Genomic DNA, 57,671 nt, shown 5'->3' with positions numbered 1-57,671 from the left:
GCAGATAATAGAGGCAACATACTTGCAGGCACTGCGAATTATGGTCTTAAAGTTTTTAATATTAAAGATGCAACTTATAAAGACATTATTACTTACAATGCAGACAAAACAGCCATTTATGTAAGAGATATTATTCAAAGCGCTGCCGATGAATATTGGATTGCTACAGAATCTGGATTATTTGTTTATAACAGCGCCAACGGAAGCATATCTAATCTTCAAAAACATTATAACAACCCTTACTCACTTTCAGACAATGCCATTTATACTCTTTGCAAAGACAAGGAAGGCGGCATATGGGCAGGCACTTATTTTGGCGGCATTAATTATTATCCCAAACAATATTATTCATTTGAAAAATATTTTCCCGATTACAGCCCTCATGCCATAAGCGGAAACGCCGTTAGGGAAATTTGTGAAGACAAATATGGGCACTTGTGGATAGGCACCGAAGACGGCGGTCTTAATGTATTTGATAAGCAAACAGGCGGGTTTAAAAAATTCAGGCCTACAGGTAAGAAAACAGATATTGCCTACTTTAATATTCATGGTCTTTTATGCGATGGCGATAAATTATGGATAGGCACTTTCGAGCACGGGCTTGATATAATGGATATCAAATCTGAAAAAATAATAAAACATTATTCGGCAAGCGCCGGCGCAGCGCAGCCCAAAAGCAATTTTATTTTAAGTATATGCAAAACCAGGAGCGGCGTTATTTACCTTGCCACCAGCCGTGGTTTATACAGGTATAATGCAACCAATGACAGCTTTATTTTTATTGATGAAATTCCGGATTATGTTTTTGCGCATTCTATAACAGAAGACCATAATGGCAATTTGTGGATACCCAGTTTTGGCAACGGTGTATATAAATATAATCCGTCAACAAATAAATGCAGCAACTTCAGGTATGATCCAAAAAATAAAAGCAGCATTGGCAGCAATACGGTTACAACCGTGTTTGAAGATGATAAACAACGTATATGGATTGGCACAGAAGGCGGTGGTTTATGTTTATTAGATAAAGACGGTAAAACATTTACAGCTTATTCAACAGGACAGGGCTTTCCCAGCAATACGGTATTTAAAATACTGGAAGATGAAAAAAATAATTTATGGGTAACCACCACAAGAGGTTTGGTATGTTTTAATCCTGATAAAAACCTGCTAAGAATTTATACAAAAGCAAATGGCTTATTAACCGACCAGTTTAATTATAACTCCGGTTATAAAGATGCAACAGGCAAAATGTATTTTGGCAGCGTTAAAGGACTTATCGCTTTTAATCCGGACAGCTTTGTAAACAACAATTATGTGCCGCCCGTTTATATTACAGGCTTCCAGGTAAACAATACAGAGCTGGTGGCTGGTCAGAAGAACTCACTACTGCATCAATCAATATCACTCACAAAAAAAATAAGCTTGCCTTATAACCAGTCTTCCTTCAGTATTGATTTTGCAGCGCTTTCTTTTACAGCACCCGGAACCATTGAATATGCTTATAAAATGGAAGGCCTTGATGAAGACTGGACGTATATTAAAACCAACCGCAAAGTTTATTTCACCAACCTTGCACCAGGCAATTATACATTCAGGATAAAAGCGGCAACCAATGGTGGTAAATGGGCTGATAACACACAACAAATAGAAGTTGAAGTATTACCGCCATTCTGGGCAACAACATGGGCTTATTTAATTTATACATTATTGATAGCGGCGGCTGTTTACTGGCTTATGCGCATGTATCACACCAGGCAGGTAGAAAAAAATAAAAGAAAGATTGAACTGATGGAACATGAAAAAGAAAAAGAAATATACCAGGCAAAAATTGAATTCTTTACGAATGTGGCGCATGAAATTCGTACACCGCTTACTTTAATAAAAGCGCCTATGGAAAAATTGATGAAGCATGCAACAGATATGAAGAACGCAGATGTCTATTTAAAAACGATGGAGAAAAATACGAACAGGCTTGTGGACCTCACAAACGAATTGCTTGATTTCAGGAAAACAGAAACCAAAGGCTTTAGCTTAACTTTTGTAAAGATTGATATTACTACATTACTCGATGATATGTATACCAATTTTCAAGCCATTGCAGAGCCGCGAAATATTGAATACACGCTTGTTTTGCCAACACAAATTGTATATGCTTATGCAGATGAAGAAGCACTGAATAAAATTTTAAGTAACTTACTTAACAATGCCATAAAATACGCTGCAAAAAAGGTGAGGCTCCGGTTACTGCCTGTGGCCCCGCACGCTGCAAACATGGTGATAGAAATAGAAAATGATGGTTATGTTATTCCTGAAGAATTAAAAGAAAAAGTGTTTGAGCCTTTTTTCCGTGTTGAAAAAACCAAACACCACATCGGCAGCGGTATAGGCCTTGCACTGTCCCGTTCGCTGGCAGCGCTGCACAAAGGCAGGTTATATATGAAAGAAGGCGATTTACAAATGAATGTTTTTGTGTTAGTGCTGCCGCTGAACCAGCACGATTTATCTGAGTATTAAAACAGCTTAATTGAAAATTGTACTAACCTGATTGCTGAACCTTCTGAAAATTAAAAATCTTGATGAACCCGGTTATTTTATTAGTTGATGATCATGAGGACATACTGGAATTTATTTCCAATGATTTGAGTGATAAATACACCGTATTAACAGCTTTGAACGGTAAGCAGGCTTTGGATATATTGAATGCAGAAACCGTGCATCTTGTAATAAGTGATGTTATGATGCCTGTACTGGACGGCTTTCAGCTTTGCCGCGAAATAAAAACCAATATTGATTTCAGCCACATACCGGTTATTTTACTTACGGCAAAAAATACATTGCAATCAAAAATAGAAGGGCTCGAACATGGCGCCGACGCTTATATAGAGAAGCCGTTTTCGCCCGAATACCTGCAGGTGCAAATAGCCAACCTGCTCATTAACCGCAATAAAATAAAAGAGCATTTTGCCAATTCGCCGCTGGTACATATAAAAAGCATGGCGCACTCCAAGGCCGATGAAGAATTTCTGGAAGAACTGAATAATATTATTTATGCCAATATTGAAAATGCATCGCTTGATGTGGAACAACTTGCCCGCAAAATGAATATGAGCCGGCCTACTTTTTACCGCAAAATAAAACTGGTGTCAGACCTTACACCGAATGAACTTATTAATCTTGCCCGCTTAAAAAAAGCCGCCGAATTGCTGGCTGAAGGCAATTATAAAATTTATGAAGTGGCCGAAATGGTTGGCTATAATTCGCAAACTAATTTCGGCAGAAGCTTTTTAAAACAATTTGGTATTACACCGAGGGATTATGTAAGCATTAAACAATCCGGAAAAAAGAGTGGATAACACTTAAAAACCAGGAAGAAAAAGCCGTCCTTATTTCATATGAATGTTTCCGGTACCGATTGCATAAATTAATATCATCGCTTATCTTTTTATGCGCATTTTTTATTAGTTTGCAGTAACTTTATTTAGTTTTTAGCTTGTATTGTAATTGACAAACCACGGCTTGTGCTATGTTATTGATTGCATTGACCTTTGATTAATCTGCGAAATACGCTTTGGGCTTGCCAATTTATTAATGATGAACCTGTATTCCAACTACTGGGTTGTGCCTGAATGATAATTCAGTTCCAGCACAGTTGTAATTCCATTGCGCCGATTGATAATACTAAAACTACAAACACCGCCAGTATGAAACAAAGACACCTTTTCCATGGCTGCTATGCAAGTAAGCTTGCACAATTATTATTGTTGTTATTTATTTTAAGTGCCGCCGCCAACGCACAGAATGCACAGGTTAGCGGCAGAATCACCTCTAATGAAAGTGATAGCACAGTTTCGGGCGCCACGGTTGCCGTTAAAGGCGGAAGAGCTGCTGTGGCGGCTGATGATAATGGCAATTTTAAAATAACAGCAGCGCCTAATGCTGTTCTCATTATAAGCGCCATTGGTTATGCCACGCAGGAAGTGCCTGTAAACAATCAAACCAATCTCATCGTTCACCTTATTTCCGGTACGCAGGCCCTTGAACAGGTGGTGGTGGTTGGTTACGGCACACAGAAACGAAAAGATGTTACAGGTTCTATTGCCAGTATAAATGCCGCTACCATTGAAAAAGTTCCGGTTACTACTTTAGACCAGGCCATGCAGGGCAGAGCGCCCGGCGTGCAGATAATAAATAATGATGCCGCGCCCGGCGGCAATGTAAGTGTGCTGATAAGAGGTATTGGAAGCATTGCCAGTGGCGGTAACCAGCCATTATATGTAATTGATGGTTATCCTACAACAGCAGGTATCAATAATGTTAATCCCAATGATATTGCCAGCATAGATATCTTAAAAGATGCATCGGCCACAGCTATTTATGGCATTCGTGCCGCCAACGGTGTTGTAATAATTACTACAAAAAAAGGAACTAAAAATAAAACACAGGTTTCTGTAGATGCCTATACGGGTATTCAATCAAAGCCGCAGGTATACGATTTATTAAATGCACAACAGTTTGCAACGCTTTCCAACGAGGTTGAAGATGCAGATTCAACCCATAGTTACCAGGGTTTACCCGTTTGGCGCACACCACAGGCACTTCACAGCGTAGATTGGCAGGATGCCATTTACCGCACCGGCTTAACGCAAAACTATACCATTGGTATTCGCGGCGGCAGTGATAAAGTGCAGGCTGCCATGTCTTTTGGCTATTACGATCAAAAAGGTATTATCATCGGTTCCTTTTTTAAAAGATATAGCCTTAACCTTAACCTCGATTACCAGGCTACCTCGTGGCTCAAATCATCAACCAGCGTAAAATATTCTTACCAGGATGCCAACAATCCCATTAATGGTTTTAATCTTTTAAATGTAGCAACTAACCCACCTACCATGGACAGTGGAAGCAGGCTTACTTACCAGATTAAAGATGCCAATGGAAATTATGGTTTTTATAATCCGCTTAAAAACGTTGTGAGTGGTTTTGGCAATCCTGTTTATTCTGTTGAGACGAACCAGTATTCCAATATTACCAATTATATATTAGCGACTTCTTCTTTAGAAGCAACCATTTACGACGGGCTTAAAATTAAAACCAACTTTGGGGCAAATGTGAATAATTTTTCCAGCTTTTACCTGCAGCCGGAAGATAACAGGGCGAGCCTTCAATATCCGGGAACCATTGTTACACCTGCCAATTACCACCAAACCAGCAATAAAACATTTGAATGGCTATGGGAAAATACGATTGCTTACGATAAAACTTTCGGGCAGCACACCATCAATTTCGTAGGTGGTATTTCAGCACAGAAAAATACATGGACGGGCATGGGTGGCGGCGGTATTCCTCCCAACAGTGTTACCAGGGATTTATCGCTGGTTTCAAATCTTGTATTGGATCAAAACACACCCGGTACAAATACCGGAAATGGCCGGAACATCTATACACTCGCTTCAGAATTTGCCAGGATTACCTACCAGTTTGCTGATAAATACATGGTAACCGGTACAATAAGAAGAGACGGGTCTTCTAAATTTGATACGGGCCATAAATATGGCACTTTCCCCTCTGTTGCAGTTGGGTGGAGAATAAAAAATGAATCGTTCCTGAAAGATGCCGATTGGCTTACTGATCTGAAGCTCAGAGGCAGTTGGGGCGAAGTAGGCAATGAGGCCCCCATAGGATTATTTCAATACCAGTCACTGTATGCCGGAAATTATCCCTCGAATGTAAACGGCGGAGGCCTTGATAACCTTGGTTACCCTTTTAATAAGATATATCAAAATGGCATTGCACAAACCCAGCCTGCCAATCCAACCCTGAAATGGGAAACCGATAAGCAATTGGATATTGGCCTGGATGCCGCGTTTTTGCATGGCGCGTTAACTTTTACTGCCGACTATTTTAACCGCGATTCAAAAGATTTCCTATTGCGGCTGGCATCACCTGCACAAACCGGGTATAATTCTATTACCCGGAATGTAGGAAGTATGAACAACAGAGGTTTTGAGTTCGCCGCTAACTATAGCAGTAACGGCAGCAAAGATTTTCATTATGGCATCGGCGTAACGCTGACGACCATTAAAAATAAACTTACGGGCATCACCTCAGGAACTGACTTCGTAACAAACTTTGGTGGTTTAATTTTAAACGGCTTCCAGGGATGGGATGAATATACCCGTTCCTATATTGGGCAGCCGGTGGGAGAATTTTTTGGTTACAAAGCTATCGGCATTTATCAATCCCAGGAACAAATTGATGCTTTAAATGCCAAAGCGCCCGGTGGCATATATCGCCCCGGCGCCGTTGCTGTACCCGGTGACCGTTATTTTGCAGATATCACCGGAGATGGCCTTGTAAATGCTGATGACAGGGTGCCTATCGGAAATCCTCAGCCTAAATTTTTTGGTGGGTTAAACCTTGACGCCACCTATAAAGCCTGGGATATCAATATATATTTCTATGGTTCTTACGGCAATAAAGTATTGAATTATGTGGAGAGCAATCTCGAAAGCCTTGCACGACGGGGTGGCGTTGGATCTGAGAATGTAAACCAGGCATACTACAAGAATCACTGGACGCCAACCAATCCATCAAACCGGTACGCAAGAGCCGTTGGCACGCCCGGCGATAATAGTTCCATTAACAACGTTCCATCCAGTGTATGGATTGAAGATGGCAGTTTCATTAAGCTGAAAAATCTTTCTATAGGTTATACTTTACCGGCAAGTTTATTAAATAAATTTTCAATTACTAAAGTAAGGGTATATGCATCTTCTCAAAATCTTTTTATTATCACAAAATATACCGGGCTTGATCCGGAAATAGGCATTCAGGGCGGCAATGCAACCCAGAACGGCGTTGATAACGGAACCTATCCATCCTCCCGGTATTTTACTTTCGGATTAAACGTAACATTTTAATAAGGCCAAATTCAGCTATATGAAAAGAATTAAATTAATCGTCATAATTTGTTTTATTGCGCTTCCCTGCACAATTATACCACTGGCATGCAGTAAAAGCTTTTTAAATCAAACCAACACATTTGGCATCTCACCCGATGCTGCTGCCAGTAAGCCGCAGCAGGTAATTTCGCTTGTAAATGCTATTTATGATACCTATCAAAATAGTGATTTGCTTAAGAAATGCATCTGGTACCGCGCTAATTTTGGAACGCATGATTTCTTTAACTGGGGTGCCGACGTATTTTGGAACAACTACCAAATTGCGCCCATTTTTGTGGGACTTATTACTTTCTGGAACCAATCTTATATTGGTATTGCAAGGGCAAATTCAGCATTTGCCGTTATTACCAAAGCAGAAACTGACGGTGTAATCGATCACGAATTAGCAAGTCGTTTAAGAGGAGAAGCTTTTTTTCTTAGAGGAATGACATACTATTATCTCGCCGCTTCGTTTGGCGGTGTTCCATTGGAGACAGATACTTCCGGCGCTTTAAATCTTGGTTTGAGACCGCGTGATTCACGCGATTCCGTGTTTATGCAGGTGGTTTCAGATATGCAACAGGCAGAAACTTTATTGTTATCAAAAACGCAGTTGTCTGCAGTTGATTTAGGAAGGGCAACCAAGGGTGCAGCCTATGCTTACGATGGTGCAGCGCGCATGTGGTTGAAGGATTATGAAGGGGCCCTGGCCGCTTTCAACAATCCAGAATTTAATAACTATCATCTGTTACCAAATTTTGCAGATGTGCATGAATATAATCATCAGAATAATGATGAATCTATATTTGAAGTTCAGTTTTATTTGAAACCAGGCGATCCTCAGGATTGGGGCGGAAGCTGGCAACCACCAGGCGCGGAGCTTGGCTGGATAGACAGCTTTAGCTGGCCTAACGAAATAACGCAACAAGGTTACGATTATGGTAATCCGGCTTTATGGAATTCGTACCAGGAAGGAGATAAACGTAAATACCTTACCATTGTTGGGCCCGGAGATTCTTTGCAAAGCCCTGGCATTATTGCCAAATGGGGCGGGGTAAAAGGTTATCCGCCGGTAGTGGCAGGATTTGCTGCAGGCAATCCGACCTACACCGCAGATAATGGTAAAATAATAAATACTGTTGGAACCAAAACCAGACCCTGGTATGGAGATGATAAACAACGTACAGGATATGTTTGTGCAAAAAAATGGAGAGATCCAAATCTTACCGGCAATTATAATAGTCCCAGCGATAATACCGCACATATTTTCGGAGATCAAAACCAAATATTAATGCGTTATGCTGAAGTTTTGCTAAGCAGGGCTGAATGTAAAATTCGCACAGGTGATGTTCCCGGCGGATTAGCAGATTTGAAACTTGTAAGAGACAGGGCCTGGGGCGGTACTGCTCCTGCTATAATGAAAGACAGTGCGAATTATGATGGCACTGCAGGCCAGCCAATTACTGACCCTTTGCAAATGGTGTTAAGTGAATACAGGCATGAATTGACCGGTGAATACTCAACCTTTTTTGACATTTGCAGGGCAGGCACCGATGTAGCGGTTGAATTTATAAATAAGATAAATGGTGCTAAAGAAGGAAACTATAATCCTGTTCCTAATCCGGCACCGGGGCCAACACATGACGGGCAAATACATGGTTTATACAATACCGCAATTACAGCGAACTGGACGCTGTTGCCAATACCACAAGGTGCCATTGCACTTAATCCAAACCTTACACAAAATCCGGGATATTAAATCTCATTATAAGCTTTGCAAAAGGGTTCCTGGGGGAACCCTTTTAATTTTATTCAACTTTATTGCTTCCAATTACGATTTATAACTACGTTTCCGGTAATCCCGATGCGTGACGAGGTGAGTGAAAGTGTAAAGTGACTCACGCTGTTTTTAAACTACGAATGCTAAAAGATATAAAATAGCACAAAGCATAAACTCGGGTGTATTGTGCCTGTGGTTCAAAAAAAATCAGGCTTCTGCCGCCACTTGAACTTCGTTTATTTGCTTTACGGTGAGCTTTTCCTGCAGCTTTCTTTTTTCAGCCCTTGCGGTTTTATGTTCGCCGGTGTGGCTCCAGCCAGGAGGCATTATGAGATAGAAGAATTTATTTTTTATGCCCGGCGCATGCCATACATCTTTTGCGAGGTAATATATTTCGCCGAAATAAACATCCCAGAAATTACGCGGGTTCATTGGTCTTGTTATGCCATATTCAATGGGCAATTCTTTCTTTTCATATTTAAATGTTCCAAAAACTTTATCCCATATATTCAGCAGGTTGCAAAAATTGGTATCCATATATTCCACATTCCGCGCATGGTGCACCCGGTGATGTGAAGGTGTAAGAATGACCTTATTCAAAAAGCCAAGCCTTGCATCTTTTAAAACATTTTCTCCAACATGAATAAATGCACCCCATGTTCCGTCAATAAACATTATAAAAAACAGCATAGGCGCATTTACACCAAGTAAAATACAGATGCTGGTTCTTATAAAATCTGCATACGGGGCTTCCAGGAAAAAATGGGCGTAGGTTACAGAAAGGTTCATGTTTTCAGGGGCATGATGTGTGGAATGCAGGCACCACAATATTCTTACTTTATGCGCCAGGAAATGATAAATAAAATGAGAGAACTCCCAAATAATATAGCCATAAATAAACCAGTACCAGGTAAAGGTTGTTTTAAAAATAGAATGTTTTTCAAACAGTCCAATGCAAAGCGCCACCATAGCAATGGAAATAAACCTTGATATAAACCTGTTGGCTACAAAAATGAAAAAGGGAATGCGGTAATCATCAATCTTGAACTTCTTATAAACAAGCGCCCTTATAATCTCTATAATTAATAAAAAAGGAATAAATGGCGATATCACCGAGAGTATGCCGTTGAATGTAAGCAGGCTGCTGTAATCGCCGCTTTTTACAACTTCAACCACGTGCCCGATACCTAAAAAAGAAATTACTTCGTTGTATAAAACTTCAAAAATATTCATGGCAAAAAATCTTATATACGCTGTACAAATTTAATCTTTAATTATTAACTGCCGATGGCTGGCTAAACTGTTGCATAAAATTGCTCCAGCAATCCATAATAATCCATCAATTGTTTTTGAGTGATGCTGCCGCTTAAATTTATTGTGTGCATGGCATCAATAAGTTGTTTTATATCATCTGCAGGTTTGCCCGATTTTATGGCAAGCTGCTGTGCAAATGCATCATTAATTTCTGATGTTGCAATTTTATAACGGTTGCGCACATAATCTAAAAAATATTGCGTTAACTTATTTGCAAGGTTTTTATGATCGCCCTTTTCATAATACAATTCGCCAATGGTTGTAACAAACTCAAGCGAATCATTTTTAGGTTTTCTATGAACAGGAATAATACGTTGCTTGCGCTTTGCTTCAGTAACTATATACAGGCTTAGCAAGAGCAGTGTTACCCAGAAAGCCCACCTGAAATTTTCATATTTTAATATAACCGATAAAACACCCTGTTTTTGCTGAGGATTTTGATTGTAGTAGTGATTCAAATAATATTCATCCCACACAATCTTTTTAGTATCATCCGGGAACAGGCGCATCAGCTTTTCAAAATATTGCCTGTTGTTTCCATACAACAAAAAGAAGTTAGTAAACGTAAATGGCGCGCTGTGAATAAAGAATTTACCATCAATAGAATTGATGGCTACTAAATTGGGCAGGTTAGCCGACGAATATCCTAAGTGAAAAGAAAAGTTGCTGTCTGTGTTTAAAAATTCATTGGCAAAATCAGCACCGGGATAATTCCAGGAAAGTGGTTTTTCAAAAGCAGACGAATCAAGTTTTACATCAACTGAATCAAAAGGATTAAATGGGCTGTGTACGCCTAATGCAAGTCCGTAATAATTAAAATGTTTATTTGATTTGAGATGAAAAAACTTTACAGCATTACGCGTGTATTGCAATGCCGAAATAAATACATAATTACCTTTTTGCACAAAGCCGGTTAAATAATCAAGATCTTCCTCTGAAGGTTCAAATGTTTTTGTTACGATTATTAAAACCTGTTTGGTTGAATCGCTGGTAAGATTTTGCCAGTCAGCAGGTGCATACCGGTTGGTTTCTATGCGTGCCTGCGGAAATTCTTTTTGCAGCAATTGGTAAGCTACATACGTGCCATACGGAATTTTATCGATGCGGTTAAGCGTAATGGTATCGTTGAATTTATGCGGCCTGCCGCAGGAACATACACTGATTGTTAGAATAAAGAATGATATGTATAAAAAAAAGTTTTTCATGCTGCTACCGGTCTGACGCCTGTGAGGCGTCTGACCGCGTTACCTGATCCTGTTTTGAAGTTTTATAAACTCGTTTTTAATAACTGCATAGCGTTCTGTTGTTATATCAAATTTGCCAAACCACACATATTCATAACTGTGCATGACTTTAAAAAAATCATCATAATACGTAGACTCATATAGTTGCTGAAGATATTGTTGGTCCGTATAATCCGGTTGGTATTGTATAGCATTTACATCGCTTAAAAGTTTTAAGGTTTGCAAAAACATTAAACGAATTGCAACACGATAATCATTTTGCTTTTCTGCATTTTGAATAAGCTTTGTGTAAGACAAGCTGAAGATGTCTTCGTATTCATCGCCATTATTTTCACCGGCTGCCGCAGTGGCATTCCTGGAAAAGATATTGACTTTATTCTGCATTAGAAAGTATATAACAGCTGCTGAAAAAATCACAATCATAGCAACCCATAAGAGGTTATTGAACCATGGTTGATAGAGTATGCTGTTCTGTCTTTCATCAACCAGTTCGCGGTTGCGGGCATGCAATAAACTATCGCGAAAATGCAGATCGCTTTTTAAGCGGGCTTCTAATTTTTCAATGGCAGGAATATACCAGAAATCGTCATCTTTCTTAAACCCGTTTACAGCAGCATCAGTTAGCCCGTGCTGTGCAATTTTTTCTTTGATAAATGGCACGGAAGCATCCGGCTTCCAGTTGAAAAAATATTGGGATGTATCGTAAATGTGTTTAACGGTTGTATCCACGTAACCGTCATCTTCATCATTATAAGTGGCTTCACTGTTTTGTGTAACAGTGTCAATATGCTTCATGCTGATGGTATCAACATAATTGGAATCAACCTGCGTGTATGCTGTTTGTGTTATTAAAAAAAGACAAGATAATGCAGTTGCAAATTTTATAACAACCCGGAAGTGATGAATACATAGCTGCTTAACGATACAACGGCACAAGTGTTGCGACGCAACCGTGATGCCACAAAGCCGCGATGCCGGTAACCCAAAAAATAATATCAAAATTTTGCGCAGCAACATTTATAAATCAGCAGCATTTAATTTTCGCTTCAAACGAATGGGATAAATAATAAAATAACCAAATACAATAGCCAATGAAAGTGTGATAATGAGCAGTTTTACCCATAAAGGCATATCAGTATGCCGTGTAAGAAAGGCCTCGAAAAAAGCAGCCATGAAAAGCATGGGAATATTTGATAAAGCAATAATAAGCCCTTCTTTTGCACCTTGCTTTAATGCATCAATGCGTTTAATGGTGCCGGGGAAAAGCCAGCTTTTGGCAAGCACCAATCCCGATGCCGCTGCAATAACAAAAGTGGAAAGCTCGAGTGTGCCATGCAGCATGATGGTAAGCAAACTATCCCGCAGCAAACCGTTATTATAAAACATATATTCAAATGCGCCTACCATAACTGAGTTTTGTATGAGGCTTGTTATGGTGAAATATCCAAAGAGAATACCGCCGCCAAATTCATACAACGATACTTTTACATTGTTGATAAAAATGTAGATGAAGGAAAGAAATTCGTTGCCATAACCATACACGCCAAAGGGATGACCATCTTTTATATTTTGCAGGGTCATATCAACGTAAGCATCGCCAAGAATGCGGCGCACGAAGGCCTCATCGTTTTTTGCAGAGAAAAGGCCAATCGCTACAAAGGAAACAAAAAGGCAAAAACTAACCAGCAATACACGATGATGTTTTGCAATAATCAACGGCAGCGTGTATTTAAAGAAACGAACAATACGATTAGTGTTTTCTTTTTTATTTTGATAAATGGCCAAGTATTTTCGTGCCGCCATTCCGTTTAAATACTGCGTTGTTTTGCTTATGGGATAAAAGGTTTTGCTGTAGCCGAGGTCTTCAACCAGTTGCGTAAACTCCTGCGCCATTTCATCAGGATGATCGCTGGGATTATCCTGTATCTGTTTCCAGCGATTGCGGTTGCGTTTTATAAAAAGGGCTTCTCTCAATGGTTCTGATGTTTGGGTGTGAAAATTAGAATTAGTTTATCTTTCCGCCAATTGTTTATGGAAAAAATAAAAATTCCCACAAGCTTTAATATAGAGCTCGATTTTGAAACACCGGAGTTTCATAAACGGCTTTTTGCGTGGGTAATTGATATTTGCATCCTGGTAGCCTATTACAATATTATGATGTATGTGTTGCGGGCAATAATGCATTCGCAAAATTCAGGCAATAACCTGCCACTGCTCTATAACATGAATGCGCTATATCTTTTATTTTTTCTGCCCATATTATTATATCATTTATTCTTTGAAATTATAATGAACGGGCAAAGTATTGGAAAGAAGCTGATGCATATAAAAGTGATTGGTGAAAACGGTGGCAGGCCTGCATTACATCAATATTTGATACGCTGGCTTACGAGGCCATTTGATATTGTTTTTTCATTGGGGCTGGCCGGCTTATTAACAACCGTATTAAGCAAGAAGAATCAGCGTTTGGGCGATATGGCGGCAGGCACTTTGGTGATTAAAACGAAAATAGAAACGGATATTGATGATACCGTTTTTCTTGAACTGGAAGATGCGTATAAACCCCGCTTTCCGCAGGTGATGCGTTTAAGCGACCGTGATATGAATACCATTAAAGGCGTATTGAACAACAGCATACGTTACAGGAATTTTGATGTAGCAGCAAGGCTCAGCGATAAAATCCGTAACGTTTTAGATATTACGGAATATGTGGAACCGGTAGCGTTTTTGGAAATATTGCTGAAGGATTATAACTATTATTCGAATAAAGAGTAACAGAAAGTTAGCTATATAATGCAATATGCTAATAGGTTTTTAAGTAAATTGCATAAAAGCGTTTGAGATGTCTATTGTTGTAAAAGCAAAATATGAAAACGGGAATGTAAAATTGCAGGAACCTGCGCCAACGCAGGAGAATGTTCCTGTATCTGTTATATTTCCAGATAACGCAGATAATAATATTTCTTTAAAAAAGAATGAAATTAAATTTGGCTCCCTCGCAGGGAAAATAGCTGTACCGGAAAATTTTGATGACCCTTTGGACGAATTTCAGGAATATGAACCCTAATGAAAATCCTGCTTGATACACACATCTTAATTTGGGTGCTTGAAAATAATAAGTTCCTGACCCCCTTTCATAAATCAATATTGGCTGATGCCCACAATGAGAAAATTGTAAGCCAACTGAGCTTTATAGAAATAGCAATAAAAATCAATATCGGTAAACTTCCGGGCTTTAATACTTCGCTTCATGATTTTATTTACCATGTAAAGAACGATGGTTTTTCAATACTGCCAATAGCAAACAAACATTTAATAACTTACACTTCGCTACCGTTTATTGGCAATCATAAAGATCCTTTTGACAGAATGCTAATCGCTACTGCCATTAATGAAAATATGGCTATTATTACAGTTGATGATAAATTTAAACTTTATCAAAGTCTGATACGACTTCTCTGATTTAATATTACTTCAATCTTCCGGAAACTGCGATTTATCTATGCCCGGCACTATCCTTAAAGCATTTTTATAATACACTTTCTTTAAAATATCATCAGGCAAACCCATACCATACATACGCCAGAATGCATGGTATTTTTTGTGATAGGGAAAATATTCATCTTCTGTTTCCAGCACCCGGAAATAGGTGGCATATTCAGAAGGCACCCAACTGTCTTTGCCAAATAGAATCCTGTCCTGGTATTTGACAAAGAACGCTTTTGCAGCCCTCGGCTGACGCCCAAGCTCTGCTATAACAGCACCAAACTCTACTACTACATTAGGCAATGCAGTAAGCAATGAATCAAGCTTTGCAAGATCATTGGCATACCAGCCAAAATGAGCTGCGATAAATGTTGTGCCGGGATGTTTTTTAAACATATTGTGCTGTTCATTTATCAGTGTTTGCCAGGGCGCAGGATCGGTATCGCTTCTTTTGCGGCCGGGGTGTGTTTTTAATTCAAGCCAGCGCTCGTTATGTTCATCCATTGGTTGCCAGAAAGGTGCAGGGTCTGCTGTATGAATAAGCACGGGTATTTTTAATTCACCACATTTCTCCCATATCGCATCCAGCCTTGGGTCATCAATCGTAACACGTTTGCCTGAAACATCTTTTACAGAAAAACCCAGGTTCTTAAATATCTTTAAACCATTTGCTCCGTTGTGCACATCTGTTTCCAGTTGCTGCACAGCTTTTTCGGTCCAACCCGGCGCACCAACATTATCAAAATTAATGTTGGCAAAAACAATAAAACGTTTTGGATATTGTGCATTGATATTATCAATCATCTGCTTTAACCTGTTGCCATTGCCGCCGCTTAAATTTACCATTACCTGCAGGTTAAGGCTGTCCATATCTTTTATTAAACCATCAAGGCTGCCATTGCCCATATTCCACTGATGATTATGCACATCAATAAAAGGATATTTGGCTTTGGTTAATTTATGCTCTGGTACAACCAAAGTTGAAACAGGATCATATTGTTCAAAATCCATTTTGCTGGATTGAGAGAATGCGGGTATAAACATACCCAGCATATATAATGTTGCAGCAATTTTAAGCATGGTTATTTAAAAATTATTTACTGAAATATAAAATGATTTTTTGACTTGGTTATGATCAAATGATGATTGGCCTGCATAAAAAAATCCCGCACAAGGCGGGACTTAAAAAGATACATACAACCTGCGTTATTTTTTCTTGCTCGCAGCATATTCGTCATTGAGGCGCTTCACTATTTCATTCGTAATATTTCTAACTGAATCTTTGTAATAAATAACATTGTCATCGCCGCTTGTTGCAAAAACATAAGTATAGCCTCTTTGTGCACTGTATGTTTTTAAGAAAGCCTGTATCTTATTTTTAAGCTCAAGCATTTTCTGCATGTATTCGCCCTGGAAATCCTGACTTAAACTTTGCTGTTGCTGGGCATAATAATTATCCAGGCGTGCAAGGTCTTCCTGCATCTGGCTTTGCTCTGTTTGAGATAAGGTAGCGCCACGCTTATTATACTCATTCACCTTTGTCATATAATCCTGCTTAATTTTATTAAGCTTGGCTTCAACTGCATCATTCTTTCCCTTAAGATAATCACGGGTTTCTTTGGCAAAAACATAGTTTTTGTCAATCGAATCTATATCGAAATAAGCTATTTTAAAATTCAAATCAGTTGAATCATGTTTTGGGGGAATTACGGCAGCCTTTGCTGAATTATTATTATAAAAAGCATAAAACAAATAGGCAACGGCCAATAACAGAACAATGTTTAAACCTAATAAAAATTTATTCATTCGTGCATTTTTTTTCAGCGGTCTCATGGAACGCCCTTATGTACACTGCCCTGTGTGTCCGGATTTACATGGGCATTTCATTCATTGAGTTTTATAACGCGTGAAGATAAAAGCAATGGCATCAATAAAATTGTTAAATCAACCATTGTTAACGCCTGTGTATTTATGCGCGAAATGGCTTTGAAGTTGTTTGAATTGTAAAGCAAATACCATCATCAGCTACCGGTCTTAATGCTATGCAGGTGGTAAAATGAGTTAAGCAGTTTCCTGAAGCTCCGGCCGGTAATTATATTCAACTCTGATCAAACAGCTTCTCAACGATTATCATTCTTAACATTTTCAAAATATTGCAGGCTGTTTTGTTTGTCTATATCAATCTGCTTCACCAGTTCTTCCAGCGTGTTAAATTTTTCTTCGCTGCGCAGGTATTTACAAACGAAAATTTTCATGGTACGGCCATAAATATCTTCATTAAAATTAAAAATATTCATTTCAATGGTACGATCTTTTCCATTTACGGTTGGGCGAATACCAATGCTCATCATACCCTGAAGAAGCTGTGGGCTGTGAGCCACAGATTGCAAGCCTGCGATTGTTTTTTCTGTTGATCGCTGATCGTTGACCGTTGATGGCAAACTCATCTCCGCTTCTGCCACATAAATGCCATTGGCAGGCACCAGCTTATCTTCATCATGAACAATAATATTAGCAGTGGGATAACCGAGTGTGCGGCCAAGCTTGTTGCCATCAACCACCATGCCTTCAAAAAAATAATTATAGCCAAGATAGCTGTTAGCAGTTTCTATTTCACCGGCAAGCAAAGCTTCGCGAATGCGGGTGGAGCTTACAGTTATATCGTTAATAAGCTGTTCAGGAATTTCCTTTACTGAAAATCCAAGCTTTTTGCCAAAGCTTTCCAGCAAATGATAATCGCCGGCCCTGTTTTTTCCAAACCGGTGATCGTAACCGATAATTAACGTATGCGGCCTGCATTTTTCAAACAAAAAATTAACAACATATTCTTCCGGCGTTTGTTCAGAGAAAGCTTTATCAAAGGGAACAACTATCAAATGATCAATACCAAAAGATGCCAGCAGGCTTATCTTTTCTTCCAGTGTATTCAGCAAATAAACTGGTGTTACGGTTTTTATAACAGAGCGCGGATGCGGGTGAAAAGTAATGATAATGGTTTCACCATTTATCTTTTCAGCTTCTTCCTTTAACTGTTTTATTATTTGTTGATGGCCGAGATGGACACCATCAAATGTGCCAATGGTCACAACCGAATTGCGGAACTGTGGTAAATGATGTATGGAACGGTGCACCTGCATAAAATGGCAAATATAAGACCCTGAAAGCCCCAACCCTAAAGGGTGTTATTAAAGTTGCGCATAATTAATCATAGTAAACTTATTTTTGCGGCAATGAAATTGTATAACCAGGCAATCCAATACTCCCCATCAGGGGATGGAAACACAAATGGAGGCGGTCTCTATTCCAAACGCGGGGTTTCTGCCCAGAAAGAAGAAGTGCATGCTGCCATAAAAAATCTTGATAAAGGTTTATACGAGTTTGCCTTCTGCAAAATATATCCAGATTTTATTGGCAATGACGATGCGTTTGTAAATGTTATGCACGCCGATGGTGCTGGTACCAAAAGTATTCTTGCTTATTTGTACTGGAAAGAAACCGGTGATATTACTGTTTGGAAAGGCATTGCGCAGGATGCGATTGTAATGAACCTCGACGACCTGCTTTGTGCTGGCATTTATGATAACATTCTTTTTTCTTCCACCATCGACAGAAACAAACTGGTAATACCCGGCGAAGTGCTGGAACAGGTGATTAATGCCACGCAGGATTTTTTTAATAATATGAAATCATTTGGTATCAATATTCATTTTCTTGGCGGCGAAACAGCCGATGTGGGCGATGTGGTGCGCACCATTGCAGTGAACGGAACCGTGATGGCAAGATGGCCAAAGAATAAAATAATCACTAATGAAAAAATAAAGCCGGGTAATGTAATTGTTGGTTTTGCCAGCAGTGGAAAAGCATCATACGAAGATGCTTATAACAGTGGCATTGCCAGCAATGGTTTAACCAGTGCAAGGCATGATGTGCTGCATAAATATTATGCTGAAAAATATCCTGAAACATTTGAGCCTACACTAAGCGACGATGTTGTTTATATAGGCAGGAATAAATTCAATGATGAAATAAATAACTCACAACTTACTATCGGCAAACTTCTATTAAGCCCAACGCGCACCTATGCGCCTTTAATGAAAGTATTGCTTGAACAATATTTTGATAAGATGGATGGCATAATTCATTGCAGCGGCGGCGGACAAACCAAATGCATGAAGTATTTGCCGCAGCCTTTAAAAATTATAAAAGATAATTTATTTGAAGCACCCGGAATTTTTAAGATCATTCAGCAAAATTCAAATGCTGATGACAGGGAAATGTACCAGGTGTTTAACATGGGCCACCGCCTCGAAATTTTTACAGATGCAAACACAGCAACAGCATTAATTGATGAAGCAAAGCAATTTAATATTGAAGCAAAGATTGTTGGCCGTGTGGAAGCATCCGCTAAAAAAGAGCTGGAATTACATGTGAATGGTAACACTATTATTTATTAAACACGCATGAACAAAGATGCTAAAATTTACATAGCCGGGCATAAAGGCATGGTAGGTTCTGCTATTTTAAGAAAGTTGCAAAGCCTGGGTTACAACAATCTCGTTTTAAAAACATCCGGCGAATTAGACCTGCGCAACCAGCAGCCCGTAACACATTTTTTTGCTTCAGAAAAACCGGAATATGTTTTTCTTGCGGCTGCCAGGGTAGGCGGAATTGTGGCTAACAGTACTTACCGTGCAGATTTTTTGTATGATAACCTACAGATTCAAAACAACATTATTCACGCTTCTTTTGTAAATAATGTAAAGAAGTTATTGTTTCTCGGCTCAAGCTGCATTTATCCTAAAATGGCGCCGCAGCCAATAAAGGAAGATTATCTTTTAACCGGCCCGCTTGAACCTACAAACGAACCTTATGCTATCGCAAAAATCGCAGGATTGAAATTATGCGATGCTTACCGCGATCAGTATGGCTGCAATTTTATCTCTGCCATGCCCACTAATTTGTATGGCATCAACGATAATTATCATCCCGAACATTCGCATGTATTGCCGGCTTTAATAAGACGTTTTCATGAAGCTAAAGTGAATAATGCTGCATCTGTAACAATCTGGGGCAGTGGTGCGCCGCTACGTGAATTTATGTATGCTGATGATCTTGCAGATGCCTGCGTTTATCTCATGCATAATTATGACGAAAAAGGCTTTATAAATATCGGAACTGGCGAAGAAGTTTCTATAAAAGAACTGGCATTGCTTATAAAAGATATTGTTGGTTATAACGCTGAAATACAATTTGACACATCAAAGCCCGATGGCACGCCAAGAAAATTGTTAGATGTATCGAAACTGCACAGTAAAGGGTGGAAACATAGCACACATTTAAAAGAAGGCATAAAACTCGCTTACAAAGATTTCCTTACGTCAAAGTTTGCAGAAAGATAGGGCTTCAAAAACCTATCACCATTTTCAGTCTTTTCCATAATTCATTATCAAAACCGGATAAAGCAGGAGAAAATCCGCCTGCACTTTCTCCCATTCTTATAACAACCAGTTGTTGCGATGGAACAACATAAATCTTCTGATCATTTTTGCCAAGTGCAGCATACATATCCATCGGCGCTTCGGAAATAAGATAACCCGGTAAAACCAATTGTGATCCCGGCGCCATATAACTGCCTTTTCCATTAAGCCAGGTGAGATAGCCATAGCTAAGATTAAGATTTTGCGAAGTATTAATCTGGCTGTTAAAATAACTGGTATCGCTCAAAATAGCTGTTGCATTCCATTTGCCTTTATTAAGCATAAGCAAGCCAAACCTTGCCATGCTGCGGGCTGTGCTGTAATAAACATTATTGGAATTAGGCACTTTAATCCAAAGGCCGTTCATACCAATACGGTCTCTTATCTTTTGCCGGAAATAATTGTTATAACTCATGCCGCTGGCACTTTCAATAACCGCATCCAATAATGTATAAGCTGCATTATGATAAGCCCATCTTGTTCCGGCATCCGCCTTGTATTGAAGACAGGAAGGTAATGTGCAATCGGGGTTTGTTACATCATCATCCAGTCCTGTTGTCATCGTTAACTGGTTCTTTACTGTGATGAGGTTTTCTTTTTCAGCAGGCCCGGATGTCCAGCCTGTGCCAATATAAGTTGATGTAGGTTTATCAATATCTATCAATCCATCATCCTGCGCAATACCTGTTAAAAATGCGGTGAGCGTTTTGCCGGCAGACGCCCAGTACCAGTTACTGTCGGCGGTAAAACTGCCAAAATATTTTTCAGCCGCTATCTTTCCGTTTTTAAGGATGATAAAGGCCTTTGTGTGTTTACTTTCAAGGTAAGTGTACAGGTCACCCAATGCCGATGTATTCCATCCTAAAGAATCCACAGAAATATTTTGCCAGGTATTATTGTTAACCGGCGGAAAATATAAAGCATTGCCTGAAGGCGGCGTAGGAGGGGGTGCGTTTTTACTGTTGTTACATGCCGTAATAAATAAACAAAGTATCAAGAGGCAGGCAGTGGTTAGATCAAGAACTGGTTTCATTGCCGTTTGAATTCCTCTTTATAACGATGAGTTTTTTCTAAAAGTATAAGTGATTGTTGCATTCTTATATCAAATTGAAATGCCTAACCCAAATTCATTAAATATCAATTATTTTTATTGCCATTCATTATATACCAAATTAATGCACTGTTATGAAAAAACTACTGTTATTTTTTTTATGCGTTATTTCTATGCACGCGTTTTCTCAAAAACAAAAAAATAAGATTGAAGATAAATTATCAGGGTTGGATACAGCTTTTGCAAGAGTGCTGAAAGACTGGCACACTGCGGGTTTCGCGGTTGCTGTAGTTGAAAAAGATAAAGTAGTGTATGCGAAAGGTTTTGGTTACCGTGATTATGAAAGCAAAATGCCTGTAACACCTAATACATTATTTGCCATTGGCTCCTGCAGTAAAGCCTTCACCGCTTCATTGCTTGGTTTATTGAATAAAGACGGCAAGGTTGATTTTGATAAACCTGTGCGTGAGTATTTACCGGAACTTAAATTCTATAACGATGAAATGAACGATCATATCACGCTGCGGGATATGATGAGTCATCGCACCGGCCTGCCGCGCCATGATTATTCGTGGTATTTATTTCAGTCACACAGCAAAGACAGCCTTTTGCAGCGCATTCAATACATGGAGCCATCTGCAGGGCTAAGAGAGAAATGGCAATACAATAATTTCATGTTTATGGCGCAGGGCATGGTGGCAGAAAAGCTAACCGGTAAAAGCTGGGAAGAGAACATTCGCGAAAAAATATTTCAGCCATTGGGCATGACGAACTCTGATGCATCATTAAATGAATGGATAAAAGCCGGCGAGCCTGCTATTGGTTACGATGTAAAAAGCGATACGATTATTAAACGAATGAATTATTATGATATAGCCGGCATGTCGCCCGCAGGCAGCATTAACAGCAGCGTGAGTGATATGGCCAAATGGGTAACCACCTGGATATATGGCGGAAAATATATGGGTAAAGAAATATTGCCGTCAAATTATGTAAGCCAGGCCATTAGTTCGCAAATGGTAACCAGCGGGGCATTGCCCGATAAGCAATCGCCGGATGTATACTTTTCCACGTATGGTTTTGGCTGGATGATGGCATCGTATCGCGGCCATTACCGTGTGGAGCACGGTGGCAATATTGATGGTTTTAGTGCAAGCACTTGTTTTTTTCCATCAGACAGCATTGGCATTGTTGTGTTGTGCAATCAAAACAGTTCACCGGTGCCGTCGGTTGTGCGTAATTTAATTGCCGACAGGATGCTCGGCTTAAAATATCGTGACTGGCAAACAGAATTAAAAACAAGGTCTGACTCAGCCAAAGCCCAGGCTAAACGCGTTGAAAAAGGTGCAATATCCAACCGGAAACCAAACACCAGGCCGTCACATGCTATTAAAGATTATGAAGGTGCTTATAGCAATCCGGGTTACGGAACTTTTAACGTGGAGCTGATAAACGATTCTCTTTTTATAACCGGCATAACACACACGTTCTGGCTGCGGCATTATCACTACGATGTATTTACACTATTTGATAAAGATCCGATAGACGGCATTGACACCAGCGATCAAAGCACACAGATACAATTTAATACAAACCTTAACGGTGATATTGAGAATGCGGCTATCGCATTGGAACCAACATTAAAACCTATTGTGTTTACAAGAACTTTGAAGGAAAAACATATTGACACCAGTAGTTTAAAAGCATACATCGGCGATTATCAATTAGCTGCGGCGCCGGTTAAAATAAAAGTGTATATGAAAAACGATAACAAACTATACTTCTTTGTGGAAGGCCAACCCGAATATGAACTGATGCCGGTCGACAAAGATAAATTTGCACTGAAGAACATGAATGGATTTACTGTTCGGTTTAACAGGAATGAAAAGGAAGAAGTGATTGAATTATTATCCATTCAACCGAATGGAACCTTTAAAGCAACAAAACGGAATGATTGATCCATATAAAACATATCAATGAAAAAATACAATGAGTTTAGACGAATAATATTGATGTGCCTGCTGCTTATCACAGGCTTCGCAACTATTGCGCAAAACACAAAAGTTGAATTGCAGATTGACAGCATTATGAAAGTGTATAAAATGGTAGGGCTTTCTGTTGCAGTAGTTAAGAAAGGCGATCTTATTTATACGCATTCTTTTGGTTTAAAAAACATCGCAACAAATACACCTTTAACCGATGATAATATTTTCAGGATAGCTTCTATCTCCAAATCCTTTTCGGCAACGGCCGTCATGCAATTGGTTGAAGCAAAAAAGTTATCATTAAATGATGATGTCAGCAATCTGATTGGTTTTAAAGTTCGCAATCCAAAATTACCGGATAAAGTTATTACGCTTAAAATGCTCCTGTCGCATACATCAAGCCTCAGCGATTCGCATGGATATTTCACACTGGATTCCATCAACCCGGCCAAAACATCCAACTGGGACAAATGTTACAGTGATTATGCGCCGGGCACCAGCTACGCTTATTGCAATCTCAATTACAATATGGTTGGAACAATTATAGAAAGAGTTTCAGGCGAACGCTTTGATAAATATATAAAAGCTCATATTCTTGATAAGCTTGGCTTGTATGGCGGCTATGAAGTGAGCGCGCTGGATTCATCAAAATTTGCCACTTTATACGAATATGATTCAGCAACCCGTCAATTCGTTGCTGCTGATGGTGCCTATAATCCAAGAACAGCAGAAATAAATAATTATGTAATGGGCTACAGCACGCCCATTTTTTCGCCAACCGGCGGTATGAAAATATCGGCGGCTGATCTTGCCCGGTACATGACTATGCATGCCTATTATGGTAAGTATAAAGGCACAAGAATTATTTCCAAGAAAAGCGCCAAAACCATGCAAACGCCCGTTTCAGGCGGCGAAGGCGGTTATGGCCTTGCCATAAGGACCGCAAACAATACCATTATTCCAGGCGAAGTAATGAAAGGCCATACGGGTTCTGCTTACGGATTATACAGCATGATGTTCTTTCATCCCAAAAAGAAATTTGGTATCGTTGCCATCACAAACGGCTGCGAGGTTTCGTATGACAGCGGGTTTAACCCGGCACTAAAAGCAGTTGAAAATGTTTTGTATGAAGAGATAATAAAGTAATTCTCAGCATGGCTTGCAAAGTATGTTAAGCATATCGGGGAAAACTTTATCATTAATTTTCAAATTCAAGCCTTTCTTTTGCATTTTGAAAAAATACTTTCAAAAAAATGTCTGATTCACTACAACCTGCATTTCTTCTTTTACAAGACGGCACTTTTCTTCAGGGCAAAGCATTCGGCAAAATTGGAACCGCAACCGGCGAAATATGTTTTAATACCGGTATGACGGGTTACCAGGAAGTTTTTACCGATCCCAGTTATTATGGCCAGGTGCTGATAATGAACAATGTACATATTGGTAATTATGGTATTAATCCCTTTGACCAGGAAAGTAAAAGCGTAAAAATCCGCGCTCTCATTGGCCGTAACCTTGAAGATAAATTTTCAAGGTATAAGGCAACCGGCAGCCTGGATGAATACCTTAAAAAGAATGACATCGTTGCTATTGAAGGCATCGATACCCGTTCGCTGGTAGCGCACATCCGTCACAGCGGCGCCATGAATTGCATCATTTCTTCTGAAATATCAGATGAAAAAACCCTGCAGGCTGAATTAGATAAAGTGCCGGATATGGACGGACTTGAGCTGGCAAGCGTGGTAAGCACGAAAGAAACCTACGAGGTTGGCAATGCTGATGCGCCTTTAAAAATAGCTGTGGTTGATTATGGCGTAAAACAAAATATTCTCACTTCGCTGGCTGAGCGTGGCGCTTATTTAAAAGTGTTCCCGGCCAAAACGCCTGCAGCAGATATAAAAGCGTTTAATCCCAACGGTTATTTTATTTCCAATGGGCCCGGCGATCCTGCTGCTATGCCTTATGCGGTGGAAACGGTGAAAGAATTACTGGAAGATGATAAGCCACTGTTTGGTATTTGTCTCGGGCACCAGTTGCTGGCGCTGGCTAATGATATTCCAACGTTTAAAATGCATCACGGGCACAGGGGATTGAACCATCCTGTGAAGAATCTCACCAATGACCGTTGTGAAATAACCACGCAAAATCATGGATTTGGTGTAAACCCGCAAGCAGTAAAAAATAACAGCAATATTGAAATAACGCACGTGAATTTGAACGATGAAAGCATTGAAGGTATCCGCATGAAAAACAAGCCTGCTTTTAGTGTACAGTACCACCCTGAAAGCACGCCCGGCCCGCACGACAGCCGCTATTTATTTGATGAGTTTATTGAAATGATGCGATAGTTTTCAAACTTTATATAAATAAAAAAGGTTACCTGAACAGTAACCTTTTTTTATATGGATAATTTATTTATTTATTATGGCTTGGCTGCACCGGCCGCACCGCCAAGACTTGGATCATTTAATGCCTGGTTAGGATCAACGGTTAAACCTTGCGGCAACGTTACCCCCAATTCCTTTGCAACAAACGGGAACATGTTCTCCACATTGCTTCCAAGTTCATAAGCATCTGGTTTTAAAATAAGCCCGTATTTTTTTAAAGCCAATACTTTTTTATAAGCAGTCAATACTTTTTTATAGGTAGGCGCCAATAATTGCTGCTGGTAAGCCTGGGATTTCTGCTGTGCAATTTGCTGCCAGTACATTAATTGCGTTGCCATTTGCTGCTTTTGCTGGTTATTATAATCCATTACGGTTTTGGCTACATTGCCTTTAGCAGAATCAGCTTTAAGCGTGCTGTCCAACCGCTGGTATTCGTTCATATAAACCTGGTATTCAGCGCCCAAAGTATCCCTGTTATAAATTTGCGTAAGGCTATCAGCAACACGGTATTCCGGCATTACCTGAACCATAATATCTAAATCGAAAACACCAACTTTAGAACCTGTGGCAGTTTGTGCATTTAATTTATTGGAACCAAAACATAAGGCAGTAAAAAGAGCAACCGCCATCAGAACTTTCTTCATTTTGTATTGTTGTTTTTTAGTTGACTATTTTAATCTTTAATCCCCAGTTGTTGCAGTATATCATTGCTGCGGTCTAATTTGGGGTCGGCAAATATAACAGTAATTCCTTCACTTTTGTCGAGCACAAAATCATATCCGCGGGCTACGGCCATTTTTTGCACAGCGTTATAAACCTTATCCTGTATGGGTTTAACAATCCTTTCCCTTTCCTTAAATAAATCGCCTTCATAACCAAAACGCTTCTTCTGCAGGTCTCTTAACTGTTTTTCTTTATTGTATAATTCGTCTTCGCGCTTCTTTTTTAAATCATCGCTCAGCATATATTGCTCAGCATCGTAATTCTTATACATGGCTGTAAGCTGTGCCTGCAGGTTGTCTATTTCCTTTTGCCATTGGTTACTTATATCCTGCAGCTTCTTATCTGCATCCACATATTCAGGCATTTTACCTAAAATATACTTTGTATCAATTATTGCATATTTCTGTGCATTAACACTGCATATAAAACCAGCCGAAAAAAGGATTACGATTAATAACTTTTTCATGTGAACCATTTTTATTTTTTTATGTGCGCATGAAATTCGCCATAAATTTTAAAATTGCTTTATATGGCTCATTGTATGACACAAAAAATTGTTGATTTTTTACTTTTAAGACGTTAAATGTAAATTAATCTGGTTCATAACCCAACATAAATGTAAACCTGGAAGCATCTTTAAACTTGGTTCCGTTACCAAACCTGTCTAAACCAACGCCGTAATCAAATCCAAGCAATCCAAACATGGGCAGGAAGAACCTTACACCCAAACCAACGGAGCGGCGCAACCTGAATGGGTTATAATCCCTGAAGCTGTACCAGCCATTCGCAGCTTCAAAAAACCCTAAGGCATAAATGGTGCTGCTAGGGTTAAGCGCAAAAGGGTACCTAAGTTCAAGGGTGTATTTATTAAAGATGGTAAAATATTCTGAAGCACCCTGCTGATCCGGGTTTACACGCGGGTCTGAAGTTTGATAAACCGGGTAACCGCGCTGTGCTATAATATCATATCCCAATAATGCGTAACTGTTGCTCAAACCTGCATCGCCCACCTGGAAGCGTTCAAACGGCGAAATCTGCAAGTCAGAATTATACCTGCCGATATACCCATATTTGGCTGCCAGTTTCATTACAAACTGCTTATTGTTATCAGGACCGGTAGGCCTGCCAATAGGCACAAACCATTCGCCGGAAAAACGCCATTTATAATACTCAACGAGCGTATAAGGGTTTTTCCAGTTTTTAATATCAGGGTTGATAAGCGAGAATGGCGGTGTGGCCTGCAAGGTTAAAAGAAAGTTGGAGCCCGTTCTCGGGAATATCTGCTGGTCTTCCGAATAACGCTGTAATGTAAATTTCAAACTGATATTATTGGAAAAGCCGTTATTAAAGCCCGGCAGGTTAGTGGGGTCTATGTAATAATTCTTTAACTGGTAACGTGCATATTCAAGCGCTACACCGGCAGTAAAATAGTCATCGGGCCATTTTAACTGTTTGGACAAACCAACAGAAAAGCCTGTGGTTCTGAAGAAAGAGGTATCTGCTGCCCGTTTTGTATAAGTGCCGGTAGAAGGGTCATAGGCATTGGCAAACTTTGTGTCGTATACAGAAACAGAAAATGCATTTCTCTTTTTACCGCCAAGCCAGGGCTCGGTAAAGGAAGCATTATAAGAACGGTAAGCACGCCCGTTACTTTGTACACGAACACTTAGCTTCTGGCCATCACCCACAGGTAACGGATCCCATGCTGATTTACGGAAGATATTCTTTACGGAGAAATTATTAAACGTTACACCTAATGTACCGGTAACGCCGATACCGCCACCGAAACCGGCGCTTAATTCAAGCTGGTCGCCCGATTTTTCTTCCACCTGCCAGTTTACATCCACCGTACCATTTTCCTGGTCGGGCACAATATCCGGTACTATTTTTTCCTGGTTAAAGAAGCCGAGGTTGGCAATTTCACGCTGTGAACGAATCACATCTGTACGGCTGAATTTCTCGCCGGGCAATGTTCTCAGCTCCCTTCTTATCACATGCTCTTTTGTTCTGTCGTTGCCGGAAATCCTGATATTTTTAAAAGTAGCCTGCGGGCCTTCTGTAACCCTTATATCATAATCAATTGTATCGTTATATACAGCCGTTTCTACCGGATCAACCCGGAAGAAAAGATAGCCGTCGTCCATATACAGGCCGCTTATATCGCCGCCTTCTGGTGAAACGTTAATGCCTAATTTTTTTTCAAGCAGTTCACGGTTATAGGTATCCCCTTTCTTAATTCCTAGAATAGCAGTTAAAAGAGAATCAGAATACTTGGCAGCATTGCTAAAACCAATATTGCCAAAATAATATTTATGGCCTTCATCCACATCCAGATAAAGATGCAAACCGTCTTTTGCATTCACCGTATCGTCTTTCACAATCATCGCATCACGATACCCCAATGAATTATAGTAAGCTACAACCTTGTTTTTATCTTCCTCATATTTCTTTGCATCGAATTTTGCAGAAGAGAAGGGTTTAATTTTTATGTATGGCTCAAGTAATGTTTTTGTTTTAGAGAACGACAGGAAGCCCCAGTCTTTCATATAATCATTAAAACCATAATTGGTGCTGTCGTCGTACCGCGTTTTATTTTTTGATGGGAAAAGCGTCAAATGGCTTTTTTCTTTCGTACCCTTCATTTGCGATTTAAGCTTATCCTCGCTTATGGTATTATTCAAAAAATTTATCTCGGCTATTTTTACCTTGCTGCCTCTTTCCACGTTATAAACAAGAATAGAAGAGTTTGGAGCCGAAGTATCTTTTATTTCCTGCACGGAAACCTGCACATTACGAAAGCCTTTATCAGAATAAAATTTCTTTATGGCATCAACAGAAGTGCGCTTTACATTTTCGGTAATAACCCTGTTAATTACCAGCCCGGTTTTTGGTGCAAGATCATCCTTCTCCCCTTTTTTAACACCACCAAACTCATATCTTGATAAACGTGGTCTTTCGGTAACATGCACTTCAACCGAAATAGCATCCCCTTTTAAGGCCGTCAGGTAGATGGCAATATCGCTGAAATAATTCTGGCTCCACAATTTATTGATTGCCCTCGAAAAATTATCGCCGCCCGGCAATGAAACTTCATCACCTGTATTTAAGCCTGCAATAGAAAGCAACAGGTTCTGATCAAAATAATTATTTCCTGTTACGGTTATATTGGCAATCTTATATTTTTTTGGAAAAGGCTGGTTGTAAATGTTAAGCAAATCGGCATTTAAAGAAGTTACCGGCGTAGTATCGGCAGGGTTAGCATTTGGAAGGGCATTCATTAAACCCGAAGTATCTCTTTGAATGACAGCCCCCGGAATAGTGTCTGGCTTCGCCATTGGTATAATCGGCTGCTGTGCATCTGCCCGGATGTTCACCAGGCAAACTAAATAGAATAAAGCGATTGCGGAGAGATATCGCATCCGGATTAGTTGTTTAATTAATTAGTAAGTGGTTCGATTGAACAGATGTAGCCACATTGATTTTTAAAAGCGGGCAAATTAGATGGAATATTTAAAAGTGTTTGTTAAATCAAAAAACTGAAAATCAGGAATGTTGGAGTTGCTCCGGCTCACGCAAAGAAATTTGTTCATCTGTTTTGCCAAACCGTCTTCTGCGGTTCTGAAAATCAATAATTGCTTCAAAAAGATGTTTCTTCCTAAAGTCGGGCCAGCGGGTGCTGGTAAAATATAATTCGGCATAAGCAAGCTGGTATAATAAAAAGTTACTGATGCGGTATTCGCCACTCGTTCTTATCAGCAGGTCAGGATCGGGAAATTCGCTGGTAGCAAGGTATTTCTGCAGCGTATCCTGGTCTATAGTACCTACTGTAAGCTTCCCTTCCTTTACATCGGCAGCAATGTTCTTAACTGCCTGCAGCAGCTCCCAGCGACTGCTGTAACTAAGTGCCAGAATAAGATTAAACTTATCATTATGGCTGGTTTCAAGCAGCGCTTCTTCCAATGCTTTCCGGGCAGAAGGCGGAAGCGTATTCATATCGCCAATTACGTGCAGTTTAATATTATTTTTATTCAGCGTGGCCACCTCTTTGCGAATGGTATCAACAAGCAGTTCCATCAGGCCATCCACTTCGTCTTTAGGCCTGTCCCAGTTTTCCGTGCTGAAGGCATACAGGGTAAGATACTTAATGTTCAGTTCTGCGCAACCTTCCAGTATGTTGCGCACACTTTCTACGCCATGATAATGGCCATAAAGGCGGTCATGGCCTTTTTCCTTTGCCCAGCGGCCATTTCCATCCATTATTATGGCAATATGGTTAGGCAGCTTTGTGGGGTCAATTTCGTTTTTGAGATGATCGGGCATAATAAATTGCTCAGACGCAAAATTAAGGAATAAGAATAAGCGGGTTGAAAGTAAATCGTTTTGTTAAAAAAAACACTATTTATTTTTAGGGGGGTGATTTCAAAAGCTGTTAAAGGCTATTGAGCATAGAAAGTTACCAGGTTAAAGGAAATTTTAGGTAATGATACGCTGAAATTATTGCACCGGGCTTAATTTGCAGAGCCGGGTGTCGGGCATTTATAGGAGCTGATGTTGAACGATACGCCTAAATGGAACATTACATAAGCGTCTTTCTGCGAACTGTTGCCGCGTTGCCTGCCTTTAACCCCTATAGAGGAGCCCAGTTCATAGCTGCGGTCCTGCAGATAATAGGCCGGGTAATCCAATTCAGTAGTGCCGTCGGCATGTGTTATCGTAAAAGCTTCCGGACCTGCATAGTTAGTGCTTACATCATCGAGGTAATCTGTGTTGGTAAACCTGTAGCCTACTTCAGCAAACACATTCATATTTTCGTTTATACTGTATTTAAACCCGAATGTAAGCGGAAAGCACATAGCCATGGTACCATATTGCTTTCTGCCCGAATCAAAATTCTGGCCTTCTGTACCCAGCGGGCGAAGGAAATATTTTGTGCCTTGCAGGTAAGCGTAAGGATCGTAGGAAAAAACGCCCACTCCTAAAGAAAGATAAGGCGTAAACTTATACCCGGAAACACCCGGTATAAACCGGAAAAAATTAAAATAGCCGCTCAGGGAGGCTTCCCAAACATTTGTATTAAAGCTGAGATTTCTTAACCGCTGCGTTTCATTTTTACTATACACATCGCTGTAAGCCAGAAAAGCATAGTCCGCAGCCAGTTTTACACCTACATAATTATTGAATTGCTTTACATAATATACTCCTGCTGAAAAATTGGGACGGTTTAATGCTGCCCTTGTATTCAGATCGCCAAAATAATGGCCGGCGCCCACAGCAATGCCAAATTCTCCTTCGTTTTTATAACTATCGTATAATTGCGATTGCCCAAAACCTTTGCTGCAATACAACAAAATAATAAAAAGACAAAGTTTATTTAACCTCATGCTGGCTGTAAATTAATTGTATAACGCAAAACATTGTTATTTCTTGTGTTATTGGTGCAATATAAAGGCTTAATTTCTTTTATCAAGCCCCCAGGTAAGCTTGGTGTGCAATGTAGAAAGAAAATTATTTTCATTCAATCGTACAAGGTTAATGGAAAATTTTTCTTTCCGCACAGCAAGCTGCACATCTTTATGCACAATTTCCCGGCGGGCATCCATGGCGCAAATAAATTCATCGCTGCGGCTTTCAACTTCAAAGGAAATGATATAAGAATCGGGTATTACAATAGGCCGCACGTTTAAGTTGTGCGGCGCCACAGGTGTAATAATAAAACTGCCTGTTTCAGGAAAAACTATCGGGCCATTGCAGCTCATGTTGTAGCCGGTTGAGCCAGTAGGCGTGGCTACTATCAGGCCATCGCACCAATAAGTATTTAAAAATTCACCATTTAAATAGGTGTTAACCTTGATCATTGGCGAAATGTCGCGCTTGTGAACAGAAAATTCATTTAAAGCAAAAGGTGCATCGGTAAACAATTGCCTGTCGGCATCCAAATGGATGAGCGTTCTTTTATCAATAACAAAAGTCCTGTTCACCAAAGCATCTACGGCTAAACCAAGCTCATGCTTGCTGATGCCGGCAAGAAAGCCAAGCCTTCCATAATTAATGCCCAGTATGGGAATGTTTTTATTGCGAACCAGCGTTACCGTATCCAGTATAGTTCCATCGCCGCCAAGGCTAATTAAAAAATCAACCGTGCTGTTTAGATCTTCGTGGCTTGAAAAAAAATCAATTAATGTATTGCCAACCGGGTTTATAAGTTCTGCCAGCGCATAATGCAACAATACTTCAATTTTATTGGAAGTAAGCCTCAGTACAAGCTCTTCCAGTTCTTCTTTCAGTTCCTGGCCATTGCCGCGGCTGTAAATAGCTACTTTCATTTAAATTATATTGTGCATTTGCCTGCTCAAAAAGCAAATATCAGTTTGCGGGTTAAAGGTAACAGCTAATATGTAAACGCAGCTTATAGATTAAAAGTCGGTATTTAAATGAATAAAGATGCCGCTTTCACCCAATTGATTAAAACTATAATCAAATTTAAAAATTACATCATACGGTGCCACAAAATCGATACCCACGCCCCAGCTATGCAGCATTTTATTGTTTAAAATGCTGCTGCCCGGATGTTGGTTGTAAACATAACCCGCATCTGCAAACAGCTTTCCGTATATCCTGAATGAATAGTCTTCTTTTCTTGCCCCAATGCCAAGATTCTTTGTAAAACTTAATAATTGCTGCTGCAAAGTGGCTCTTCCTGCTATGCCGGCATCGCCATCAATTACATAATATTCATAGCCCCGCATGAAAATATTTCCATAATAACCAAACATACCTTTATTATAAAAGGGCTGATTAAATGGCAGGTTAAGCATGCCGCCTTCCTTAAACTGAATTTGCGTTTTTGGCAAAACCGGAATAGTATAGGTGTTGATGGAAGTAAGCTGCGTAAGGTTCATATCTTTTGTTACGCCTTTATGCAGAATACTTGTTTCGGAGATGAGGCCTTTGGTAGGATAAAAATTATAGTCGGCATTACTATACCTGAAAGTATAACCTATATAGGGAAAAGAAGCCCTGGTTTTTCCATTGCCAAAATAATTTGGGTTGAGTGCAAAAACAGTATCAGCAATCTGCTCATACATATATCCGGCCCTCACAATGTGCCTTACCCGCAGGCCCGGCCTGTAAATATAATCGCCTTCAATTTTTAAGGTTTTCCGCAAATAAGAACGGTCTTCAGGCCGCAGGAACTGTTGTTTGCTTTTATCGGTTGAATAATTGATATCGCCCTGGTTACTATAGCCTGCAAAAAACTGGTAACCTTGTTTTAATTGCCTATCAAAAAACGGCCGTTCGTATTTTACAGCCACCTGTTTGGAATAGCCGGTGACGAGCCATGTGGTAAGCTTATCATTTCTGCCCGAAACATTATTATACAAAAACTTTATACCATAATTTGTTCTTTTTAATGTGTGGTTATATGTTACCCACCAGGTGTTAAAGTTTGCATCAATAAATTTAAAGTAAGGCAGCGGCAAAACATACCATCGCTCTTTTACAAAAACCGTTATAAAAACAAACTGGCCATAACTGTTTTCAACATATACGGCAACATCTGTAAATAAAGTTGTATTAACGAGTTGCCGCCTGCCGGTTTCAAGTTCTTTTTTAAGATCGGCAAGCGCCACATAACTCCCCTGTTGAAAAGGCAGTTCACGCTCTATAATATTAGACTTTGTTTTTTTATTGCCATAGATTGAAATACCAGCGATAAACAAAGTATCGGGCAGGTGATTTTTTGCACTGGTATCGGTAATAACCGAATCTGTAATCAGGTGGCTGGATGAATCCGTTTGTTGTGCACTAACCGCAGCCGCAAATACAAAACAAAAAAAAGGTATTAATAAAATGCGCAACGGCTTCATGTGCAGATTAAGCATAGATAGTAAGGCGGTAAAAATAGGCTATACAGGCAAGATGCATTTAAGAAGCAAAAATATTTAACAAGGTGTATAACAGTATAAAGCTATACATTAAGATAAGCCATCAGGTTGTCGTAGTTTGCCCTGAGATCATTTTCGAAGAGTTCCTCGCCAAAATAATAACGAACATTATAATCAAACCGCTGCAGGGTTGCAAGTATGTCCGAAACTTCGGTTTTATTGATCTTGAATGTTACAATAAGCTGCCCTGAAATATGTTCAATGTAAGTATTTATCTCTGTTACAAAAGCGTCATTCGTTTCTACCAGCCGGCAAAGTTCTCCAATGGAAAACTTATGTTTTTCTGTTTCTATTACAAACAGGCCGCCGGGCATATCTGTACTTAAAAATATTCCCAGGTTTTGCACGAGTGTGGAATGTGTTACAACGCCAATATATTCTTTATTTTGAGAAAGCACCGGCAAGGCTGATATACCGGCTTCATTAATAACCTTGAGCGCAGTAAGAAAATGCTGGCTCTGCTGCACACTTATATGCATGAATTTATCGGAAAGATCACTAACTATATCAGCATTTTCAGCTGATAATAATTCGTTCATGCTTAGCAATCCTTCATAACTGTCATTATTAAGAACTGCAAGATGATCGATATTGTTTTGCTGCAACAGGTCTATCGCGTCGTTGATCGTATCATCATAATGCAAAACTGGTATTGATGGCTGTATAATTTCCGATGCTAACATTAATCTATTCTGACAATTTAATTAAAGACAAAAAAGCTCAGGCTAAAGTTGCAGCAGACTTTTTAATCTTTGTAAGAAATTCTTCGAGTATTGCATTGAATTCAGCAGGCTGCTCCATCATGGGCGCATGGCCGCATTTATCAATAAACTTTAATTCACTGTTGGGAATAAGCTTGTTAAACTCATGTGCAACAAAAGGCGGTGTTACCGTATCCTGATTGCCCCATACCAATAAAGTTGGCTGTTTTATTTGCCCAAGTTCTTCACCCAGGTTATTGCGAATGGCGCTTTTTGCCAGTGCAAGTATGCGTATAAGTTGTAAACGGTTATTGCATATCTTATACACTTCATCAATCAAATCAGGTGTGGCTGTTGCCGGATCGTAAAAAGTAACTTCTGTTTTCTTTTTAATGTATTCATAATCGCCGCGGCGCGGGTAAGAATCACCCATACCGCTTTCATATAAACCCGAACTGCCTGTTAAAATAAGCGTTTGCACATTTTCAGGATGCTTAAGAATATGCACCAGCGCTATATGGCCACCCAGCGAATTACCCAATAAATGGTAATTCTTATAGTCCATTCTTTCAATAAACTTATTAATATATTTTGCAAAGCCGCTCACAGAAGTATGCAACAAATCAAGCTCAAACATAGGCAGCATAGGCACAATTACCTTATGCGTTCGCCTGAAATAGGATATTAAGTGCTCATAATTACTTAAAGCGCCAAACAATCCGTGCAATAAAATTAATGGCTCGCCTTCACCTTCTTCAACGTATTTAAATTTATCCAGTTTTTTAACCTCGTATTGCATTCTTTATTTTATTCTAGGGGTATTGCAAAGCTATCTAATATTGCTAAAGTAAATATTATTTCCTTTATATAAGCCAATTATAAGAAAGCGTTAAACCTTGCTTTGTGCAACTGACTCAAAAAAATCTGAAAGCTGGCTGAAAATATTTTTAAAGAAAGGTATGATGGCGCCCATTGCATCAATGGCCGTGTGACCAAATGGTTCTATGAGAGAATACGTGTGCGATGAAGCAATCGCATCTTCTTTAATAACATTCATGTTAGTTAAATAAAAAAGAAGGATGCTGTAAACAAAAAGATAGATAAAAAGATATAAAACAATACCGCCCAATTTATTAAGCCAGCCCAGCATGGCCACTTTTGCAGCCGCCTGTATAAGATTAGCCACCAAACGAACCAGTATAACCACACCTGAAAATACCAGCAAAAAAGAAAGAACAGGCAACCATTTTCCACTTATATTAAATGACTGCTGCAGCCAGGCGGACATTAAAAAAGAAAGCTTCATGGCCGCAGCTACACCAATAATAATGGCAAAGAATGAAAACACGGCAACTATAAAACCGCGGCTCACACCTTTAATAATGGCAAGCACAAGCAATATGCAAAAAAATATATCTATTATCATGCAAAGCCTCCACCGCCCCGGCGGATGTTCATTTTTTAAAAATCATCTTTGCAGTGAGCAGCTTTTATATAACGCATCCTGCATTTATTTATTGGACAGCAGTTCTTTTACGGCGGCAGAAATAGTTTTGCCATCTGCCTGGCCCGCCAGTTGTTTGGTGGCAATACCCATTACTTTACCCATGTCGGCCGGTGAAGAAGCGCCCACCTGTTCTATTATTTTCTTTAAGGCATCTTTCAATTCTGTTTCACTCATTTGTGCGGGCATAAATTTTTCTATTACCTCAATCTCTTCCTGCTCCTTCTTAGCCAGGTCTTCACGGTTTTGCTGTTGATAAATTTCCAGCGAATCTTTCCGTTGCTTCATCATTTTCTGCAGCATTTTTAATGCTGTATCTTCACTTAATTCGCCGTTGGCGCCGGGCTCTGTTTTAGCCTTAATAATTTCAGCTTTAATAGCACGCAGGCTACGCAGCGCCGCTTCATTTTTTGCTTTCATGGCATCTTTCATTTTAGCCATTACCTGTTGTTCAAGATTCATAGTTATTATTTTAAGAAACCCGGGAAGCCAGAAAAAAAGAAATTTTTCTTACCCGCTTCCAGGTTATTTATTCAAATATTTCTCCCTGAATTTATTATAAAATGTTTTGGCAAACGCTTTCATATCATCAGAAAGCTCATCATGATGTGTTGCCCGCTTATAGGTATCGGCCATGGTAAACATAGTTTGATAAAAGAAATCGGCCATTTCATCTATCATCATTTCTTTTGTCCAGAGGTCTATACGCAGGGCTGTTTTTTCATTACCATCCCACAGGGCAAGTAAAAAAGCCTTGGCCTGTTGTGTATCCTGTGCTGTAGTGCCTTTGGCATTCCATTCTATCTGGCTGGGCACTTTATCCTCGTCCAGATTTACCTGTATTGTTATTGTTGATTGTTCCATAAAATTTTGAGTAAAATTAATGTTGTGCTTTTGCTTCAAACAATTGCCAGAGCTGGTTGGCATATTCAACCCTGTTAAATTGAGCAGCCTGTTTGCCTGCAGCCTCTTTCAGTTGTGCATGCAGATTTTCATCTTTATATAATTGAATTAAATTATTGCCAAGCGATTCATCTGTTCTTTCATCACAAAATAAAACGCAGTTATTGCCATATTCTTTTACATCATCATCTTTAAAAGAAATAACCGGAAGGCTGCATTGCATGGCAATGGATAAAATATACAATTGCGGGAACTGGCCTGCAATATGAATAAAACTATGTGCCGATGCAAACAACGGTGGTATTTCTTTCTCTTCCGCATTTTCCAGCAATTGTACGTCATCCCTGTATTTATAAGTAGAATGTTTATCGCGGATTTCAGCACTGAAGCTGTCATATTTTGGAAGGATGATTAACTGCATATTGCTCTGCTGCCATTTTTTGAAACGCGAAAAACCTTTCAGCAACAATATAAAATCATCCAGTGCTTCATCTTCAATAACCGATATAAAATATTCTTTGTTATCGGCAAACTGCGCCTTTATCATTATTTTTTCATGCCATTCAAACGTTCGGAAAACAGTGGGCGCGGTAAAAGGCAGGTATTGTATTTTGTCCTGCACGTTTAAAAATAAGTTTGATTCTTTGGTTGAATAGTTTAATATATGGGCCGCAACTTTTTGGGAAACATTAAAATGATCACGGGCAAACTTCATCACCTTATCCGGGCGCTTTATATCCTGTTTTAAAAAATCCGGGCCGGCGGAAATTAGCTGCGGAGTCTTTATTCTTGAAGAGGCAATGCCATTCAGGTTAACCACAACGTCCGCTTTTATTTTTTTTATAACAGAAGGTATTTTCACCTGGTACAGCCAGTTTAAGAAAAAGGAGGAATGATTATTAAGTGAAATAGTAATAACGGCATTTTCAGCAATATGCTGCTGAGATACAGGCACTGAATTGCTCCAGGGTTTTACCTGGAAACTATGCTCGCTGGCCTTCTCTTCAATTAAAGAAAAAAGGTATTCGGGATAATCGCCGCTTTCTGCATGCTCAATTACTGCAATACGCATAAGGGCGCAAAATTAGCGTGAATCATGAATCGTTAAACGTGAAAAATGCAGGAACGGGTTATTTCTTTAAACAGTCAATTGTATTGAACCAAAAAGCCGCAAAAATTGCGGCTTTTTGATCTTTCACTATAGTTTAAATTCCATAAATTATCTTCAAACAATTACGTAACGATTTCACGTTTTGGCGATACACGTCATCATTTCTGTCCTGCTTTCTGCATCGCATTGCCGCCTGCGCTCTGGCCTCTTGCGCCAAAGCTTCCCTGCATTTTAAACAACTGGAATTTAGACGGCATAGGCATTTGCGGCCACATTTGGTTCTCTTCATTTATATCGGTCGTTTCACGGTAAGGGTCTAAGCGAATGCCGGCAACTTCCTTGTCTTTTATAAATACTTTACTGAACTGCTTTTCATTTTTAAGCCAAACGGTTACAGGCACACGCTGTATTTCTTTGGTGCCGTCTTTATAAGTCCACTCAATTATTACAGGCATTACCAACCCGCCAAGATTACTGAAACTAAGCTCATAAAAATTCTTATCCTTCCAGGTATCAAAGTTTTCCTTATCAAGCGAAACCGCATCTTTTGCTGCCTGGTCGCCGGCACGCATCATGGCATCGGCGCCGCGGTTGTAATAATAAAAATCACGCAAGGCCGTATCGGCATCAGTGGCAAACTTAATATCCTGGCTTTCTTTGTTCCTGTCCTGACCAATTGTTCTGAAAGTTTGCGGCTGAAATGTCATGGTATTATTATCCGCCAACTTAAACCATTGAACACTGTCTAAAGAAATATCAACCGGGTCTGTTCCAAAAAACCAGCCGCGGATAAACCAGTCAATATCCACACCACTGGCGTCGCGCAATGTTCTGAAAAGATCAGCCGGTGTAGGATGTTTGAACGCCCATCTTTCTGCATATTGTTTGAAAGCATAGTCAAACAGGTCGCGGCCCATAACGGTTTCACGAAGGATATTTAAACCGGTAGAGGCTTTTGCATATGCGTTGGAGCCCACGCTTGCTACGGCATCGCCCTTTGTCATAATCGGTTCTAGTTTATCTTTCGGCAGGCGCATGTAACCGGTAATTAAATGGGCAGGCCCGCGGGTAGAAGGATAGTTATTATCAAATTCCTGCTCAGTTAAAAACTGGCAGAAAGTATTCAGGCCTTCATCCATCCACCAATACTGGCGTTCATCACTGTTTACGATCATCGGGAAAAAGTTATGCCCTACTTCATGGATGGTTACACCAATCATTCCATATTTTGTTCCTTCGCTGTAAGTGCCGTCTTTTTCTGTTCTTCCATAATTCATTGCCAGCATAGGATATTCCATACCATTGGCCGCCTCAACGGATGTAGCCTGCGGATAAGGATAAGAAATCGTATGTTTACTATAGGTTCTTAATGTATGTGCAACAACTTTGGTGGAATACTTGCTCCAAAGCGTATATGCTTCTTTGGGATAATAGCTTTGCGCCATTATCTTCTTTCCATTAATGTCAATCTGCATGCCGTCCCATATAAATTTGCGGGAAGAATTGAATGCAAAATCCCTTACATTTTTGGCTTCAAAAACCCAGGTTTTAGAAGACGTGCTTTTGGATTGTTCGGCAGCTTTGGCTTCATCTAATGTTACAATTTCCACCGGTTGTGAAGCGGAATGTGCCTGTTGCCAGCGGTTATATTGTGCGGCAGAAAGCATTTGCTTCAGGTTAGTGCATTCGCCTGTGGCTGCCACAATATGATCTGCCGGTGTGGTAATCTTTACTTTAAAATCGCCGAAGGTTAAAGCAAATTCGGCGCCGCCGGTAAACTGGCTGTGTTCCCAGCCCTTAAAATCACTATACACGGCCATGCGCGGGTACCATTGTGTTATTGAGTAAAGATTGTTGCCGTCTTCGGGAAAATTTTCATAACCACCGCGGCCTCCAATCTCATGTTTGTTATTGATCTTATAGTTCCAGTCAATCTTAAAAACAAATTGCTGGCCGGGCGCCAAAGGCGATGGTAAATTAATACGCATCATGGTTTGAACCACCGTATAGGTTAAATCTTTGCCGGAGGCATCGGTAACTTTGGCGAGGTTTACACCATAACCTTCCATTTTTCGGCCGGGCTCAAAATTCATGATTTGAGCGCTGGTAACGTGATCACCAATTTTACCGGTATTATCTTTATTGTTATCACTTTGCGGGTTATGAATATTTTCATCCAGTTGCAGCCAGATATAATCTAATTTATCAGGCGACTGGTTAAAATAAGTTACGGTTTCTTTTCCGCGTATATAATTGTTCTGCTCATCCAGCGTAACATCAATATCATAGTTGGCTTTCTGCTGCCAGTATTTGGGGCCGGGGGCGCCACTCGCCGTTCTGTATTCATTCGGCGTAGGCAATAAAAAACCAAGGTCTTCAAAGCGGTTGCCATGGTTGCTTTGCGGGTTGTTGTAAAACTGCGACTGGGCGATAGCGGCCGTAGCTGCTATCATACATAAACAAACTAAAAACGGCTTCATTATGCTGAGGTATATTTTATATTGATTCAAATACTTTTCAGGAACAAGATACCAGCCAGGCGCATTATATGCCTGACCGCGTTATTACATCCCGGCACATTAGAGCGGCTGACCATGTTACTTCATCACTGTGCTTTTCCCCGAAAGGATTTCTTTCAACCGCCATTTGCAATGAAAGCCCGAATATAATTCCGCTGATAAAAAGCAGCCAGTAACGAAATGGAACTTTCAGGATGGCTACAAATATATAGGAAACGATGAGTACAACCAACGCCACCAGGATTTGTGCGATTTCTATGCCGCAGTTAAAGGCGAGCAATGGTATAAAAATATTTTCCGTTTTCCCGAGCATGCTTTTCAAACTGTAGGCAAAGCCAAGGCCATGCACCATTCCAAAAACCAGCGCCATAAAATAGATGAACGAAACTTTTTTTTGCTGCGACACATCTTTTACAAAAACATTACTTACCGCCGTGAGCAGTATGGTAAGTGCAATAAAAAATTCAGTGATGCTGCTTTTTATGCTGATAATATTGAACGTGCTTAATACAAGCGTGGTGCAATGACCAATGGTAAATGCAGTTACAAGAATGAGTATTTTTTTATAGTCTTTAAACTGGTACCGCAGGCATAAAGCCGCCACAAACAGAATGTGGTCAAGCGCCTCCCAGGTTAAAATATGTTCAAGACCGGTTGTAAAATATAAACCAAAATTATGCATGCGTATTTGTAGTATCTGATTAATGCAGAGTTTTGCGGCTTTGCAAATAAAATGAGCGCAATAATAACACAACTGTTTTTTACGGCAATGCTTTCCCTGCTACACCCGTTTTATATATCAATGACGGAGATTGAACACGATAAAGCCAATAATACGCTCGAAATAAGTGTGCGCATTTTTACAGATGATCTTGAAAAAACTATCCGTCAAACCTATAAAGGCAAAGTTGACCTTTTGAATAAAAATGATAAAGCCAATTCTGAAAAACTGGTTCAGCAATATATCAATAAACACCTTATTATAAAAGCTGATGGCAAGGTTTTAAATTTAAAGTTTGATGGTTTTGAAAGTGAAGAAGGCAGCATCTGGAGTTATCTTGAATGTAATAATATATCGTTTGTAAACACACTTGAAATAACCAATACTATTTTATACGATTACAAGCAGGAACAGGTAAATTTCATTCATGTGAAAACAGGCAGCTTTGATGAAACTTCAAAGCTAAATTATCCTGACGATTATATAAAGTTTACGTTGAATAATTGAGGCAAGTCTGTAGAGCGATGGTTTTCTTATGCTACAGTATCAAGCGCTTCTATTCTGTCAAAATGCCTTTTGTTCAGTGTAGCTAAAGGGAGATTATTTGCTACGGCTGTTGCTGCAATAAACAGGTCCGCAATGTTAATTTGCTTGCGTTTCTTTTTCAATTGACTATTTATCGCAACCGCTGTATCCACTGATACTTCATCAAATGGAATAATGGCAACTATCTGTAATATGCTATTCCAGAAAGATAACTGGCTAGTAGTAGCTCCAGAATAAATTTCGTATTTAGTTATCACAGAAATTGCAAAAGAATATCCTTGCTGCACGAGGCCTATCCCAAACAGATTTTTCTTTATCAGTTTTTCGGTAATAATCAATAAGAATAGAAGTATCAACCAATATTACTTTATTCGCCATTGGTTGATAGCTTTTCTATTTTTAACAATCGTATCTATTTGTTTTTTGGTTGCAACCGGACCATTTAAAAGCAATGTTTCCAGATCAGAAGGTTTCTTGCTTTTAGTTTCTTTTTCAATCTCAGCCTTCAACTGTTTCAACTTTCCTGACGATAAGTTCTTCACAATCTCGAGCAACTGATCAAATTCTATGTCTAGCTGTACCTGCATAGCATACAAATTTAGTAAGTTTTGTCAAACCCAAAAAGACCGGAAATACAAACACACAACGTTATTGTTTGTGGCCTGCATAATTTAACCAGCTTATTAAGCCGCCATAATAATCTTTGCAGCAAGTTCTTTTAAAAATTCGCCATCAGCAGCGCTGCCTGATATAGCGCTGTTAATACCAATGCCTTTCAGGTTATATTCATGCAGCAATAAAATAATTTTTTCCGCGCCGGAAAAGCCATAGTTCTTCACAGCCGTTAAAGCTTGCCTCGCAGCAAAAGGATTATTATAAAACAGCGGTTTTAATGCATTTTCAGAATAATCATTCAGAGCAGCGGCCATATATATTTTGCTGAAGTAATTATACAAAGTGGGCAACACTAATTGTAATGGCGCAGCTTTTGGATTGGATTGAAAATATTGAATGATACGAATGGCTTTCGGCAGGTTTTTCTGGCTGATGGCATCCTGCAGCTCAAACACGTTAAACTCCTTGCTTACGCCTACAAACTTTTCAATATCATCTTCTGTAATTGTTTTTCTTTGATGGAGATTAATAGAGATTTTCTCAAGCTCATTCTTCATGCGGCTGAGGTCATTTCCTATGTGGTCAACCAATAACAATAACGCATTCTGATTGATGGATAACCCAAGGCCTGCTGCCGCCTGCTGCGTCCATTCAGGTAACTGGTTCTCATAAATTTTTTTTGTAGAAAGCAGTTCTCCGTGCTGCTTAACCGCTTTGGAAAACTTCGTACGGGCATCCAGCTTCTTTTCTTTATAACTCACTACAAAAACCGTGGAAGCCAGTGGTTTGGAGATATAATTCTCCAGCTTTTCAATGTCTTTCATTTGCTGTGCCTCTTTCAGTACCACCACTTTTCTTTCTCCAAACATCGGGTAGCCCATGCAGGCATTTACCACGCTTGGCCAATCTGCATCTTTACCGTAAAAAACCGTAAGGTTAAATGCAGCCTCGCTTTCGTTTAAAATTTTATGTTCGGCATAATTCACTACCTCATCAATAAAAAAAGGCTCCTCTCCTTCAAGCCAGTAAACAGGCTTGAACTTCTTTTGCTTCCAGTCGGCAATAATTTTTTCGGCAGACATGCGCCAAAGATAAGTTTACATTAAAACGGCTAAGGCAGGAATTATACACACCGGTTTCCAATCAACCAGTCTCATAGCGCCAGCCCGCAGCACTTAACTTTTCTTTTGCCGGTAATTGAATACACCTGAACTTGCAGACAGCACTATCTTTAATTATTTGTATGAAGGAACTTACTGTTGAACACTTACGGGCATTTAGCGATTTTCATAATATTCCCGCTGTCCAATTACAATGGCTGATAAGCCAGGGCGAAATAGTGGAACTGGAACAAAACGATTTATTATTTAATGCCGGCGACCCGGTTAATCAATTATATATTGTGCTTGGCGGCAAACTGCGTATATGCGTTGTGCAACAGGGTAAGCAGAGAGAACTGCGCATATTGGATGCAGGCCAGGTAACCGGTTTCCTTCCCTATTCAAGGGCAACCATTACGCCGGCCTTTGGTGAAGCCCTGGAAAAATCAAGTGTTTTTAAATGCAGTGCCGAAAAAATAAAGGCGGGCATGGCGGATAATTATGAACTAACGGAAACGCTGGTGCATATGATGATAAACCGCGTTCGTGAATTCACTTCTATACAACAGCAAAACGAAAAAATGTTTGCGCTGGGCAAACTCTCCGCAGGGCTTGCACACGAATTAAATAATCCCGCAGCCGCCATATCAAGAGCGGCTGCGCTATTGCAAACCCAGATAAACCAATTACCTCATTTATTTAAAAAGGTTTCGGGATTGCAGATACCTGCTGAACGAATTGATAAGATCAGTAACCTCATCAATACAAAAATCAATACAGAACCTGCAACACTAAGCTTTATGCAAAAAGCTTCATTGGAAGATGAGATCAGCGACTGGCTTTATGATAATGGCCTTGAGAATACCGACACAGAAGGCCTAGTGGAAAAAGGTTTTACAAGCAGTGAACTGGATGTATTTAAAACATGTTCTGCGCCGCAGGAACTACCTGTGTTAATTGAGTGGGTAAGCAATTATCTTGTTACACATAAAATGGCGGATGACATCCGCATTTCGGCAGAGCGCATATCAGGCCTCGTGGGCGCAGTTAAAAATTTTACTTTTATGGATAAAGATGCTGACAGGCAAATAGTAAATATCCATACCGGCATACGCAATACATTAGCTATGCTGAACTATAAACTGCGCAAAGGCAATATTAATGTAATAGAAGATTTTGATGAAACCATCCCTGCAATAAAAGCATTTCCCGGCGAGCTGAACCAGGTATGGACAAACATAATTGATAACGCTATTGATGCAATGGAAATAAATAGTAAAGGCAATCTCACCATAACATCAGGGCATGATGAGAAATTTGTAAAAGTGTATATTAAAGATGACGGCCCGGGTATTCCGGAGGATGTACAACAAAAGATATTTATGCCTTTCTTTACAACCAAAGAAATGGGCAAGGGCAGCGGCCTCGGGCTTGACGTGGTAAACCGGATTATGCAGCAGCATAACGGCACCGTAAAAGTAAAATCAGCGCCGGGCGCAACAATTTTTGAAGTTTGCCTTCCCATTTAAATAAACTACATGAATCAGCCAATCATATTTGTAATAGACGACGATGTTCAGGTTTTACGTGCCATTACACGCGACCTGAAAAATAAATTCAGGCAGGAATACCGCGTGCTCAGCACTTCATCTGCAAAAGAAATTTTAGGCAGCTTGCTGGAACTAAAAAATAAAGGCGAAACCGTAGCCATGTTTATTTCAGACCAGCGCATGCCTGAAATGCAGGGCGTTGATTTTTTAACGCAGGCAATGGAATTTTATGACGACGCCAAAAAAGTTTTGCTCACTGCTTATTCTGATACAGACGCTGCCATAAAAGCTATCAATACCGTTAAGCTTGATTATTATCTTACCAAGCCCTGGGATCCTCCTGAAGAAAAATTATATCCGGTATTGGACGATTTGCTGGATGACTGGCAGAACAGTTTTCATCCCGAGTTTAAAGGCATAAAACTGGTAGGTTATCAATTCTCTCCAAAAAGCCATGAAATAAAAGAATTCTTATCCGGCAATCTTATTCCCTATCAATGGCTTGATGCAAATTCGGAAGATGCGCACCAGCTCATGCAATTGAATAATATTGAAGCCAAAGATTTACCGGCCATATTTTTTGAAGACGGGAAGCTGCTGCTGAGCCCTAAAATCATTGATGTGGCAAGGCACATTGGTTTAAACCCAGAAGCCAAAAACGAGATATATGATGTTGTAATTATTGGTGCAGGCCCGGCTGGTTTGGCGGCATCTGTATATGGATCATCTGAAGGTTTAAAAACTTTATTAATAGAAAGAAAAGCGCCCGGCGGCCAGGCAGGCACCAGTTCACGTATTGAAAATTATCTTGGTTTTCCAACGGGTTTAAGCGGTTCAGATCTTACTAAAAGGGCCATTACGCAGTCGAAAAGATTTGGTACAGATTTTCTTTCGCCGCAAACTGTAAAAAGCATTGAATTGCAGGATAATTACAAGAAGATTATTTTGGAAGATGACAGTTCTATCATGACCAAATCAATCGTAATTACAACCGGTGTTGATTACAGGCAGCTTTCAACGCCCGGGATAGAAAAATTTACGGGCGCAGGCGTTTATTACGGCGCAGCCAATACAGAAGCGCTGGCCTGCAAAAGCAAAGATGTTTTTATTGTAGGCGGTGGTAATTCGGCCGGGCAGGCAGCCATGTATCTTTCCAAGTTTGCCAGGCAGGTAACTATTTTAATAAGAAAGGATAGCCTGTCTTATACCATGTCTTCTTATTTAATAGACCAGATAAAAAGTGTACATAATATTACTGTTTGCATTTTGAGTGAAGTAGTGGAAGCCAGGGGCAATGAACGGCTGGAGCAGTTGGTAATAAAACAGGTTGAAACCGGCGAAACCCATACCGTGGATGCAGCCGCACTGTACATTTTCATTGGCGCAAAACCTTATACCGAATGGCTGCATGGTTTGGTAATAACAAACAATAAAGGTTTTATTGAAACTGGAAGGGATTTAAACCTGTGTGAGAATTTTCACAAGGCATGGAAACTGGAACGCGATCCGTATTTACTGGAAACAAGCTGCCCGGGCATTTTTGCGGCAGGTGATGTGCGTGCCGGCGCCATGAACCGTGTGGCGTCTGCCGTTGGCGAAGGGTCTATGGCCATAAGTTTTGTGCATAAATATCTTGCTGAAATATAAATAATATCGCTATGAACGAAGTATGCGGGCACATTCAGTCCATCACCGAAATAAAACCGCCTAAAGAACTGGTATGTGAAGAGTGTATAAAAAACGGGGGCGAGTGGGTACATTTAAGAACCTGCCAAACCTGTGGTGCTACCCTGTGTTGTGATAGTTCGCCACATAAACACGCCACCAAACATTATCACCGCAGCGGCCACCCGGTTGTTATCTCCGCCGAGCCTGGTGAAAGATGGTTATGGTGTTATAAAGACGAAGTAATGGCGGAATACTGATAAAGTTTTTAAACTATGCCTGATAATACAATAACACCAGCTTCCATTGCGCCTTGGCTTTCAGTTAATGATAGCGCTAAGGCAGTTAGTTTTTATAAAGCTGCCTTTAATGCAATAGAAACTTATCGGCTTGAAGATCCGGATGGTAATGCAGTTGTTAAACTATCTGTTGGAGCCTCGGTATTTTGGGTTAGCGATGCTGCTGATAAAAGCAATGAGCCGGAAAATGTTGGAGGTAACACGGTAAGAATGATCTTAACAGTGTCCGATCCGGATACCATGTTCAAAACGGCACTGGCAGCAGGCGCTGTGGAAGTTTTCCCCGTAAGTGAAGCTCATGGATGGAGGCTGGGAAGACTGATAGATGTTTGCGGCCTGCATTGGGAAATAGGAAAACAGTTGGGGTAAAAGAACAACTCCAAAGCATTTACCTACTGCTTTCAGGGTTTTACCTACATTATCAGCGGCCAAACCTAAAGCACCTTTATACCAAAAAATCTCCTCAATATTTTTGTATCACAAATTAAAACAATCAAATGGACAGCCAAGAAAGAAGAAGGGAAGAATGGAGAAGGCAGATGCACGATAATGGCAGCGGCCGTATTTGGGCAGGCATATTACTGCTAATTGTAGGCGGCTTATTACTTGCAAGGCAGGTGGGCGCCGACATACCAGCCTGGATGTTTGACTGGCCCATGCTGCTGATTGGCATAGGCCTGCTTATCAGCCTTAAAAGCGGGTTCAGAAATGCAGGCGGCTACATAATGATGATCATCGGCAGTGCTTTTTTGATAAATGATATTATGCCCGATGCACATATGGATAAATTTTTGTGGCCTGGCATTTTTATACTTATTGGGATTGTTTTTATAATAAAGCCACATACCTCGCACGACAAAAGATTTTACCGGAAATGGGACAGGTTCGAAGAAAAAATGAACACCAAATTTGCAAATCCTGCCATAACCAATATAGTAACAGAACCTGTAAACACTAAAGAAAATGATGCGGCAGATGCGGAATTTGTAGAGATAAATGCTGTTTTCGGCAGCGTGAACAAACTTATTCTTTCGAAAAATTTTATGGGCGGTGAGGTAAATGCCTTCATGGGCGGTGCGGAGATTAACCTTGCACAGGCCGACATAAAGCAAATAGTAGAGCTTGAAATAAATGCCGTTTTTGGCGGGGCAAAGCTCATTTTACCGGGCAACTGGAATGTTAAAAACCGTATGACGGCTGTGTTTGGCGGCGTAGAAGATAAGCGGCAGGTAAACATTTCATCGCCCGATGCCAATAAAACGATTATCCTGAAAGGCGCCTGCGTATTCGGTGGAATTGAAATAAGAAATTATTAAATCCCGGCAGCAACCTTTTGCACTATTAATGATGTCATAGTTGCGGCAGGCGCTGTGCAACAGGCCGGTTATTACATATTATACAAGTTATTCTATAATCAAACAAATACATTAAATCTATGAAGTGGTATCTCGCTAAACTGGTTTACAGAATATTATGCGGAGATGGCGCGCACACACCGCAGTTTGATGAGCAATTACGTTTAATAAGCGCCGATGATGAATTACATGCATTTCAGAAAGCAAGATTATTCGGGCATAAAGAGCAGGATAATTTTCTAAACGCTGCAGATAAGCCTGTACACTGGCGGTTTATAGATGTGAGCGAAGTGCATGAGCTAAACAGTTTAAACGATGGCGTTGAAATTTATTCCCGCATTTCCGAAGAAGAGAATGGTGAAATATACACCAAGCTTACATTAATGCGGGCTTCGCACCTGCAGGAAAACTTCTTGCATACAACCATGCAGTTAAATTAAACATCTTTTGATAACAGGCACATCAAACAGGGGATTGCTGTTTCTTAACGTAAGCTGGTGGCTTATTGTAAGTGCCGTGCATGCATATGTGCTTTCGGAGCTCTCATTCACTGTATATGAAATTCTGATTGACACGCTTGTAACATCTGGATTGCTGGGCGGCATTTCTTTTCTTATAGTAAATAATATGCGGTATTATTTGCCCCAGCGTGAAAAATACTGGTACATACTTTTTATAGGTATATGTGTAAGCGGCATGGGTTCGCTGCTGTCAAAATTCCTGTTTAATGTTTTTCTGGGCGACGATGTGCATTATATCGAGCTGTCACAGCATACGGCAGGCATAAGGTTCGGGGTAGGTTTTTTACTGGTAAGTTGTATTGCAATGATAAGTTTATTATGGTATAACCAGGAGGAGCAAAAAGAAATGAATGAACGCAGAACAGAGGCAGAGCAACTGGCAAAAGAAGCGGAGCTGTATAAATTAAGGCAGCAATTACAGCCGCACTTTCTATTCAACAGTTTAAATTCTATCAGCGCTTTAACGGCTGTTCAGCCCGAAAAGGCAAGGCACATGATAAACCAGTTGAGTGAATTTTTACGCGGCACTTTAAAGAAAGACGAAAAGCAATGGAATACGCTGAAAGAAGAAATGCAATACCTTGAACTATACCTCGAAATTGAAAAAGTGCGGTTTGGTTACCGCTTGCAAACTGATATAATTTGTGAAGAAGCTGCGCTTGATCTGAAGTTGCCTTCTTTACTGTTGCAACCAGTAGTGGAAAACGCTATTAAATTCGGGTTATACGATACCACAGGCGAAGTAATGATAAAGGTACATGCATTCAAAAAAGATAACAGCCTTATCGTATCAGTAAAAAATCCTTTTGATCCTGAAACTTCGCAGCCATTAAAAGGCACCGGTTTTGGGCTGCCTTCCATACAGCGCAGGTTATTCCTGCTGTTTGCAAGACAGGATTTATTAACCACAGAAAAAGAAGAAAATAATTTTATAACCACTATACTTATTCCTCAAGCTATATGAATGTAATTCTTATTGATGATGAGCCGCTGGCCAGGAGTATTGTAAAAGAATATTTACAGGCCTATTCCGCTGTAAATATTGCAGCGGAATGTAATGATGGTTTTGAAGGCCTGAAAGCCATTAACCAGTATAATCCTGATCTTATTTTTCTTGATATACAGATGCCTAAGATAACCGGGTTTGAAATGCTGGAACTGATAGAAGAACCGCCTGCAGTAATATTTACAACCGCTTTTGATGAATATGCCATCAAGGCTTTTGAAAGCAATGCAATAGATTATTTATTAAAGCCTTTCAGCAAAGACCGCTTTGAGAAAGCCATACAGAAATATTTGCAGCAACAAAAACCTGTTGTTGCGCAAAGAACAGAGGCTGTACTGGAAGCGGCAGGCCAATCGCCTGTGCAGCAAAACCGCGTGGTGGTAAAAGACGGCAGCAAGATTAAAATAATACCCGTTTCGCAAATACAATACCTGGAAGCTGCCGATGATTATGTAAAGATTTTTACCAGTGAAGGTTCCTTCCTTAAAAAGAAAACAATGGGGTATTTTGATGAATCGCTGCAGGCCTTTCAGTTTGTGCGCGTACACCGTTCTTATATCGTGAATACACAGCTCATAACAAGAATAGATGCATACGAAAAAGATAATCATCTCTTGCTGCTTTCTACCGGCCCTAAAATACCGGTAAGCAAATCTGGATATGCTAAATTGAAAGAAGTATTGGGGATTTAGGGCAGGCTTGTAAGCGATTCATTATTACGGCAAGCCGCAGGCTTCAGGATGCAATTTTTATGCATCATTATTACCACTCACCCCTCGATGCCGGGTTATAACCTGCCCATAATTCTATTGGCAGCATTTCCAGCGGCCTGGTAAACGCAACTTTTAAACTATCCTGTAAACATATCCTGTCTTTCACCACCACAGCAGGGCTGCCAAAACAAATTTTAGCTTCGGGCAATGATTCAAACACACAAGACCTTGTACCCACCACGGTACCCGCGCCGATATGCACGCCCGGCGCAACAAATACATCTGCAGCCAGCCAGCATTGATCGTTAATAACAATAGGTTCAGCATATATGGAAAACGTTTCTTTGTTATGCTCATGGCTGCCCGTGCATAAATAAGACCGTTGTGACACTACCGAATGGCTGCCGATCTTTATTTTGCCAAGGTTATATAATACAACATCGTCTCCTATCCAGCTATAATCGCCCACTTCCAGCTTCCAGGGAAATTGTATGTGCACGGTAGGCCTTATGATAGCTTTTCTGCCTATCCTGGCGCCAAAGCTGCGCAGCAAAAAACGCCTCCAGCCATACATAAATTGCGGTGAGGTTTTAAAGAGCAGCATTTGTACAAGCCACCAGCTTTGTACATACCAGGCAGGCCTTCCCCGGAAGCCCTCAGGCAGCCTGAAGTTTTTTAAGTTTTGGAATTGCATAACATGCAGGTTTGGTAACGGATTAAAAATTCACAAACAGTTCATAGTGGTATCGCTAACAAACTTATTCAATTTTTCAATTGAAAAAAAACAAAAAATTGACCGTATAAAAGGAAAAGCGGTTAGGATTCTTTAAATAATTGCTACAGTTTAACCCCCCCGGTTTCCGCATATAAAAATACCTGCCTGTTAAGCTCTTTAAAGCTTTATAATAGTCGGCTTTGCGAAGACGTAGCACAGCCTGCATTAATGCAGGAAAAATCTGGAGTTATTTTATTTGCATCGGGCTTTGTCTTTTTAAATCAATATATTTCGCTACCGGGCCCACAAGGAATAAGGCATAAAACGGCGCATAGATAAAATGGTTGAGGCGCAAAATAAATTCAACAAGCGCTACGAGTATCACCACTATAATCCTTCCTTTTTTAGTAGATACAGAGGTTCCGGGGTCTGTAATCATAAAGAAAATAAACAACTGGTACATTGGCCCGGTAAGCGGCGATAGTTCTGCCAGAAAAGCATCGCCTGTAATAAGGCAGCGTATATAAGCAAGCAGGATAAAACTTATAACGTAGGCTATAGTTACATGCAGCCTTTTGGCCCTGTTTACAATAAGTAACCCCAACATCCATATAACCGACATAGCGGCGAGGTTGCTGCCCCACTGTATGCTAAGGCCGGCAACATTCATGCTGCTCAAAAAAAGCATCCATGAAACGCCAAAATTGCTTGGGTTCCATAAATGCCTGCCCTTATAACGCAATACATATTTAGAGAGAATAGAAAGCAAAGCCGTAATAAAATAGGGCCATATAACATTCGATCTTATCAATATGCCCACGCTTATGCCTGTTATATAAGCACTGGCAAGATTTTTTTTTGTGCCTAAAATGGTTCTTGCCAATATCATCTCCGATATTACGGATGTACCAATAGCTACAACAAGGCTTAGGTAGTTGTCTAAAATGCCATACGTAAACTGGCCCACCAACAATATAAGTGTAATAAAGGCGGGCGGTATATATTGAAAATTATTTTTTATCCACTGGGAAAACGCATTGGTTTTTGGCAAGCGCTCTGCTTTTAATTCCTGTTCCATCAGCTATTTGGTTTCTTTTATAATATGCAGTTTATTTATTTCAGGATGCTCTATTGTGTCCACATGGCCTGAAGGCCAGTAAACAGTTACTTTATCTGCTTTATCACTCTCGCCCAAACCAAAATGAAGCCTGTGCTGGTTTTGCGAAGAAAAGCCCATGCCTCCGGTAACCACCTGCACCTGCTTTTTACCACCGCCCCATTCAACCATCACTTTGGCGCCAACAGCATCTGTGTTAGACACTGTTCCCACCAAATCAAAATCAACCCAGTGATTGTTATTGCCCGCATCATTTTTATAAACCAACGGTATATTATTCTGATTGGCAACAATTACATCCAGCACACCACGGTTCCATAAGTCGGCCAGGGCTACGGCACGTCCATCATAAGTGGCGGGCGGGCAAACCTTGCCTGATACATCTTCAAACAGGCCATCGCTGTTATTCAGCCATACTTTATCTTCTTCATAACCTGACTGGCTTTTACCCTGCATATCGGGCCAGTTCTTGGCATCGCCGATGATAGTGCTGTTACCGCCTGTTACCTTTGAATAATCGTACCAGTAAGAGGTATTTTTTTTAGCTGATATAAACCCATTGGCAACATACAAATCCATATAACCATCATTGTTTAAATCGCCGAGCTGTGCCCCATAAGCCCAGCCTGCATTTTCAATACCTGAAATTTGCGCAAGGTTTACAAACGATGGGTTATCTTTCATATTCTCACTGTTGGGCAGCCAGTAATTATTACCTTGTATCAATATGCCTTTCTCTGTAATGTTAGTTGTATACACGCCAATATTTCCATCGTTATTTATATCGCCAAGTGAAGCGCTCATGCCACTCTTAGGTATGCGGCCAACACCGGCGGCATTACCTTTTTCTTCAAATCTTTTCCCGCCTTCATTCAAATAAAATTCATCCACATTATAATCGTTGGCAACATATAATTCAGGAAAGCCATCGCCGTTAAAATCTGCAGCCGCAGCCGCAAGCACCCATTTGGTGGAAGTGATGCCATACGCTTCCGCCACATCTTTAAACCTGCCACTCCCCATGTTCATTAAAAGATATTTTCTGCCGCCATTATTGGCATAGCGAAAACTCTCGGGCATCATTTTGGTGGTGTGCAAACTATCTATGTTAATATCTTCCTTATAATATCCGCCAATAAAAATATCAAGCAGGCCATCATTATTAAAGTCAAACCATATAGCGCTGTTGGCGTTCACCCAGGCCGGCAGGCCGCTGCCATCTGTTACACGTTCAAATCTTTTCCCATCAATATTTTTAAACAATTCAGGCTTTCCCCATTTGTATAAAAGCAAGTCTTTAAATCCGTCGTTATCATAATCTCCCCAGACCGCACCCATTGAAACACCCGTGCCTTTTGTGTTTACATCAGCAAGGCCTGCGGCGTCCGCTACGTCTTCAAACTTTCCATCGCGAAGGTTACGGTATAAAGCATTTTTACTGCCGGTTTTGCTGTTGGTAAAATAAAGATCGTTCCAGCCGTCATTATCAAAATCACAAACAGAAACAGAAGCGCCCATAGAAGCAATCTGCATTTTAATATGCTCCAGTTTAGGATCAACATCAGGGCAAATATGCGTAAACGTTATACCGGCTGCTTTATTTACAGGCTCAAGATAAAAACCGTATTTCTTTAAAGCCTCTTCTTTTTGCCGGCTGTCTGCAACGGTATCGCCGTTTGCAAATGAATTACCCCTGGATAAAAGGTAGGTTGCGGCAAGCAAGCCGATAAAAATCACCACAGCTATTGTTTTGGCAGCTTTTCTTCCCATTACAAAAAATATTTTCAGCTTAATAAATGCGGGTAAATATAAAGAGAAATGCATAGAACAGGTGTGATATTAGTCATGTTGATTATTACTATCTTCACCCACACTTTTGTAAGCCTGATTTATATGCCAAGTAAAATATTGATTCGCTTTTATTTCGTTTCGATGGCCGCCATGTTTACATTGTTTTTTACCGCTTGTAAAAACAAAACCGACGATTTAAAAAATGATGCTGCAGGCAATAATTCACCAAGAATTAATGCCATTACTTTGTTGCATGACGGCAAATTCAATGAAGCGGAAATAGCTTTTAAGAAAGCCATAAAGGCCGATCCCACTAACGTTCTGAACTATGTGGATCTTTCCCTGATCTATCTTAATAAAAACAAGTTTGATGAAGTTGAAAAAGAAGTGCAGGCAGGTTTAAAAATACAACCAAAGAATACTGACCTGATGCAGATACTGGCTGCCAGTTATATAAAGCAAAACAATAGGGACGCCGCCGAAAAACAACTAAACCTGGTATTAAGCATTGACGGGAAAAATATGACAGCGTATTATATGTTATCAATGCTGGCAAAGAACAGTTTAGATGTGGCTGCACAGCAATACAATCTTTTAAAAATACTCGAAGTCAATCCTTCCAACATTACTGTGCGCATGCAATTAACGGAATTGCTGGCGGCGCAAGGCAAAACAGATTCTTCACTTTATTACCTGCAAAGCATAAAGAAAATAGCGCCGGAATTTTCTGATCTGGCCGCAGCACCTTATAAAGAAGCCGTTGCCTTACTGCAAAAAAACCAGCCTGAAAAAGCAGCGTATTATATACAGCAGTTTCATAAGGTAATGGAAGTATCAAGAATTTATGCCATCAGCATGGCTGAAATAGAACCGCCTGCCTTGCCCGAAGTGAATGCAGATTTTAATGACAGCCGGTTTACGCAGGCCGATTATAAAAACAATAATGCTTCATGGCAGGATATAAAGTTTACAGATGTTTCGCAAACGCTCGGTATTACCACACCGGGCATTGCCAATTCAAGCCGTTCTGTTTTGGCACTTGTGGATGATGATGGCACAGGCAATATGTATATCTATTCAAGTTTTGGCGCGCCCGGTTCAACGTCCACACATTTTCTTTTTAAAAGAGATTTCGGCAATTTTACTGAAGTGCCCGCCACTGCCGGTGTTGACCTTAAAACCGAAGAGCTGGCGGCAGCATTTGCAGATTATGATAATGATGGTTACCAGGATTTATTTATATCCACCACAAAAGGCATCGTGCTGTTTCAAAATCGCGGCGATGGCAATTTTTCAAGGGTAAGAAAAGATATTGGCTTAAGTAAAATTTCCGACGGCAATAAACTTTTAATAGCCGATTTTGACCAGGATGGCGATCTTGATTTATACGTAGGCTGTACCAATACAAACAAGTTTTTCAGGAATAATGGCGACGGCACTTTTAGTGAACAGGCCGGTGCCATGAACCTCGTCTTAACAGCCGGTATAAAAGATATGGATTTTGGTGACTGGGATACTGACGGCGATCTTGATATAGCCTTGGTAACAACAAATGGTTCGGTACAGTTAATAAATAACAACAGGCATTCAAAATTCTCCAATTATACTGATTCTGTTAAACTGTTTGCTTATAAAGGCAATGCCATTGCATTTGCAGATTACAATAACGATGGCATGCCCGATTTGTTTGTTGGCGGTGTAAAAGGCGGCAACTCTTTCCTGCTTAAAAACACCGGCAAAAACGGGTATGTGCCCGACGCGGCATCGCAGGTGTTTTCTGATGCACTTAAAAATGTAAATATATCCGGTGTAACGTTTATTGATTTTGATAATGACGGGCATGAAGATATTTTGGTTGCCGGAACTACGGCAGACGGCTCAAAGGGATTACAATTATTTCATAACGATACAACAAAAGGTTTCAGTAATGCTTCAAACATGTTGCCGCAAACGGCCACACAAGGTTTGCATACAGCCATCGCCGATCTCAATTTAGATGGCGATGATGATATATTTATGACAGGCCCCGCCGGTCTTTATATTATAAGAAATGATGGCGGCAATTCGAGCCATTACATGCAGGTGCAGTTAACCGGTTTGTCTTATGGCAATAATAAAAATAACCGGCTGGGCATAGGTGCACAGGTGGAACTGAAAGCAGGCGATCTCTACCAGGTAAAAACGATCAGGCGGGCACTTACCAACTTTGGTATCGGCGTGCGTGATTCGTTTGATGCGGTTAGAATAATCTGGCCGAATGGCATGCCGCAATATATCAGTGATCCCTCCCGCAAACAGAAATTTATTGAGCAGGAAAAACTCAAAGGCTCCTGCCCTTTCCTGTATGCCTGGAATGGACAGCGGTATGAGTTTGTAAAAGATATGATGTGGCGCAGCGCACTCGGCATGCCTTTGGCCATTAATGGAAAAGATACCACCTATGCTTTCTCCGATGCATCCAAAGAATACCTGCTTATTCCCGGTGATAACATTAAACCAAAAGATGGCAAATATTCCATTAAAATAACTGAAGAACTTTGGGAAGCAGTTTATTTCGACAAGGCTGAACTCATCGCCGTTGATCATCCTGATTCGGTGGATGTGTTTGCCGATGAGCGGTTTACTCCACCGCCTTTTGCAGGCAAACAACTCTATCCTGTTGCTGCAAAACATTATCCCGTAAAAGCCACAGATGGCAATGGTGATGATGTGCTCGATAAAATAAAAGCTTACGATTTTCAATACATATCTAATTTTGAAATGGGCAAATTCCAGGGGCTTGCCCAAGACCATGACCTCGTGTTGGATTTGGGAGATAAAGCATCCAATAATAACCTTCATCTCTTTTTGCGTGGATGGATATTTCCTGCTGATGCCAGCAT

General features: G+C 40.1%; 51 protein-coding genes (1 of these 51 running past the window's edge). 22 read left to right on the top strand and 29 right to left on the bottom strand.

What is annotated here, in order from left to right:
• The 4 genes from ACTHN6_RS15560 to ACTHN6_RS15545 form a co-directional block, all read left to right on the top strand.
• Positions 1-2,517 carry the 3' portion of a ligand-binding sensor domain-containing protein gene (locus ACTHN6_RS15560; protein WP_440436693.1) on the top strand. 642 nt of this gene lie to the left of the window's left edge, so the window shows 2,517 of its 3,159 coding nt (coding positions 643-3,159); the start codon falls outside the window, past its left edge; the stop codon is at positions 2,515-2,517.
• A 62-nt stretch (positions 2,518-2,579) separates the two neighbouring features.
• Complete coding sequence (locus ACTHN6_RS15555; RefSeq protein WP_440436692.1) at positions 2,580-3,356, top strand: response regulator transcription factor; 777 nt, start codon at positions 2,580-2,582, stop codon at positions 3,354-3,356.
• A gap of 348 nt (positions 3,357-3,704) precedes the next feature.
• Positions 3,705-6,923: a SusC/RagA family TonB-linked outer membrane protein gene (locus ACTHN6_RS15550; protein WP_440436691.1), complete on the top strand. Its 3,219-nt coding sequence runs from the start codon at positions 3,705-3,707 to the stop codon at positions 6,921-6,923.
• 19 nt (positions 6,924-6,942) lie between these two features.
• Complete coding sequence (locus ACTHN6_RS15545; protein WP_440436690.1) at positions 6,943-8,703, top strand: RagB/SusD family nutrient uptake outer membrane protein; 1,761 nt, start codon at positions 6,943-6,945, stop codon at positions 8,701-8,703.
• Between the two features lie 228 nt (positions 8,704-8,931).
• Here the strand turns inward: ACTHN6_RS15545 and ACTHN6_RS15540 are convergent, their stop codons facing one another.
• The 4 genes from ACTHN6_RS15540 to ACTHN6_RS15525 all read right to left on the bottom strand — a co-directional run bounded on the left by ACTHN6_RS15540 (position 8,932) and on the right by ACTHN6_RS15525 (position 13,256).
• Positions 8,932-9,957 (bottom strand): sterol desaturase family protein, encoded by a 1,026-nt coding sequence (locus ACTHN6_RS15540; protein ID WP_440436689.1) that lies wholly within the window; start codon positions 9,955-9,957, stop codon positions 8,932-8,934.
• A gap of 62 nt (positions 9,958-10,019) precedes the next feature.
• Positions 10,020-11,243 carry a DUF4350 domain-containing protein gene (locus ACTHN6_RS15535; RefSeq protein WP_440436688.1) on the bottom strand — a complete coding sequence of 408 codons (1,224 nt, stop codon included), beginning with the start codon at positions 11,241-11,243 and terminating at the stop codon, positions 10,020-10,022.
• Positions 11,244-11,282: 39 nt separating this feature from the next.
• Positions 11,283-12,077, bottom strand: a complete 795-nt coding sequence (locus ACTHN6_RS15530; RefSeq protein ID WP_440436687.1) for a hypothetical protein — start codon at positions 12,075-12,077, stop codon at positions 11,283-11,285.
• A 222-nt stretch (positions 12,078-12,299) separates the two neighbouring features.
• Complete coding sequence (locus ACTHN6_RS15525; RefSeq protein ID WP_440436686.1) at positions 12,300-13,256, bottom strand: stage II sporulation protein M; 957 nt, start codon at positions 13,254-13,256, stop codon at positions 12,300-12,302.
• Positions 13,257-13,313: 57 nt separating this feature from the next.
• Between ACTHN6_RS15525 and ACTHN6_RS15520 the strand changes: the two genes are divergently transcribed.
• The 3 genes from ACTHN6_RS15520 (at position 13,314) to ACTHN6_RS15510 (ending at position 14,744) form a co-directional block, all read left to right on the top strand.
• The gene (locus ACTHN6_RS15520; protein ID WP_440436685.1) at positions 13,314-14,057 is read left to right on the top strand and encodes an RDD family protein; all 744 of its coding nucleotides are present in this window, start codon (positions 13,314-13,316) and stop codon (positions 14,055-14,057) included.
• Positions 14,058-14,124: 67 nt separating this feature from the next.
• Positions 14,125-14,349 (top strand): hypothetical protein, encoded by a 225-nt coding sequence (locus tag ACTHN6_RS15515; protein ID WP_440436684.1) that lies wholly within the window; start codon positions 14,125-14,127, stop codon positions 14,347-14,349.
• Positions 14,349-14,744: a type II toxin-antitoxin system VapC family toxin gene (locus ACTHN6_RS15510; RefSeq protein ID WP_440436683.1), complete on the top strand. Its 396-nt coding sequence runs from the start codon at positions 14,349-14,351 to the stop codon at positions 14,742-14,744. The genes ACTHN6_RS15515 and ACTHN6_RS15510 overlap by 1 nt, the downstream gene beginning before the upstream one ends.
• A gap of 12 nt (positions 14,745-14,756) precedes the next feature.
• Here the strand turns inward: ACTHN6_RS15510 and ACTHN6_RS15505 are convergent, their stop codons facing one another.
• The 3 genes from ACTHN6_RS15505 to ACTHN6_RS15495 form a co-directional block, all read right to left on the bottom strand.
• Positions 14,757-15,848, bottom strand: a complete 1,092-nt coding sequence (locus tag ACTHN6_RS15505) for an amidohydrolase family protein (RefSeq protein WP_440436682.1) — start codon at positions 15,846-15,848, stop codon at positions 14,757-14,759.
• Positions 15,849-15,974: 126 nt separating this feature from the next.
• Entirely contained in the window at positions 15,975-16,574 is a 600-nt protein-coding gene (locus ACTHN6_RS15500) for an OmpH family outer membrane protein (protein ID WP_440436681.1), read from the bottom strand.
• Positions 16,575-16,888: 314 nt separating this feature from the next.
• On the bottom strand, positions 16,889-17,905 hold the full coding sequence (locus tag ACTHN6_RS15495; RefSeq protein WP_440436680.1) for a bifunctional riboflavin kinase/FAD synthetase: 1,017 nt from the start codon (positions 17,903-17,905) through the stop codon (positions 16,889-16,891).
• A 93-nt stretch (positions 17,906-17,998) separates the two neighbouring features.
• On the opposite strand from ACTHN6_RS15495, the gene ACTHN6_RS15490 reads away from it, so the two are divergent.
• Together ACTHN6_RS15490 and ACTHN6_RS15485 are read left to right on the top strand one after the other, a co-directional pair.
• The gene (locus ACTHN6_RS15490) at positions 17,999-19,222 is read left to right on the top strand and encodes an AIR synthase related protein (RefSeq protein ID WP_440436679.1); all 1,224 of its coding nucleotides are present in this window, start codon (positions 17,999-18,001) and stop codon (positions 19,220-19,222) included.
• A 6-nt stretch (positions 19,223-19,228) separates the two neighbouring features.
• Complete coding sequence (locus tag ACTHN6_RS15485; protein WP_440436678.1) at positions 19,229-20,167, top strand: GDP-L-fucose synthase family protein; 939 nt, start codon at positions 19,229-19,231, stop codon at positions 20,165-20,167.
• A 4-nt stretch (positions 20,168-20,171) separates the two neighbouring features.
• On the opposite strand, the gene ACTHN6_RS15480 is transcribed toward ACTHN6_RS15485, so the two are convergent.
• Positions 20,172-21,278: a serine hydrolase domain-containing protein gene (locus ACTHN6_RS15480; RefSeq protein WP_440436677.1), complete on the bottom strand. Its 1,107-nt coding sequence runs from the start codon at positions 21,276-21,278 to the stop codon at positions 20,172-20,174.
• Between the two features lie 152 nt (positions 21,279-21,430).
• Here ACTHN6_RS15480 and ACTHN6_RS15475 point away from each other — a divergent pair, with 152 nt between their 5' ends.
• The 3 genes from ACTHN6_RS15475 to carA all read left to right on the top strand — a co-directional run bounded on the left by ACTHN6_RS15475 (position 21,431) and on the right by carA (position 25,629).
• Complete coding sequence (locus tag ACTHN6_RS15475) at positions 21,431-23,254, top strand: serine hydrolase (protein ID WP_440436676.1); 1,824 nt, start codon at positions 21,431-21,433, stop codon at positions 23,252-23,254.
• Positions 23,255-23,272: 18 nt separating this feature from the next.
• On the top strand, positions 23,273-24,427 hold the full coding sequence (locus tag ACTHN6_RS15470; protein WP_440436675.1) for a serine hydrolase domain-containing protein: 1,155 nt from the start codon (positions 23,273-23,275) through the stop codon (positions 24,425-24,427).
• Between the two features lie 107 nt (positions 24,428-24,534).
• Positions 24,535-25,629, top strand: coding sequence for a glutamine-hydrolyzing carbamoyl-phosphate synthase small subunit (carA, locus tag ACTHN6_RS15465; RefSeq protein WP_440436674.1), 1,095 nt, complete (start codon positions 24,535-24,537; stop codon positions 25,627-25,629).
• 74 nt (positions 25,630-25,703) lie between these two features.
• Here the strand turns inward: carA and ACTHN6_RS15460 are convergent, their stop codons facing one another.
• From ACTHN6_RS15460 to ACTHN6_RS15390, 15 genes are all read right to left on the bottom strand, one after another.
• Entirely contained in the window at positions 25,704-26,312 is a 609-nt protein-coding gene (locus ACTHN6_RS15460; RefSeq protein WP_440436673.1) for an OmpH family outer membrane protein, read from the bottom strand.
• Between the two features lie 29 nt (positions 26,313-26,341).
• Positions 26,342-26,857, bottom strand: coding sequence for an OmpH family outer membrane protein (locus ACTHN6_RS15455; RefSeq protein WP_440436672.1), 516 nt, complete (start codon positions 26,855-26,857; stop codon positions 26,342-26,344).
• A gap of 124 nt (positions 26,858-26,981) precedes the next feature.
• The gene (locus tag ACTHN6_RS15450; protein WP_440436671.1) at positions 26,982-29,810 is read right to left on the bottom strand and encodes a BamA/OMP85 family outer membrane protein; all 2,829 of its coding nucleotides are present in this window, start codon (positions 29,808-29,810) and stop codon (positions 26,982-26,984) included.
• Between the two features lie 124 nt (positions 29,811-29,934).
• Complete coding sequence (locus ACTHN6_RS15445) at positions 29,935-30,711, bottom strand: isoprenyl transferase (RefSeq protein ID WP_440436670.1); 777 nt, start codon at positions 30,709-30,711, stop codon at positions 29,935-29,937.
• 188 nt (positions 30,712-30,899) lie between these two features.
• The gene (locus tag ACTHN6_RS15440; RefSeq protein ID WP_440436669.1) at positions 30,900-31,772 is read right to left on the bottom strand and encodes a DUF6089 family protein; all 873 of its coding nucleotides are present in this window, start codon (positions 31,770-31,772) and stop codon (positions 30,900-30,902) included.
• Between the two features lie 69 nt (positions 31,773-31,841).
• Entirely contained in the window at positions 31,842-32,714 is an 873-nt protein-coding gene (locus ACTHN6_RS15435) for an NAD kinase (RefSeq protein WP_440436668.1), read from the bottom strand.
• Between the two features lie 90 nt (positions 32,715-32,804).
• Positions 32,805-34,259, bottom strand: coding sequence for a POTRA domain-containing protein (locus ACTHN6_RS15430; protein WP_440436667.1), 1,455 nt, complete (start codon positions 34,257-34,259; stop codon positions 32,805-32,807).
• A gap of 101 nt (positions 34,260-34,360) precedes the next feature.
• Positions 34,361-35,020 (bottom strand): CBS domain-containing protein, encoded by a 660-nt coding sequence (locus ACTHN6_RS15425; protein WP_440436666.1) that lies wholly within the window; start codon positions 35,018-35,020, stop codon positions 34,361-34,363.
• A gap of 37 nt (positions 35,021-35,057) precedes the next feature.
• Complete coding sequence (locus ACTHN6_RS15420) at positions 35,058-35,837, bottom strand: alpha/beta fold hydrolase (RefSeq protein WP_440436665.1); 780 nt, start codon at positions 35,835-35,837, stop codon at positions 35,058-35,060.
• 90 nt (positions 35,838-35,927) lie between these two features.
• Positions 35,928-36,464: a CvpA family protein gene (locus ACTHN6_RS15415; protein ID WP_440436664.1), complete on the bottom strand. Its 537-nt coding sequence runs from the start codon at positions 36,462-36,464 to the stop codon at positions 35,928-35,930.
• An 84-nt stretch (positions 36,465-36,548) separates the two neighbouring features.
• Positions 36,549-37,004, bottom strand: coding sequence for a GatB/YqeY domain-containing protein (locus tag ACTHN6_RS15410; RefSeq protein WP_440436663.1), 456 nt, complete (start codon positions 37,002-37,004; stop codon positions 36,549-36,551).
• Between the two features lie 63 nt (positions 37,005-37,067).
• Positions 37,068-37,406 (bottom strand): gliding motility protein GldC, encoded by a 339-nt coding sequence (gene gldC / locus ACTHN6_RS15405; protein WP_440436662.1) that lies wholly within the window; start codon positions 37,404-37,406, stop codon positions 37,068-37,070.
• 16 nt (positions 37,407-37,422) lie between these two features.
• The gene (locus tag ACTHN6_RS15400; RefSeq protein ID WP_440436661.1) at positions 37,423-38,517 is read right to left on the bottom strand and encodes a glycosyltransferase; all 1,095 of its coding nucleotides are present in this window, start codon (positions 38,515-38,517) and stop codon (positions 37,423-37,425) included.
• Positions 38,518-38,714: 197 nt separating this feature from the next.
• Entirely contained in the window at positions 38,715-41,036 is a 2,322-nt protein-coding gene (locus ACTHN6_RS15395; RefSeq protein WP_440436660.1) for a M1 family metallopeptidase, read from the bottom strand.
• A gap of 64 nt (positions 41,037-41,100) precedes the next feature.
• On the bottom strand, positions 41,101-41,757 hold the full coding sequence (locus tag ACTHN6_RS15390; RefSeq protein ID WP_440436659.1) for a HupE/UreJ family protein: 657 nt from the start codon (positions 41,755-41,757) through the stop codon (positions 41,101-41,103).
• A gap of 51 nt (positions 41,758-41,808) precedes the next feature.
• On the opposite strand from ACTHN6_RS15390, the gene ACTHN6_RS15385 reads away from it, so the two are divergent.
• Entirely contained in the window at positions 41,809-42,303 is a 495-nt protein-coding gene (locus ACTHN6_RS15385; RefSeq protein ID WP_440436658.1) for a DUF6702 family protein, read from the top strand.
• Positions 42,304-42,329: 26 nt separating this feature from the next.
• On the opposite strand, the gene ACTHN6_RS15380 is transcribed toward ACTHN6_RS15385, so the two are convergent.
• The 3 genes from ACTHN6_RS15380 to holA form a co-directional block, all read right to left on the bottom strand.
• The gene (locus tag ACTHN6_RS15380; RefSeq protein WP_440436657.1) at positions 42,330-42,680 is read right to left on the bottom strand and encodes a type II toxin-antitoxin system VapC family toxin; all 351 of its coding nucleotides are present in this window, start codon (positions 42,678-42,680) and stop codon (positions 42,330-42,332) included.
• Between the two features lie 24 nt (positions 42,681-42,704).
• Positions 42,705-42,929 (bottom strand): hypothetical protein, encoded by a 225-nt coding sequence (locus ACTHN6_RS15375; protein WP_440436656.1) that lies wholly within the window; start codon positions 42,927-42,929, stop codon positions 42,705-42,707.
• 96 nt (positions 42,930-43,025) lie between these two features.
• Entirely contained in the window at positions 43,026-44,039 is a 1,014-nt protein-coding gene (holA, locus tag ACTHN6_RS15370; protein WP_440436655.1) for a DNA polymerase III subunit delta, read from the bottom strand.
• A gap of 161 nt (positions 44,040-44,200) precedes the next feature.
• Here holA and ACTHN6_RS15365 point away from each other — a divergent pair, with 161 nt between their 5' ends.
• From ACTHN6_RS15365 to ACTHN6_RS15330, 8 genes are all read left to right on the top strand, one after another.
• Entirely contained in the window at positions 44,201-45,586 is a 1,386-nt protein-coding gene (locus tag ACTHN6_RS15365; protein ID WP_440436654.1) for an ATP-binding protein, read from the top strand.
• Between the two features lie 9 nt (positions 45,587-45,595).
• Positions 45,596-47,254 (top strand): FAD-dependent oxidoreductase, encoded by a 1,659-nt coding sequence (locus ACTHN6_RS15360; protein ID WP_440436653.1) that lies wholly within the window; start codon positions 45,596-45,598, stop codon positions 47,252-47,254.
• An 11-nt stretch (positions 47,255-47,265) separates the two neighbouring features.
• Positions 47,266-47,532: a UBP-type zinc finger domain-containing protein gene (locus ACTHN6_RS15355; RefSeq protein ID WP_440436652.1), complete on the top strand. Its 267-nt coding sequence runs from the start codon at positions 47,266-47,268 to the stop codon at positions 47,530-47,532.
• Between the two features lie 15 nt (positions 47,533-47,547).
• Positions 47,548-47,940 (top strand): VOC family protein, encoded by a 393-nt coding sequence (locus ACTHN6_RS15350; RefSeq protein WP_440436651.1) that lies wholly within the window; start codon positions 47,548-47,550, stop codon positions 47,938-47,940.
• A 128-nt stretch (positions 47,941-48,068) separates the two neighbouring features.
• A complete protein-coding gene (locus tag ACTHN6_RS15345; RefSeq protein ID WP_440436650.1) occupies positions 48,069-48,887 on the top strand; it encodes a LiaF transmembrane domain-containing protein in 819 nt (272 codons plus the stop codon).
• A 119-nt stretch (positions 48,888-49,006) separates the two neighbouring features.
• Positions 49,007-49,366 (top strand): DUF4288 domain-containing protein, encoded by a 360-nt coding sequence (locus ACTHN6_RS15340; RefSeq protein ID WP_090658966.1) that lies wholly within the window; start codon positions 49,007-49,009, stop codon positions 49,364-49,366.
• Positions 49,367-49,373: 7 nt separating this feature from the next.
• On the top strand, positions 49,374-50,411 hold the full coding sequence (locus ACTHN6_RS15335) for a sensor histidine kinase (RefSeq protein ID WP_440436649.1): 1,038 nt from the start codon (positions 49,374-49,376) through the stop codon (positions 50,409-50,411).
• Positions 50,408-51,145 carry a LytR/AlgR family response regulator transcription factor gene (locus tag ACTHN6_RS15330; protein WP_440436648.1) on the top strand — a complete coding sequence of 246 codons (738 nt, stop codon included), beginning with the start codon at positions 50,408-50,410 and terminating at the stop codon, positions 51,143-51,145. The genes ACTHN6_RS15335 and ACTHN6_RS15330 overlap by 4 nt, the downstream gene beginning before the upstream one ends.
• Before the next feature lie 70 nt (positions 51,146-51,215).
• Here ACTHN6_RS15330 and ACTHN6_RS15325 read toward each other — a convergent pair whose 3' ends face one another.
• From ACTHN6_RS15325 to ACTHN6_RS15315, 3 genes are all read right to left on the bottom strand, one after another.
• The gene (locus ACTHN6_RS15325) at positions 51,216-51,860 is read right to left on the bottom strand and encodes a putative colanic acid biosynthesis acetyltransferase (protein ID WP_440436647.1); all 645 of its coding nucleotides are present in this window, start codon (positions 51,858-51,860) and stop codon (positions 51,216-51,218) included.
• 268 nt (positions 51,861-52,128) lie between these two features.
• Positions 52,129-52,959, bottom strand: a complete 831-nt coding sequence (locus ACTHN6_RS15320) for an RnfABCDGE type electron transport complex subunit D (RefSeq protein WP_440436646.1) — start codon at positions 52,957-52,959, stop codon at positions 52,129-52,131.
• 3 nt (positions 52,960-52,962) lie between these two features.
• Positions 52,963-54,768, bottom strand: coding sequence for a CRTAC1 family protein (locus tag ACTHN6_RS15315; RefSeq protein WP_440436645.1), 1,806 nt, complete (start codon positions 54,766-54,768; stop codon positions 52,963-52,965).
• Between the two features lie 48 nt (positions 54,769-54,816).
• Between ACTHN6_RS15315 and ACTHN6_RS15310 the strand changes: the two genes are divergently transcribed.
• The coding region (locus ACTHN6_RS15310) for an FG-GAP-like repeat-containing protein (protein WP_440436644.1) at positions 54,817-57,671 on the top strand (2,855 nt) is incomplete at its 3' end.

The sequence above is a fragment of the Parafilimonas sp. genome (genome assembly GCF_051953455.1).
GTDB lineage: Bacteria > Bacteroidota > Bacteroidia > Chitinophagales > Chitinophagaceae > Parafilimonas.
This window is presented reverse-complemented; position numbering and strand designations above follow the sequence as displayed.

What these genes read in the sequence shown, in the direction of transcription:
- ACTHN6_RS15315 (WP_440436645.1), bottom strand. Translation starts at nt 54,768, where the DNA reads ATGGGAAGAAAAGCTGCCAAAACAATAGCTGTGGTGATTTTTATCGGC.
- ACTHN6_RS15480 (WP_440436677.1), bottom strand. Translation starts at nt 21,278, where the DNA reads ATGAAACCAGTTCTTGATCTAACCACTGCCTGCCTCTTGATACTTTGT.
- gldC (WP_440436662.1), bottom strand. Translation starts at nt 37,406, where the DNA reads ATGGAACAATCAACAATAACAATACAGGTAAATCTGGACGAGGATAAA.
- ACTHN6_RS15415 (WP_440436664.1), bottom strand. Translation starts at nt 36,464, where the DNA reads ATGATAATAGATATATTTTTTTGCATATTGCTTGTGCTTGCCATTATT.
- ACTHN6_RS15470 (WP_440436675.1), top strand. Translation starts at nt 23,273, where the DNA reads ATGAAAAAATACAATGAGTTTAGACGAATAATATTGATGTGCCTGCTG.
- ACTHN6_RS15325 (WP_440436647.1), bottom strand. Translation starts at nt 51,860, where the DNA reads ATGCAATTCCAAAACTTAAAAAACTTCAGGCTGCCTGAGGGCTTCCGG.
- ACTHN6_RS15425 (WP_440436666.1), bottom strand. Translation starts at nt 35,020, where the DNA reads ATGTTAGCATCGGAAATTATACAGCCATCAATACCAGTTTTGCATTAT.
- ACTHN6_RS15355 (WP_440436652.1), top strand. Translation starts at nt 47,266, where the DNA reads ATGAACGAAGTATGCGGGCACATTCAGTCCATCACCGAAATAAAACCG.
- ACTHN6_RS15435 (WP_440436668.1), bottom strand. Translation starts at nt 32,714, where the DNA reads ATGAAAGTAGCTATTTACAGCCGCGGCAATGGCCAGGAACTGAAAGAA.
- ACTHN6_RS15320 (WP_440436646.1), bottom strand. Translation starts at nt 52,959, where the DNA reads ATGGAACAGGAATTAAAAGCAGAGCGCTTGCCAAAAACCAATGCGTTT.
- ACTHN6_RS15420 (WP_440436665.1), bottom strand. Translation starts at nt 35,837, where the DNA reads ATGCAATACGAGGTTAAAAAACTGGATAAATTTAAATACGTTGAAGAA.
- ACTHN6_RS15400 (WP_440436661.1), bottom strand. Translation starts at nt 38,517, where the DNA reads ATGCGTATTGCAGTAATTGAGCATGCAGAAAGCGGCGATTATCCCGAA.
- ACTHN6_RS15490 (WP_440436679.1), top strand. Translation starts at nt 17,999, where the DNA reads ATGAAATTGTATAACCAGGCAATCCAATACTCCCCATCAGGGGATGGA.
- ACTHN6_RS15510 (WP_440436683.1), top strand. Translation starts at nt 14,349, where the DNA reads ATGAAAATCCTGCTTGATACACACATCTTAATTTGGGTGCTTGAAAAT.
- ACTHN6_RS15505 (WP_440436682.1), bottom strand. Translation starts at nt 15,848, where the DNA reads ATGCTTAAAATTGCTGCAACATTATATATGCTGGGTATGTTTATACCC.
- ACTHN6_RS15540 (WP_440436689.1), bottom strand. Translation starts at nt 9,957, where the DNA reads ATGAATATTTTTGAAGTTTTATACAACGAAGTAATTTCTTTTTTAGGT.
- ACTHN6_RS15390 (WP_440436659.1), bottom strand. Translation starts at nt 41,757, where the DNA reads ATGCATAATTTTGGTTTATATTTTACAACCGGTCTTGAACATATTTTA.
- ACTHN6_RS15345 (WP_440436650.1), top strand. Translation starts at nt 48,069, where the DNA reads ATGGACAGCCAAGAAAGAAGAAGGGAAGAATGGAGAAGGCAGATGCAC.
- ACTHN6_RS15365 (WP_440436654.1), top strand. Translation starts at nt 44,201, where the DNA reads ATGAAGGAACTTACTGTTGAACACTTACGGGCATTTAGCGATTTTCAT.
- ACTHN6_RS15495 (WP_440436680.1), bottom strand. Translation starts at nt 17,905, where the DNA reads ATGCAGGTGCACCGTTCCATACATCATTTACCACAGTTCCGCAATTCG.
- ACTHN6_RS15545 (WP_440436690.1), top strand. Translation starts at nt 6,943, where the DNA reads ATGAAAAGAATTAAATTAATCGTCATAATTTGTTTTATTGCGCTTCCC.
- ACTHN6_RS15375 (WP_440436656.1), bottom strand. Translation starts at nt 42,929, where the DNA reads ATGCAGGTACAGCTAGACATAGAATTTGATCAGTTGCTCGAGATTGTG.
- ACTHN6_RS15350 (WP_440436651.1), top strand. Translation starts at nt 47,548, where the DNA reads ATGCCTGATAATACAATAACACCAGCTTCCATTGCGCCTTGGCTTTCA.
- ACTHN6_RS15530 (WP_440436687.1), bottom strand. Translation starts at nt 12,077, where the DNA reads ATGAAGCATATTGACACTGTTACACAAAACAGTGAAGCCACTTATAAT.
- ACTHN6_RS15550 (WP_440436691.1), top strand. Translation starts at nt 3,705, where the DNA reads ATGAAACAAAGACACCTTTTCCATGGCTGCTATGCAAGTAAGCTTGCA.
- ACTHN6_RS15360 (WP_440436653.1), top strand. Translation starts at nt 45,596, where the DNA reads ATGAATCAGCCAATCATATTTGTAATAGACGACGATGTTCAGGTTTTA.
- ACTHN6_RS15485 (WP_440436678.1), top strand. Translation starts at nt 19,229, where the DNA reads ATGAACAAAGATGCTAAAATTTACATAGCCGGGCATAAAGGCATGGTA.
- ACTHN6_RS15455 (WP_440436672.1), bottom strand. Translation starts at nt 26,857, where the DNA reads ATGAAAAAGTTATTAATCGTAATCCTTTTTTCGGCTGGTTTTATATGC.
- ACTHN6_RS15475 (WP_440436676.1), top strand. Translation starts at nt 21,431, where the DNA reads ATGAAAAAACTACTGTTATTTTTTTTATGCGTTATTTCTATGCACGCG.
- ACTHN6_RS15330 (WP_440436648.1), top strand. Translation starts at nt 50,408, where the DNA reads ATGAATGTAATTCTTATTGATGATGAGCCGCTGGCCAGGAGTATTGTA.
- ACTHN6_RS15450 (WP_440436671.1), bottom strand. Translation starts at nt 29,810, where the DNA reads ATGCGATATCTCTCCGCAATCGCTTTATTCTATTTAGTTTGCCTGGTG.
- ACTHN6_RS15460 (WP_440436673.1), bottom strand. Translation starts at nt 26,312, where the DNA reads ATGAAGAAAGTTCTGATGGCGGTTGCTCTTTTTACTGCCTTATGTTTT.
- ACTHN6_RS15500 (WP_440436681.1), bottom strand. Translation starts at nt 16,574, where the DNA reads ATGAATAAATTTTTATTAGGTTTAAACATTGTTCTGTTATTGGCCGTT.
- ACTHN6_RS15445 (WP_440436670.1), bottom strand. Translation starts at nt 30,711, where the DNA reads ATGCCCGATCATCTCAAAAACGAAATTGACCCCACAAAGCTGCCTAAC.
- ACTHN6_RS15515 (WP_440436684.1), top strand. Translation starts at nt 14,125, where the DNA reads ATGTCTATTGTTGTAAAAGCAAAATATGAAAACGGGAATGTAAAATTG.
- ACTHN6_RS15410 (WP_440436663.1), bottom strand. Translation starts at nt 37,004, where the DNA reads ATGAATCTTGAACAACAGGTAATGGCTAAAATGAAAGATGCCATGAAA.
- ACTHN6_RS15340 (WP_090658966.1), top strand. Translation starts at nt 49,007, where the DNA reads ATGAAGTGGTATCTCGCTAAACTGGTTTACAGAATATTATGCGGAGAT.
- ACTHN6_RS15395 (WP_440436660.1), bottom strand. Translation starts at nt 41,036, where the DNA reads ATGAAGCCGTTTTTAGTTTGTTTATGTATGATAGCAGCTACGGCCGCT.
- holA (WP_440436655.1), bottom strand. Translation starts at nt 44,039, where the DNA reads ATGTCTGCCGAAAAAATTATTGCCGACTGGAAGCAAAAGAAGTTCAAG.
- ACTHN6_RS15385 (WP_440436658.1), top strand. Translation starts at nt 41,809, where the DNA reads ATGAGCGCAATAATAACACAACTGTTTTTTACGGCAATGCTTTCCCTG.
- carA (WP_440436674.1), top strand. Translation starts at nt 24,535, where the DNA reads ATGTCTGATTCACTACAACCTGCATTTCTTCTTTTACAAGACGGCACT.
- ACTHN6_RS15440 (WP_440436669.1), bottom strand. Translation starts at nt 31,772, where the DNA reads ATGAGGTTAAATAAACTTTGTCTTTTTATTATTTTGTTGTATTGCAGC.
- ACTHN6_RS15520 (WP_440436685.1), top strand. Translation starts at nt 13,314, where the DNA reads ATGGAAAAAATAAAAATTCCCACAAGCTTTAATATAGAGCTCGATTTT.
- ACTHN6_RS15555 (WP_440436692.1), top strand. Translation starts at nt 2,580, where the DNA reads ATGAACCCGGTTATTTTATTAGTTGATGATCATGAGGACATACTGGAA.
- ACTHN6_RS15430 (WP_440436667.1), bottom strand. Translation starts at nt 34,259, where the DNA reads ATGAAGCCGTTGCGCATTTTATTAATACCTTTTTTTTGTTTTGTATTT.
- ACTHN6_RS15535 (WP_440436688.1), bottom strand. Translation starts at nt 11,243, where the DNA reads ATGAAAAACTTTTTTTTATACATATCATTCTTTATTCTAACAATCAGT.